Source organism: Candidatus Accumulibacter aalborgensis (assembly GCF_900089955.1).
GTDB classification, from domain to species: Bacteria; Pseudomonadota; Gammaproteobacteria; order Burkholderiales; family Rhodocyclaceae; genus Accumulibacter; species Accumulibacter aalborgensis.
Map to the genome: position 1 here is coordinate 1 of NZ_FLQX01000116.1, position 57,671 is coordinate 57,671.

A 57,671-nucleotide genomic window follows, 5' to 3' on the forward strand; every position below is an offset into this window, starting at 1 on the left:
CGCGGCGCTCACCGCCGTGCACAACTACCACATCCGTCGCGCCGACGGCACGACCGCCGCCCAGCGCTTCTTTGGCCGTGCCCACGAAACGCTGTTCGCGCAGGTGCTCCAGCGCATGCCGCTGCCCCCACGACCGGCGCGCCGACGACCCCGACCGCCCAAGCAGCCCTATCTGATGCCGATGGCGGCCTAGCGCGGGTGGCCGGAACGATGATCAAGGCCCCTTTGGCCTCTTTTCATGGTTAATCCGCAACATGGGCAATCTTGCTGTCGTGATCAAGAAAAGCCGAAATTTATTCCAAAGTCTGTGAAAGTCGCCTTTTGATAGTTCTTAAATAGGGCTGGTCTCGTTAGGCAAGCTTGATATTGGATTTTTGATGGCCTCTAGAAATTACGTGAAATCTGGCTTTATTGAACCACGTTCCGACACGCCCCGGAAAAGTTGACGATAGCGGTCGTCTGCTATTTGCGCTTCCCCAGTCCAGGTAGGCCACCCTGCCATATGCTGACATACGAGTATTTCACGCCCCCAAACATTGAGGAGCCTTTACTCGGGAGGCTGATCCATAACTTTGCGTGTTTGGGTCTGTTTTTTTTCTTCGCGGCCTGTGCTGCTCGCTCAGCCTCCCGCTTCTTTAGCGACTCTTGGGAATGACGGCTATGGTCAAAGGCCCTCTGGGCCTTCTGGCGCTCCTCAGGGGATAGATTCGTTTGCGCGAGGCGATTCAAGAGACGCTGCTCTCTTTTGGTGAGCGGCAACCCCAAGGCTTTGCCGTCTCGCCGCATTCCGGTGGACTGGATCGTGTGCGCTACGTTCACAAACTCTGCCCGGTTGCCGTCTTGATTGTCAGCCCATTGAGAGGGTTGGTGGGTGGGCTTCGGTTTGACCACATTCGTCAGATCGGCCTCCTGGGTAGCCTTTCGCTTGGCGTCGTACTCGACGAGCCTAGCCGAAGCTGTTTCGTATCGGCGCCCCAGTTCAACCGCCCTATCGTGAAACATTTTCTGGGGTTTCAAGAGCCCCTTGGCGATCATTTCTTCCCGCAACGTGAGCATCGTGGCCCTCCCGAATACAATGGTATCAGAGCCAGTTGTTCTCTGAACATTCGCTCTCGTTTGTGCGTGGACTGTAGGAGCGTGCCAACCTATTTCTGGGGCGAACGGCCGGTATCTGATGAGTTAGCTGACGTTCGCGCAGCTCGTTTTCTTGGGGCCGCTACGACCGGTCTTGGCCGAGAACAGCCGTCAAAACTGACAAGAGTGCGCTAAACCGAGCTTGCCTCGACAAACCAGGGTAGTCTGGATGCCTTCACATCGAAAGTCGCCGTCGTAGTGCACCCCATCCTCCGATTCCTGGCGCCGATCAAGCAATCCGAGAAGCCAGCGGAATGGTCTTTCCAGACGAAAATCGCCTGCTCAACGGCAGCCTCATCTTCCAACTCGAAATCCATGGTGTCCAGCAAGCCGGAAACAACCCACTGGATCTGGGGCTTGGAAAAGCCATACCGACTGCGCAACACCCATTCCATTTCCTGGAGAACGAGCTGGCTCACGAAAACGCGGCGGCTCGCCAGCACTTCTCGTTCAACAATCTTGTGCACGATCTCGAACTGCTGGGCGTCGTCTCGAACGAGGAAGCGCACAAGAACGTTGGTGTCGATCCCAAGCATCAGATCGATAACTGCTCGATGGGAACAGCCGCCCGACCTTCCTGGTACAACATCCCCGCCAGGTCGTTAAAGCGCTTGCTCTTCACCCTCATTACCACGGTGCCGTCCGGCATGAGCGTAAAGGTCATGCGATCTCCTGCTTTCATCCGAAGGCTGTCCCGGATCTCCTTGGGAATGGTCGTTTGCCCCTTGCTAGTCAAGGTGGCTTCTGTAGTCATGGCCGGCTCCTCGTTAAATTCCTTACTCTTATAATTATCGTAAGGAATAAACAAAAAAGCAACTTGCCATTCCAGCGAGGTGAAGAGTCAGGGAGCCTGCGCTTCGTCACAACCCGCCCCTCATCGCACCGCCACCCGAAACTGCCGCGCCAGCAATTCCCGGTTCAACTCGACCGTACCCGCGGTCTCGTCGAGCACCAGTATCGCGGCTTGATCAACGTTGAGCACGCGCTTGGCGGCATTGACAAAGCCGCTGATGCGCATTGCGGGCATGCCAAGGCGCTGCGCGAGCGCTGCTTTGGAAAGCTTCCCACCACGAGCCGCCAATGCCTCGAGCAGGGAGCGCACGTCGGCATCGGCCGGTGCCACGCGTGCCGCCAGCGCCTTCTGTGCCGTGTAGGCGGGCGATGCCTGGAGAGCATCGATCCAGTGCACTTCGGGATCGACTGCCGCAACAGGTAGCGCCCCACCGAACAGATCGATCTGCGGTGTGGGTGCAGCCGGAGGTTTCGCTTTCAGCGGCTTCTTGGGGAGTGCCGGCGTTTCAGTACCTCCTGCCGGCAATGGCGCCTCCAGCGGCGCCCACCAGTCCGGCTGTGATGCCGCGGCCACCTGCCAGCCCTTCAACACCATGTTGCGCGGCGTGAATACGCTCAGCGGCACGACCACCTCCTGCGCGGAGACGCCGCCGTGATAGCCGTTCTTCCTGGCGCCGTGGCGCACGCCTTCCGACCAGGTGCACACCACCACGTTACCGGACGCCGTTTTCACACGGCCGCCCTCGAAAACCAGCTCGCTTGCATCCGGCGTACCCGACGGCAGTCGCCAGCGATCGCCCTCGCCCTGGCCGCGCTGCACGGTGCCGTCGTCGATCACATGCCCGTGGTCGGCGGTAACGATCACCACGCGTCGCGCTCTTCTCGCCTCGCTGAGCAAGGGCCCGAGTAGCCGCAGATCGTCGATCGTCCAGCGCACCTGGATCTGGTTCGATCCGCTGAGATGGTCGTCGACCGCGTTGTAGACCACGGCCACCACCTGCTGCTGGGTCGAGGCGATGGCATCGCGAACCGTTGACGACAGGCCTTCGGCGTCAGCGAGATCACCCTTGTGGAATACCACCGGCGCAGTCCCGGCGCGCGACGCGCCGACGAGTGCCGGATGAGCCGCGAACGCTGTCTTCTCCTGCGCCGCCGCGCCGACCACCAGGCGGCCTGACAACAGGCTGGTACGGCTCACTTCGGTGATCGTCGGCAGCGCCGCGATCGCGATCGCGACCGCAAGCGTCGGCGTTGGCCCCACGAGCTGCTCGTCCCAGCCCAGTGCCTCCAGGTCCTGGCAAAGCTCCCGGAAGATGCTGTAACTCAGGCCGTCCGCCACCAGCAATAACACTGGCGCTTGTTGCGCCAACGGGGCGAGCAGGCGCTCGATGATCGCCTCCACCGGTAAGCATGCTGCCTCCGCCCGCGGCTCACGATTCCAGACCTGCAATGCCTTGGCGAAGGTCTGATTGAAGGCCTCGGCTTTCTTGCGCGCCACGTCGCGCAGGGCGACAAAAGCCGAAGAAAGTCCCGGCAACTCGTCGCCACCGATCAACTTGAAGCGTGCCCAATCAACGAAGGCGCCTTCGCGGGCATAGCACTGCGCGAGCTCATGGAACCCTGTTGCCTGACGTCCGTTGCGACCCTTGCTCTCGGGCCGCTCGGCGATCATCCATCGGCACAGGCGAAGCGCCATTTTCACTCGCAGCATGCGCGTGCTTGCCGGGTCGGGATGAGCATGGCACGCCACAGAATCAGCCGCCTGTTCGACGGCCTGCAGTTGTGCCGGGGAGGGCTCGGCGATGAAGGTCTTGAGCGCATCCGCGAGTAGCCCAAGCCTCCGCTCCAGGCCAAGTGGAAGCACATCGCTCAGATGGGCGTAGGCATCAATATGAAGTTCGCGCAGGAGCAACTCGGCGCGTTCGATCACCTCGTGGCGCAAGGCGAGCGTCAAGGCATTCAGACACTTCGCTGCGGCAGCGGCCCAAAGGCGGCCCTCGGCGATAGCGATGCACTGGTCACCCATGAAGCGTTCGAGACGTATCGCTGCGCCGGCAAGTTCGTGCACGCCTTCGCCCTGAGCCGACAGCGCCACGCCGCACACCAGTCCGAGCGGGACGGCCTCCTGCGCGTTGCCAGCCATCACGCAGCGCATGACGAGCGTGCCCACTGCCCCGGCCGAGTCGCCCAGCCAAGCGGCGATCTGCGGTTTTGCTTGATCAGGCAACTCATCGAAATCCCCGGCCGAATCAGTGTCCAGCGACCAGTTCAAGAGCGTCGCCGCGTCCGGCCTCGATGCATCCAGGCCCAGGCAACGGCTGAGGATGCAGCGCCATGCCGTATCCATGTCCAGAAAACCGTTGGGCACGGGCGAATAAGCGCCCATGCTGGCCCGTTCAACAAGCAGTTGTGCCATCCACCGAAATCGGCCGAGTCGCGCATCGATCTCGCGCGCTTTGAACAGCTGCTGCACCATACCCCAGGCGTCGGGCTGAAAGACCTGCGCACGTGCCAGCCGGGCCACCACATCGCCGCCCAGATCGCGTGCGGACAGCGGCGTGAGCAGGATAAGCCCTCGCCCGGACTGGTCGTCAGCCCCCTCTTCCAGCGCGGACAGCGCCTCTCTGGCCATCAAGGGGCTTGCGCACCAGCGCAGCCGGAACTGCCGGCCCGACAGCTTGATAGCGTCCGGCCACGCCGCCTGAGTCCTGGTCTGGATAGCGATCACCTTTGCGTCGCTCGCACGCTCCAGCACCGCGAGCGCCTGTGCCTCGATCTGCGGCAAAGACAATGGCCCGGCTGCACCGTTCACTTGCTGCTCCCCGGTTTTTCGAGCCGCCACGAGATCGACAGCCGCAGGTCCGTGTCGCTATCCAGCCTGGCGTGCAGATCGTCAAGCAGCGCCAGTGCTTGCGTGCTTTCAAGGTCAGCCGCGGCAGATTCCTGAACGATCACCGGTGGCCTGGGTGCCGGCCGGCCGGGTGGCACCGGCGTCGGAATTGTCGGCAGTAGCGGTGGTGACGGCGGGCCGGGAGGCGTCGGTGACGGCGCCGCGGTCAGCAAGCGCACGGCCTTGATGCGCTGTTCATCGAGCGCCGCCTTCAGCCCGATCGCATGCTCGTCGGCGGTAAGTGTCTCGCACACCTTGGCGACAATCACCTGCGCGGCGGTTTGCCGCTCGTCGGTCAGCGCCTTCATCGCCGCGAAGATATCCCAGGCGCCGGTGCGCACCGCCTCGTCGAGTTCGCGCGCCTTGGCCAGGGTCTGGCGCATGGCGACCTCGGAGGTCTCGATCGGCGCGCCGGCCAGGGTCGTGACCACGGCCGCAGTTTCGGCACTCAACAGCCCGGCAAGCAAGGCCTGCGCGGAACGCGCCGTCTGCTGGCGATGGTTGTTGCCAGCGGCCGGGAACAAGGCGGACTTCTCGTTCAGCGTCTTGACCAGGCTGCTGATCGCCTCCCGAGCCTCGCGCGCCCTGGCCTGCACTTCTTCAACCAGCCTGGCGACGTTGCCCGCGTTGCGCGAGGTCGGAATGGTCAGCCCGAACAACGCAGCGGCACGCTTGCAGGCGGCCTCCCAGTCGCCCGCTTCGGGCAGCATCTGCTCGCGCAGCTCCAGGTCGTCCGGCATCTGGTCGATGGTCGGCATGTAGGCGACGTTGCCGCGCACGAAGCTGCGATTGGTCTGCCCGGCGAAGGCGAGGATGATCAGGTTCTGCACCTCGGCCGGCAGCCCCATCGCCAGCGGTTGGTCGATCCACTTGCGCAGCTTGGCGACGGTGATCGCGGCGCCCGTTTTGGCCTGCTCGCGGAGGAAGTGCGAGCGCCAATGGTCAAGCAGCACAAAATGGCTCTCGCCGGTCTTGCCCAACTGCACCGGGTCGGCGATCGAGCGGACCAGTTGCCGCAGCACGCGATCGCCGACCGGCGCACGTTCGTCGGCGCTGCCGATGGCGCGCTCCAGTTCCGGCCACACCTTTTTCACCACCGCAGGCCTCACCTCGGCATCGAAGACCGGGTGTGCCGGGTATTGGTGCCTGAAGAGCTGGTCGAGCAGTGCCTCGAACGCTGATTTCAGGTTCGCCCCGACGGGCGGTAGCGGAGTCAGCGTCTGGTCCAGCGAGCGGAACTGGTCTTCGGGCGCCATCGGGTTCACCACGGCGTCGCGCGAGTCGCCGGCGATGCCGTAGGCCACCTCCAGGTACTGGCGAACCCGCTGCTGCAACTGATCACGCTGGTTGCGCAGCAGCGCCTGCGCCGGCCCGCGGTCGACCAGCGCCAGGTGGGCGGCGAGCTCGTTGAAGCGCTCGCCGGTCAGAATGTAGTCCAGCACCACCAGGCGGCCCAGGTCATGCTGCGCCTTGGCGCTGAAGAACGACGGCATCCACACCAGCGTCCGCGTGTCGTCGCCGCGATAGCCCGCCAGTCGGGCAAGATCGTCGGCAGGGGAGAAGCGAGGGTCGTCGAACGGAAAGTCGATGACCACCGTCCAGGTGCCCGGGCGCCCGCGCAGTTTCTCGTCCGACAGCTCGCGGACGTTCTCGAAGAGCACCTCGACCTCGCGCTTGGTGCCGCGCCACAGCACCGAGTAGGTGGCGAACAGGTCGTTGCTGTCGGTGACGCCGAGCTGCTCGAAGAGCATCTCGCGCACGCGGCGGCGGCGGTTGCCGGGATTGTCGCTGGAGGCTGCCGGTCCGCGCACGATGGGCTCGATGTCGACGCCGGTGACCTGGATCGAGATCAGTGAGTTGGTGTCGTCGGTTACCTTGATTTCGCCGATGTCGGCCGCCCACTCCTTGCACTTGCGCAGCACGTCCTGGGTTTCCCGGCCGGGGATCGGTGAGCGGATCGTTCCGTGGTTCAGCGCGGCCAGGCGTTGCGCGGTCAGGGCCTTGAGCGAATCGACTTCGGGCACCAGGGCGCTCAGCAGCAGCGTCTTGATCAGCCGCGCATCGTTCCTCAGCGCTCTGGCCCTGGCCGGGTCGGCGTCGCCGATACGGATATTTTCCCAGGTCACGCCATGCTGGCGCTCCAGATGCGGCAGCAGCTTCTGCCTGTAGAGTCGCTTGGCGTTGTCGAAGTGAATGCGCATCGCTTCCGAGAACGGCTCGTCGCCATCGGCGATCACGTCGAACAGGTCGCCGACCGGAATGATCTGGCCCAGTTCGAGGTCATCACGCCGATCGACCAGCAGTTGCAGCATCAGCTTCAAGGCCGTGCGTTCGCGCTGCAAGGCCGCCGAGACGGCAATCAGCGTCTGCACCAGCGCCGGGCTGAACGGATAGACCTTGCGGAACATCTCCTTGTCCGCGGTCTCGGTCAGCAGCGTATTCCAGACCTCGGGCCTTACCTTCTGGAATTCATCGAAGGCGTTGCCCAGCGTCTGCCGGGCCGCTTCGGACAACGGCCGGAGCACCCGTTTCTCGGCAATCGCCGGCAGGTTGCGGTCTTCGAGCGTGATGCGATGGAAGCGCGCCTCCCAGTGGCGCAACACGTCGCTGAACTGCAATTGCAGCGAGCCGGCGAGGTTCTCGCCGACCAGTTCGCGCAGATCGCGTTGCCGCGCGACGAAGCTGACCAGCGGAATCGGCCGATCGGCGTTGCCGGCTTCGACGAGCTTGACGAGCTTGGTGCCCTCGCTACTCACGAAGCTGACATCGGCTGCCCGGCTGGCCAACCACAAGATCAGTTCGTCGAGGAAGAGGATCACCGCGTCGTAGCCGAGCGCGTGAGCGTGGCGGCTCATGATGCTGAGGCCATCGTCGAGCGGCACGAAGGCCTCGCCGCGACTCTCGGCGACGTCGGCGATGGCCGTGAAGTAGCGGCTGATCAGGTCGCCGACCAGGCGGACGCGGTCGTCGCCGCTTGGCGGCTCGAGCATCGCGGCCTCGAAGCTCGCGGCATCCCAGCCGCCGCTCAGCTCGCCCCAGCCGCTATCACCGCTGTCGTAAGCATCGGACCCTGCGTTCAGATCACGGAAGAAGGCCTCGCCGCCGAGGCGATCGCGCATGCGTACCGCGTCTTCGAACAGACGTTCCGACAGATAGAAACCTGGGATCGGCGCCTCCGGATACCGCTTGCGCACGAACTCGGCGTAGCCGCCGAGGATCGCCGACTCCATGCTGCGTGCGCCGATCATGTGATACGGAACGAGCAGGAACTTGCGGTCCTGCGTCCAACTGTTGTGCTGGGCGACGACGTCGGCCAGCTCGGGCATCGAGCGAGCCAACACGTTGTTGTCGAGCAGCAGGTTGAGCACGGCCATGAAGTGGCTCTTGCCGGAGCCGAAGCTGCCATGCAGATACGCAGCCTTGCTGGTGCCGCCCTGGACCGACTGCTTGATGAAGTTCAGCGCATCGTTGAAGCAGGCGTTGAGCTGCGGCGTCACGACGTAGTCGCGCAGCGTCGCTTCGGCATGCGCCACGCCGTCGGCCAGCTTGAGGACGAAGTCGCCCTGGTGCACCTGCTCCGGGATCGCGATCAGTTCTCTGATCAGTGTCATTTTTATTTCCCTGTCAAACCATACTCATCGCAACGGCTTGACCCCGCCACGCCGGCCGAGACCAAATGCAATGCGGTACACGTCGGGCATCTGGATGCGGCCGTCAGACAGCCGTTGGATCAGTCCAAGCTCGGCCAGATCGAGCAACACGCCGTCAAGACCATCGACAAGGTGTTGGGGCGGCAGCTTGACGGACTTGCCAAGGTCGTTTAGCTCGTCTCCCAGCTTTTCCAGAACGCCATGCCGTTTCCATATCGCGCTGATGTCCGCCGGAAAGCATGGCACCGTCAGTTCGCCTCGCAGCGGCGACATGACGTTCTCCACCCAGGGATAGTCTTCGAGCACCAGTTCATCAACGCGCACTTGCGAAGCGGTTTGAACGCCTGCCTGAATCGACTTGAAGTGCAGCGGCAACTCGTGGTCCTCGAAGTCGCTCAGGCTCAACTCCGCAGCTTTGCGCAGGGCCTCGCAAAAGCTCCTCGGGCTGACTTGGTCGCGGCCGTCCTGCAAGTGGTTAACGGCCCATTTATACGGCTTGCCGCGCTTGAGCCCGGTGGGTGAAGACGACATCGCCTTACCAGCCAAGGACTCGAAGAGCTTCTCCTGCAAGTCCTCGTTGCCGCAAAGCTCCTTCGGAATGAGCCACAGGCTGTCCGCCTTCTGCCATTCCAGCGACAAGGTTGTGGCGGTCAGGTCACGAAACAACGCCCCTCCTTGCGTTGCGTTGCCGACACACTGATAGAACAGGGCGTAGAGGTCCACCTTGCGCCAATTGAGATTGGCTCGGCGGGCGAGCAGCTTCGACGCATCGGGGAAACCGACGATAGCTCGATCCTCCAGCATGTCCGGCCGGACAAAGACCTTCAGGCGCACCGCGCGCGTGGAGCGCATGTCCTGAGCCACCTGCAGCAGTCCACGTGCCAGGGGGCGGATATCGGCCCAGGTCTCGGCGAGCCGATCCAGCGCATCGAAAAGGACGAGTGAGGTCTTGCCGTCGCGATGCAGTGCGTTGTCGGCACCCAGCAGCATGCTGTCAAACGACTCCGGGCTGTCATGGACCCAGGCGGTGCGTGCAGCCCAGACGTTCACGCCGTCCGGTGCCGTTTGGGGAAATGGTGGGGGAAATTGAAGCTGGTGAGCGATCACCGCGCGCCAGATCGTCCGCGCGTTCTTGATCTGCGGGAACAAGCTGGCGAGCACGTCCTTGCTGGGTGCGTCTAGCGAGCCGGCCGCATCACCAAAACCCTGTCGGATAATCGTGCTTGGGGCGATGTGGGCATCCGGGAACGCACTCACCACGAACTTGCGGTGCTCGGTTGACGACAGTGCCGCCCACCAGAAACTCTTGCCGGCACCTCGTATTCCTTCGACCACCGAGTTCTCGGGGTCGAGTGCCTTGGCATGACTGGGTGGCACATACGTCAGCGCCGGGGGTTGTTGGGTAATTGCCCCCGCATGGGCAACCTGAGGCAAGCCCTCAGCGATGGCTTGCCTCAGGCTTTTCTTGTCTTGCGGTGTCATGCTCACGCTCAGTCCCCGAAAAGGATCGAAGAGACACGTTTGGCAAACGGACCAAACGCAAGGTCAATATCCGCATCACCCACTCCGCCGCGAGCGTCGGACGCCATGGGGTCGAACTCCATAAACCTCGCGCTCCATCGCACAATCAATGGGAAGTGCGGCGCGCCTTCACTGTCCAAAGCGTATGCAAAGGCATTCTCGGGTTCGGCCTGAGCCGGGTCGATTTCGTCGTACAGATTCTCACTGAATAAATCGTAGGACCGTTCCAGAAAGGAGTCGAAGTGCTCTTTCTGATCGGTCTCGGGAAACATTGCTCGTACCATCCACAGCCGTTCGCGCACCCCCCGCAGCACTGCTGGTCGCTGTTGCCAGTGGGCGAAAAGTTGCCGGTAACCCTGCCAATTCTGTTCATTGTTGGTGGCGAAAAGCAGTGCCAGGTCGGCCAGGGTCGCGATCGAAATGGCCGCCAAATCGTGCAGCCCGGCGCGGCTGTCAATCAACACGATGTCTGGCCTCTCCCGCGCTTCCAATGCTTGCACCAGCCGCTGCATACGCTGCGCAAAGCGCTCGGGCCCCGTCGGCGTGGGAAGATCCGCATAAACGCGCGCCAGTTTCGCCAGGTAAGCCAACTCACCTTGTCCCATGGCCGCAGCTACGCGGATACGTCCAGTCGTGTTTTCGGCCAGCGGACTATCTGCCACCAAATCGTCCAGCACCGAGTCACCGTGCTGAACACCGTCCTCGATGAACCAGTCCACCAAGCCAAACCCGGCGACGCGGTCGACCGGCAGCAATAGCCCGGACAAACCGGGCGATTCAAGGTCGAAATCCAGCAGCAGCACCTTCTTGCCCGCGCGCGCAAAGCTATAAGACAACATGGCCAGCGCGGTGGAACGACCGACACCGCCTTTCAGTCCGTAGAACACAACCCGTGGCGGCGCACTTGGCGCGCGCTCATGCGTGGTATGCAACCAATCCTGGCCAATAATTTGCCGATCCAGCAGGCGAACCGTCAATTCAGGGCGGATGTTGCCGTCTGGATCTTCGCAGGCTGGCACCAGCGTATCGTGCCAATCCGGGTTCTGAAACAGTGTTGCCGGATTGAAGAAATTGTCCCTGAACAGCACCTCATCGGCCGTGGCGTAGTGCTGCAGTTGTGCCGTCGCCTCCTTCAGCAGCACATAGGCTTCCAACGGATACACCTCGTCAGCAGGTGGTGCAGCTTCCGCACGTTCTTCCTCGTCATCCGGCGTGTGGGGCCGGTAGGCATCAACCGCGAAGCGAAGACGACCGTACACGTCGCGCACTAGCAGCACCGGCCAACGTGTGGGCAAGCGCGCATCCTGACTCGCTTCGGCCGCCTGCCGCAGCGCCTGGTTGAATCTGAGTGTATGCATCAGAGCGATCCTTGTTTGACGACGTCGAGGTGGTTCACCATTTCCTGCGCTGCCGCTGCCCAATTGGGCAGCGATTGACGTGGCAAGGCAGCTACCTTCCAGTACCGATGCTCAGTTTTCCAATCATGCATTTTGCCCAAATGAGGTACCGCGGCAAGCAAGGCGGAGGCTGAACGTCCGTCTGGCAAGGTGGTCATGGCAGCAATCATCTGGGTAAGCCGGGGCAGGTGCTCCTTAAACTCTCCCGCGATGCCGCCTTCCGCATCCGCAGGCGTACCCGATTGAATCAGCAGCGCCTTCAGTCCACACTCGACGCTGAAACCATAAAGCTGCCCCGCATTCGCGTGGCCACCTGATTGATGCAGTTTGCCCGCGTCCTTGAAATGCCGCCGGGCACAGCCCGCATAGTCGACCCGCTTGGTGACGCTCATGTTTTTGCCTTTCTGCCACGTTTGATCGCCGGCGCTGCCGGCTTCCACGCGCGAAGATCATCAAGCGTGAATTGCAGTGCTCGCGCCTCGTCGGTGACGAAGCTCTCGTAGTAGTCGCCCATGCGCGCGCCGAAATCGGGGTTCATGTCGTTGTGCCATTGCTTGAGCCAGGGCACCAGTTCGAGCAAGCCGGCGAGCAGGGGTTGTAGCCGCTCGCGACTCCATCCTTCGCGTTCCTTCATGTCGATGAAGTACGTCGCCAGGGCAGTGGCCTGCTGCAGGTGATCCCAGCCGGCCCAGGCGATGACCAGGCTGCCGTCGACGCCGCGCTCGCAGCCGGGGTAGCTGATCCAGCGCTCCTTGGGAACGTCCAGACCGCCGCGCAGGCGCCAGAAGTCAGCCTTCAGGAAGTCCTTGCTTTGGTACTTGGGCGGCACCGGGATCTTGCCGACGCTGATGGTCAAATCCTCACCTGCGTCTTGGCGCCGCTGCAGAGCCCAGGTTTCTTCCCACTGGGCGCGCTTGCGCAGGCCGGTGTCGGTGTAGCGCAACACCGGCAGGAAGGGCACGGACTCGGCGGCGATGAGGTTGGCAACGAGCGGGTTCAGATCGAAGTCGGCACGGCCGGCATATAGCGCGGCAATCTGCATGAACTCGGCGTCGCGCTGCAGCGCGTCGGCCAGGCGGCTGGTGCTGGTCATCTGCGGCGGCTGGTCGGCGCTGGTGGGCCAGTAGCGCGGCGATTCCAGCCGCGCCAGCAGCCAGTCGCGCAGCGCGGCCTGTTCCAGAGACTCCCACGACGGCGAGTTCCAGCGACGCTTGTACTCGGGGCGCTCGATCAGGCCGATGTTGCGGTCGCTCTCGATCAGCTCGATGCGCCGCTGCACGACGCGGCGATAGTCCTCCGGCCAGCGCGCAGGAATCTCGGTGATCGGTGTCGAAGCGTGACGCTCGAACCAGGTCGTCGATTCCTGGCCCGCCGCTACGCGGCGGGCCAGGACGATTTCAAAAGCGCGCTCGCCGAGCGCCACTTCGGGCGGGGCAGCGTGCTCAAAAAGCGATTCCCCGCTGTCGGCGGGCAGCAGACCGTAGAGGCGATAGCAGCGCCAGTCGAGTTCTTCCTGTGCGGCGATCATCTGGCGACGCAGGTGGGAAGCGTGGGAGCAGGCGGCGTCGAGGCTTTGGCGGGTGGGGAGCGTCATGGGGCAATCACGTTCAGAGAGTCGACGCTGAGGCCGGGAACGAAGAGCTTGCCGGTAGCGCGTAGGTTGGGGTGAGGCACGAACCCCAACATTCAAGGATAGCCTGTTGCCGAGCGGGGACTTGCGTTGGGGTTCCTTCGTCACCCCAAGCTACGCGCTGTGGAAAAATTGCCGCCCCGCCCCAAGCTGTCATTCCCGCGCATGCGGGAATCCAGCACGTACCACTTGTTCCTTTCCAAGCACACCGATAGATCGACTGGATTCCCGCATGCGCGGGAATGACGAGACAGGAAGCGGGATCGGGTGATTGATTCACCGGATCTCAGTCCTCACGCCCCGGCTGCGCCCGGTCGACGCGCAACTCGCGCTGCCAGGCCGACGCGTCATCGATGGAGGCGAAAGTTCCCGCTTGCGTGACGGCGGCCAGCGCCTGACGCATTACCGCCCGACGGTCGATTTCAGTGGCGATGTCTTCGTCAATTATCGTCTCAGCCTGCGGCAGCGCCTGCACCGCTTGCATCAAGCGCGCCCATTCCTGCTCGCGCTCGGCAGCACTGCGTTCGCTGCCCACGACCAGCACTTCGACCAAGGTCCCCGGCGCAAAAGGCAGGTGTGTGATGGTGAGTTCGCCAGTGGCTTGAATGCGGGCAGTGGTTTTATGGACTGGCATCGTGGTCTCCTTCGGGTACGCGGGATGTATCGAGCAAGGCCGCCGGGCTGATGGCGGCGAGTTCCTGGGCGAGTCGGTCGAGGGTTTCGGCCAGATCGACCGGGCGGTTGTCGATCAGTGGGAACTCGGCCACGATCCCTGAGCCCAGTTCGTAGAAGTCCTCAAAGGGAGCCGTGCGTTGGCGAGCCCCCTTCTGGTCAACAGTGCTGCCGCGGTTTTGGCTTACTTGCTTTAGCCAGAAGCACGCTACGGAGGAATTCAGTAGCCCAAGCAGCCCGAGGTGTTCGTTCAGATCTGCCAGTTTCGGCAAGCGGATTACGGGTGCCGTCCGGTTGAATGCCTTACCGCCACGGTCGAGCAAGAAATGGTTGTGAGTAGAGACGAAGGAGAAGGGAATTAGATATGGGGCCAGCGTGCGCTCAGAAGAAACGAAGCTAAGTTCCCACCACGCCTTACCCGCCATCTCGGGGGTCTTCCCAAACATGAGACGGTTACGCAGCTTAGTCCGCATCTTCCAAAAGTGGTTTTCAAGTTTCGAGCATGCGGGAGATGCGGTCGCCGAATGCATGCCGTCCCTTTCTATGTACGGAAAGATAGCTACATCCGAAGGTGTGTGGGTCCAATCCCTTACCTCATCACCCACGCCGAACTCTTTTGTCGGCGCCTCGATCTTGGCGGCGACGTGTGGCGGCATTACATATACGTCGTCTTCGCCTGTAATGACCGCAAAGCCGATCGAAATCGACCACGTCTTCAGCACCTCGCGGCCACCTTCAATCCTTTGTTTTACCCCGAGTACGCCGCCACCCCCGATGCTCCACGGATGCCTGGCAAACGTCGCCCTGGGCGTGTCGGCGACGCTGACGAACTCGCTCTCCGACCCCGCGCGGTCGATCTGCCCGACGATCGCCGACCACACCAGCCCCTGCGCCGGATCGTCCGGCGTACTCGGCTCGCCCTTGATCCCCATCACCGTGCGCACCGCATCACTGACCGGCGCGCGATGCCGGCCGAACAGGATCACCGTCGGGGTGCCGTGGCCGGGGATGTAGGCGCCCGAGGTATCGACCACATGCGTGAGGTCCAGCCGTGGCAGGACCTGCTCGATCAGCTTGGCTCCAAACTCGCGTTTCATGAACGAGTTGGCAGTGATCAACCCGACGTAGCCGGCCGGCTGGGCATCACGTCCGGTAACTGCCAGTTCGAAGAAGCGGTCGGTGAAAGGCGCGCCGAGCGAATACTTCATGTGGCAACTGGCGTACTGCCTGCGATAGGCCGCGTTCAGCGCCGCGTCGCGGACGACGATGTACGGCGGGTTGCCGACCACGGCGTGGTACTGACGGCCCAGGATTTCCTGGACTTCAGCCAGGTCTTCGCTGGCGTACGCATGCGCCAAACCGGTATCGGCAAAATGTTCGGATCCCTGGAACATGTCCTCGGTGGCGCTCAGCCCGAAGCGCCGGCCGTGCAGCAGGCTGTCGCCAATGGCAACATGAATCTTGAAGTCGAGCGCCTCGGCCATTCGATGCACATCGCTGGCCTTCAACGCAGCCAACAACAGGCGGAAGCGCGCGATGGCCACCGCGAACGGATTCAGGTCAACGCCAGCGACCGCGTTCAGCGCCTTCTGCGCGATGTCGCGACGGTTGCGTCCCGGCTCGTTGCTCGACCACTCTTCAACCAGGCGATGGAAGCCACCGAGGAGGAAGTGCCCCGACCCGCAGGTCGGATCGATCATCCGCACTTCGCGATAGCCGAACTCGTTGATCGCCGGGGTCAGCGTCCGGTCGAGGATGAACTCCTCGACGAACTCGGGCGTTTGCAGCAACGCATAGCGCTTGCGCGTCGCTTCGCTGAGGTCCTGATAAAGGTCACCGAGGAATCGTGTGTTCCAGCTCGGATCGGTGAAGTCGCGGATTAGCGCCCCGGAATCGGCGGCAACCTCCTGCCAGAACTGCATCACCGCCATCGCCGCATCACCGCTTATCCCTAAGCGAAAAACCGGGTTGTGGGCGCCGTCGAAGAAAGTGTGCAGGCCCGGCAGCGCTCCCGCCTCACGGAAACAGGCAAGCAGATAGTCGCGATCGTTCTGATGCGGATGTTCGCGGAAGTAGGCGTCATGCCGGTCGCGCGCCAGGGCCAGTCGGCCTGATTGCGGTGTGCCGCTGATCCACGGCCGGTCCACTAACTCGTTGTCCTCGATGAAGCGAAGAAACACGCAGCTCAACAGCCAGTGCACGCCGGCCTGAGTGATGGCCTGTTCTCCCCAGGATTCGAAGGCCTCCGCCGTGCGCCCGGCATCGCGCGCCGCCTGCCACTCGGCCTGCAGTTGGGTGCGCAGTTCCGGCACCTCGCTCGCTGAACTGAGGGCGCGTTCGCGCAGGTCGTCTTCGAGCCGCTTGAGCAGGCGGGTCAGGTCAGCGAGCAGGATTTGGGCATTGATCATCGGTGGGCTTCGGGGACAGGTCGCGACAGCGACGTTTGCGATTGTACGGGCTGGGGTTACAAGGCACGGCAGTGATCCGTCGGTTTTCCCCCATCCCCCTCCCAGCCTCCCCCTTGAAGGGGGAGGAGTTCCATGGGCGATAGGGAGTGAATGAAAGTGCGGGGGTCACGAGCCTCGCCGGTGTGGCTACTCCCTCCCCTTCAAGGGGAGGGCCGGGGTGGGGATGGGGTCATCAGCGAGGCATCCTCCCCGGATTCTTCTTGCAACGCCGTCCAGATCGCTTCTACCACAGCATCCGTTTCCTGTAACACCTGGTTGTTCCAAAATCGCATGATGAAAAAACCCGCCTCCTGCAATCGCCGATCCCGCGCCCGATCTGCCTCACAGTCCTGATGCTGGCCTCCATCGACCTCCACGATCAGCCGCCTTTCCAGGCACACAAAGTCGAGCACATAATCCAGGAACGGATGCTGACGGCGGAATTTGAAACCGGCATTCTGCCGAGCGCGCAGACGTTGCCATAATCGAGTTTCGGCATCGGTCATGTGGGTGCGCAGCTTTTTCTGAAGCGCAGGGGTGAGGATCGAACGGTTTGTCTGCCCTTTCATGCTCCTGTTTCCTTGTCCATTCAGGCCGCGGCGGCGCGGTGCAGGTTTCTGGCCCAGGCGACGGGAACGTTCGCCCACTGGGTTGAGGTGATCACCGGTACGGGGACGTCGTCGACGGTAGGCAGACCGGTGGCCGCCATCGGCAGCAGCATCCACAGGCTGGCCAGTTTGCCCGGGCGGCCGACCTCGTCACGCAGCTCGTCGATCAGTGGCATCAGGCCATAGCGGGCAATCAGGCCCAAATTGACCAGCAGGACAGGATCTGTGGCATCGAGCAGCGCCTGCTTCACCTGCGGCAGCGCCTTGTGTACCAGGCGCATCAGGCGACTCCAATCGGTGCTGGTGGGGGCTGCGCCGTCGGCGGTGAGCACAAGATTCCAGTTGACCTTCAGCGTTTCGGCCTGTTGGCGCAGGGCCTTGAGCATGAGCGTGTCGAAGCTCAGCCGCTGGCGGCCGAAGCGGCGCAGCAACTCGGCTTCGACATGGTGCGCAAGCCGCGGCTCGACGGTCAGCACGAGAAAACCGCCAGCCTTGTGGGCATAAGCGAGCCGATCTTCCAGCTTCTGCGCCTCGATCGCCGGGGCGGATGCCTCGTTGGTGCCCGCATCCGATGCCGGCAAGCCGCGCTCCATGGTCGTGGTGACGCGCGAGTATTGCGTGGTGGTGCCCGCCGACGGGCCGAGCGCTTGCGTCGACGGCACGTAGCCCGAGCCAGCCGGGGTGTCGTCGCTCCAGACGAGCAGCGCGCCAACGTCGGCCAGAAGCGTGTCGAGGAGTGGGCGCTGCGGCAGCGGCTGTGCTTCGGGGTAGCGTCCGGCTACCCGGTCCTGCACGTCCTTGAGCTTGAGGAAACGCACCCCCATCAGCGCGCCTAGCGACTGGCGCAAGGCCAGCGCAGCGGCCATGCCGCGCGGATAGATTTCCTGGCGGCTGGACAGCGCCGCGTGCTGCGCTGCGGCGGTCGCCAGGCGTAACAGGCGCTGTGCCGAAAGCGCCGGACTGACCTCGGGTGCGGGCACCGACGCCAATGTTTCGAGGGCTCTCTGCGGCGTCAGCAAGGGTTCGGCCTGCGCGCAGGCGTCTGCCGACGAACCGAGCCGACGGGCGTATTCGGCCAGCTCGACAGAAAAGGCGATCAGCGGCCAGGGGCGGTGCTCGAATTCCTGAAAACGCAGACGCTCCAGGTGGGCTTCGGCTTCGCAGCATGCGCGGACGACGGCGGTCGCCAGGCGCAGGCGCTCGGGCTCGTCCTGCGACGCACAGCCGCGCATGGCGAGCAGCGCCAACGCCAGCTCGGGCACGGTCATCACCCCGCCCTGGGTGGAGAGCAGGCTTTCGAAGTGATTACGCAGTTCGGTGAGCTGCGGCGTTTTCAGCCAGCGCTCACGAGCTTTCAGCAAGGCGGCGGAAAGGTCATTGCGGTCGATCGCAAGTGCGCTGGCGGCAACGCCCAGCGGTGTCCATAGGCTCGAGCCTTCGGCCTCTTCCAGGCCAAGGTAGATGGCCAGTGCGGTTTCTTCGACACGGTCGTCGCCGGCCGGCCGGCGCGGCAGGAGCTGCGCCGCCAACTCATTGACGCTGATCGCGCCGGCGGCTGCCGAATCGTCATCGACCTCGTGCAGCGTCGGACGGCCTTGAACGAGGTCCGGCCGGATGGCAGCCAGGGCTTTGGCCTTGAGGCGGATTTCCTTGCGGATGCGATCGCCGACGCCGCGCAGATAGCGGAAGCGCACGCGATCGACCGCCAACAGCTCGCGCGCGTTGTGGATGGCCATCGCTTCGAGCACGTTCTGTGCTTCGACGCTGTAGCCCAATTCGGCCATGTTGGTGCTGGCGGTGGCCAGGCGGGCGACGGCTTCGAACGGGTCGGCCGACTGCTGGCTCGCCGTCGCGCCGGCCTCGAAGATCCGGCGCCAGTCGCGCAGCATCTCTTCGGCATTGTCGAAGCGCTTGAGCGGGTTGCGGTTCAGCGCTCTGGCGAAGAATGCGGTGAAATCGTCGCGCAGCAAGGGGTCGAAGCGCTCGCTGGCGAGCGTGGCTTCGCAATCGAGCATCGACGCTTGTGTCTTGCCATCGCCCCAGCGCGGCGCTACGCCGGTGACCATTTCGTGCAGGGTGACGGCGAGCGCAAAGCGCTCGGCCTGGAGATCCCAGCGCGCCGGTTTGCGCAGTGAGAGGAAAGGGTCGAGATAGGGATGCGTGCCGGCGGAGATGTTCTCGGCCGAGGTACGGGTCAGCGAGAAATCAAACAGGACCAGTTGCAGCTTGCCGCGGGTACCGGCCTGCGACATGCCGATGTTGTCGGGCTTGATGTCGCGGTGGGCGACGCCTTGCTGATCGAGATAATCGACCGCCTGGATCAGCTCTTCGCCGAAGCGTTGCAGGAGGTCGAGCGACAGGCGAGCCTCTTCGCGGATGCGGTCGGCCAGGGTCTTTTCGCCAGCTTTGCGCATGAGCAGCGCCGTCCGGCCATTGACGCTGAGCGTGCGCTGCCACTCGACGATGTTCGGATGACGAAGTTTCGCAAGCGCTTCACCCTCGGCGGTGAGACGGTCATTGAAGCTCGCGTCGAGGGCGACCTTGAGGATCATCTCTTCGCTTTTGCCATCCTCGCGGACCAGCAGCACGTCGGCCGACGAGCCTCGGCCCATCTTGCGAATCACCGTGAAGCCGCCTTCGATGCGCTCGTCGCGATTGGCCGCGGCCGGATCGACGGTGGCCTCGGGTTCCGGGGTAGTCAGTTCATCGACGACCTTGTCAAGGTCTCGCAGGAACTCGTCGATGGTGCCGTAGCGGCCCATGACGTCGGGACAGGTGCTGTACTGGATGAGGTCCTGAAGCTGCTTGCCGCAGCCGTCGAGCACGTCCGACAGCCGCAGGCCTTGCCCAATGCGCAGCTTTTCGGCGAGATCGAGAACCGAGCTTGCCGGTGGCTGGCCGGAGAAGACGTGATAGGTGATCGCACCCAGGCTGAAGACATCCAGGCTGGGGCCTTGCTGCGCCTCTGACTGCGAAGTTTCCGGAGCCAGATAGACCAGGCCGGGGTCCTCGACATACTCCTCGACGTGCATGGTGCCGCCGACGGTGCGGCGCGCTGGATCGATGGTGTCGCTGCTCTGCGTTCCCTCTCGTGTACCCGTCTGCCAGTTCATGATGCGCGGCCGTGGCGTTGCGCCGGCAACGTCCTGAACCAGGACGCTTTGCGGACACAAGGCGCGGTGGTAGAGGCGCTTCTGGTGGGCGTGTTTGAGGGTCTCGGCCAAATCACGGACGATCTGCAGGCGCTGGTCTACGCTGAGCGGTTGGCCTCGCTGTTGACCCCGCTGTTGACCCATCTCGCGCAGCAGGAAGTCGAGCCGGATGGCCTTGGGGTCGTGATCGAAGATGAGCGCCGGGCCGAGTTCGCTGTCCTGGTAGTCCTTGACCTTGACGATGCCCGGGTGGTCAATGCCTTCGAGGATCTGGAACTCTCGCTGCGCCTGGCGAACCAGCGACTTGCGCGCATCGGGCGTGGTGGCAGCGGCGACCGTGTAGATGCGAACGCGCCGGCGTACGGCCGCCATCGCGGTGTGCGTGCCCTCCCAGTCCTGGTAGGAGCCGCCTTCCGACAACAGCGCGCCGAGCTGGTAGTCGCCAATCTTGCGATGCTTGTTCGAGGGCCTTATGCCGGCCTCTGCCATGGCCCGGGCAAGCACCCGGGCGTGCTGATGGTCGATGTGGCTGGGCTGGATCGCGCGGGCACCACCGCTGCCGTTTTGCAATGCGTCGATGATGCCGGTATCGGACTCGCTGTTCGGCTGACCGCGCAGGTAGGTGCCGGAGCGGGCCGGGCCACTGAGTTTGCAGGCAAGGCTGGTGGCCGACAGGAAAATCAGCGGCTCGACGAAGGGCAAGCGCACCTTGGCCTTGAATACCGACGACTGCCGCCGCAACAGGCTGGCCAGTCGCTTCGACTTGCGGTTGGCGAGGATCAGCGGGTTGTCGCAGGCCCGTTCACGACCGTCGGTGACCCACAGCCAGGTATGCGCATCGCCGGTGACGTCGCCAGGCCGGCTCTTGATCTCGATGAGGAAAAGACCCGCTGGCGTCAGGATCAGCGCGTCAACCTCGTTGACCTTGCCCTCCTCGTCGATGAATTCGAAGTTGGTCCAGGCGTGCCAGGGCTCGCGATCGGGAAGGTGCTTGCGCAGCCAGTCCAGGGCCTCGCGCTCCCAGGCGAACTGCGACTGTGAGACGGCCTGCCAGCGGCTGAGGCTCATGGGCATTCAGGTCGCTCGCGCAGTCGGCGGGTTGTCGTTTTGCCGAGGCTCGTCCGGGACGATTTCCAGCAGATCACCGAGCCCGCAGCCGAGGACCGTGCAGATTCGCTCGAGCGCAGAGAGATCGACCCGGGTCGCCCGATCGCGCGTCAATGCGGCCACCGTGCTGCGATTGACGTTCGCCAGCCGCGCCAACTCGGTCGCTTTCAGATAATGGCGGCGCATGAGTTCGACGAGGTGAGAACGGACCATGAAATCTCGATTTATGGCGGGGTGTTGCGCAGGATAGCACCATTCCCTGGTTGAGCATGTTTGTCTGCGCATGCGCCGCCAGTGTCGCCTGCGCCAGTCGTTAAATCCGCCGGGGCGCTTGTCGGCACGCTGTTTGGTGCTTGCGCCGTGCATTCAACTGGCCCGTTGGCAGCAGGCTGGGCTAAACTTCGCACTTTTCTTTCCCCAGGAGCGACCATGCCCATTGTCACCACCCCCAGCGGTCTCCAGATCGAAGAGATCATCACCGGCAGCGGTCCCACCGCCATCGCTGGCCAGCATGTCATCGTGCACTACACCGGCTGGCTGGCCGATGGCAAGAAGTTCGATTCGAGCAAGGATCGCAACGAGCCCTTCCGCTTTGCGCTTGACGGACGGCACGTGATTGCCGGCTGGGAAGAAGGCGTTCCCGGCATGAGCGTCGGTGGCATTCGCAAGCTGACCATTCCCGCCGAGCTGGCTTACGGTGCGCGCGGGGCCGGCAAGTTGATCCCGCCGCACGCCAAGCTGGTATTCGAGATCGAGTTGCTCGATATTGCCTGATCGATGGCCGACCGGCCACGCAAGACGCTGACGCCCAGCGCAGCAGCGAGTGGAGTGCCGGTCGGCGCCGGCCCTCCGCCGGTGCGCGGCCGGATGACCAGGCAGCGGCCGGCGGCGGCAGTTGACGCCGCTGCGCTGCCGGTCGGTGCGCCGGCGGCTCTGTCGCCGAGGTCACCGACGGCGGCCAGCCCGCCGCCCGACGGCGTGCGGATTTCCAAGCTGATGGCCGCGCGAGGACTCTGTTCGCGCCGTGACGCCGATGAGTACATCACGCGCGGCTGGGTCTTCGTCGATGGGCGGCGAGTCAGCGAGCTCGGCACCCGCGCCGGGCCAAAAGCCGTGATTACCCTGGACCGGCGGGCGCAGGCGCAGCAGCACAGCCAGATGACCATCCTGCTGCACAAACCGATGGGTTATGTCTCGGGGCAGCCGGAACCTGGCTGTACGCCAGCGGTGACCTTGATCCAGCCGGAGAGACAATGCCGAACGCCGGATACGCCGGCCTTTCATCCTTCCTGTCTCAAGGGGCTGGCACCGGCTGGCCGCCTGGACATCGATTCAACGGGCCTGCTGGTGCTGACCCAGGATGGCCGGGTGGCCCGCAGGTTGATCGGTGAAGACTCGACGATCGACAAGGAATACCTGGTGCGTGTCGAAGGCCACCTGGACGCCCGCGGCCTGGCGCTGCTCAATCACGGGCTCAGCCTCGACGAACGGACCTTGAAGCCGGCCAAGGTGGAATGGCTCAACGACGATCAGCTTCGCTTCGTGCTGCGCGAGGGCAGAAAGCGACAGATCCGCCGGATGTGCGAGCTGGTCGGGCTGCGCGTGACCGGCCTCAAGCGCGTGCGCATCGGGGCGGTCAGACTCGCCGACCTGCCGCTCGGTCAATGGCGTTTCCTGCGCCCCGACGAAGCCTTCTGAGTGCGTTGCCGGTGACGGCCGAGTTCAGAGGAAAACCGGCTCGGGAGTCAGTTCAACGCCAAAGCGCTCGCCGACAGATGCCTGCACGGCGCGCGCCAGCGCTACGACCTCGGTGCCGGTCGCGCCTCCGCGATTGACCAGCACCAGCGCCTGCTTCTCGTACATTCCTGCCCGGCCAAGGTCGCGACCTTTCCAGCCGCTCTGTTCGATCAACCAGCCGGCAGCGAGCTTGACGCGGCCATCGGCCTGCGGGTAACGCGGCAGGTTCGGATGCGCCGCAGCCAGTCGCTCGCCGACGGCCGCGTCGACCAGCGGATTGTGAAAGAAGCTGCCGGCATTGGGAAGCACGGCCGGATCGGGCAGCTTGCGCCTGCGCACAGCGATGACGGCGTCGGCAATCTGGCGGGCATTCGGGCGGCCGAGCTGCTGCCGATCGAGTTCGGCGGCCAGATCGGCGTAAGCGGTCAGCGGCCGCCAGGCCTTGGCCAGGCGTAATGTCACCCGCGTGATCACCAGGCGCGCGTTCAGGTGCCAGCCCTCGTGCTTGAAGATGCTGTCACGGTAGGCAAAGCGGCAGGCGTCACGATCGAAGCGCAGCGTCTTGCCAGTCCGCAGGTCGAAGGCTTCGAGCGATTGCAGGCGATCCGCCATTTCGAGTCCGTAGGCACCGATGTTCTGGATCGGCGCGGCGCCGACCGTGCCGGGGATCAGCGCCAGGTTCTCTAGTCCCGGCCAGCAGCCCTTGACCAGTGTCCAGTTGACCAGTTGATGCCAGTTCTCGCCGGCACCGGCACGCACATACCAGGCGTCGTCATCCTCGCCGATCAGTTGGCGGCCGCTGATCGCCATGTGCAGGACGATGCCGTCAAAGTCGCCAGTGAGGACCAGGTTGCTGCCGGCACCGAGGACGAAGCGGCGCAGCGCTCTCGTTCCGGCAAGCCGCTCCAGTTGTGCGGTGGACCTGATTTCGGCATAGAAGGCAGCACGGCCGGGCAGCGCCAACGTCGTTCGCGTCGCCAGGTCCACGTCGCGTTCGACGAAGTCGGGAAGCTGCCGGCCAGTCATGGTGCGGCCTGCGCCTAGAGCAGCGGCGCCAGCCAGCGCTGCGCTTCGGCGACACTGAAACCTGCCCGTTGCGCCCAGTCTTCGAGCTGATCACGGGCAATCTTGCTGACCGCGAAATAGCGCGCCTGCGGGTGCGCCAGATAGAAGCCGGAAACCGCCGCGGCGGGTGTCATGGCAAACGATTCGGTCAGTTCCATGCCGGCGTTGCGCGGTGCATCGAGGAGGGTGAACAGCGCAGCCTTGGCCGTGTGATCGGGACACGCCGGATAGCCGGGCGCCGGCCGGATGCCGCGGTAGGCCTCACCGATCAGAGCCTCCCGGTCGAGCAGCTCATCACCGGCGTAGCCCCAGTAATCACGACGTACCTGCGCGTGCAACCACTCGGCGCAGGCCTCGGCCAGGCGGTCGGCGATCGACTTCAACATGATCGCATGGTAATCGTCGTTCGCCGCCGCGAACTCGGCGAGCTTGGCTTCGATGCCGAAGCCGGCGCCGACGGCAAAGGCGCCGATCCAGTCGGACGTTCCCCGGTCGGCGATGAAATCGGTCAGGCAGTAGTGCGGCTTTCCCGCGGGGCGCTCGTGCTGCTGGCGAAGGTTGTGCCAGCGCATCAAGGGCCGGCGGCGCGATTCGTCGGCATAGATTTCAATGTCGTCGCCGACGGCATTGGCCGGGAAGAGCCCGCAGACGGCATGGGCGCTCAACCATTTCTCGGCGATGACTTTTTTGAGCATCGCTTGCGCATCGCTGAACACTGCTCGGGCCGTTGCGCCGACCAGCGCATCGTCGAGAATCTTCGGGTAGCTGCCGGCCAGATCCCAGGTCTGAAAGAAAGGCGCCCAGTCGATGAACTCGGCCAGCGTCGCCAGATCGATCTCGCGCAGCACGTGCAGGCCGGGCTTGTTCGGCGCGGTTGGCCGGTATTCGGCATCGACGTCCCACACGAAGCGGTTGTCGCGCGCAGCCTCGATGGTCACCAGCGGGATGCCCTTCTTCCTGGCGTGCTGCGACCGCAGCTTTTCATAGTCGGCGGCCAGTTCGGCCTTGAAGTCGGCCGCGTGGTCGATAGACAGCAAGCGGGTGACGACGCCGACGGCACGCGAAGCGTCGGGGACATAGACCACCGGACCGGAATAGTTCGGCGCGATCTTGATCGCCGTGTGTGCGCGACTGGTCGTCGCGCCACCGATCAGGAGCGGCACCGGTGGGCTTCCATCGATCCCGGTGGCAAAGCCGAGGCGCTCCATCTCGGCAGCGACATGGCTCATTTCTTCGAGCGACGGGGTAATCAGCCCCGACAGGCCGACGGCCTGCGCAGCGTGCTCGCGCGCAGCGTGCAGAATTCTGTCGCAGGAGACCATGACCCCGAGGTCCACCACTTCGTAGCCGTTGCAGCCCAGCACCACGCCGACGATATTCTTGCCGATGTCGTGCACGTCGCCCTTGACCGTGGCGATGACGATCCTGCCCTTGCTGCTGATGCCGGTGCGCAACTTCTCGGCCTCGATGAAGGGAATCAGGTGCGCTACCGCCTGTTTCATCACCCGCGCCGACTTGACCACCTGCGGCAGGAACATCTTGCCGGCGCCGAAGAGGTCGCCGACGACATTCATGCCGCTCATCAAGGGGCCTTCGATCACCGACAGCGGCGGCTTGCCGGCGGACTCCAGCGCGGCACGACATTCTTCGCAGTCGGCGACGACAAAGTCGTTGATGCCCTTGACCAGCGCGTGCGTCAGGCGCTCGTCGACCGGCAGTTCTCGCCAGGCGAGGTCGAGGCCGCCCATGCCACCCTCCCTGGCCTTGCCCTCCTTGACCGTCTGGGCAAACTCGACGAGCGCTTCGCCGGCGTCTGGGCTGCGGTTGAGGACGACGTCCTCGACCTTGCGGCGCAGCACCGGGTCAAGCTCGTCATAGACGCCGAGCATGCCGGCGTTGACGATACCCATCGACAGTCCGGCCCTGACCGCGTGGTACAGGAAGACGGTGTGGATCGCCTCGCGCACGGCATCGTTGCCGCGAAAGGAGAAGGAGACGTTGGAGACGCCACCGGAGATCTGCGCCCCCGGCAGATGGGAACGAATCCAGACACAGGCCTCGATGAAGTCGACGGCATAGTTGTTGTGCTCTTCGATGCCGGTGGCGATGGCGAAGATGTTCGGGTCGAAGATGATGTCCTCGGGCGGGAAAGCCGCCTGCTCGGTGAGCAGGCGATAGGCGCGGGTGCAGATCTCGGTCTTGCGCGTGTAAGTGTCCGCCTGCCCGGCCTCATCGAAGGCCATGACCACCACGGCGGCCCCGTAACGGCGCGCCAACCCCGCCTGACGAAGGAATTCGGCCTCGCCTTCCTTCATCGAGATCGAGTTCACGATGCCCTTGCCCTGGATGCACTTGAGGCCGGCCTCGATGATCTCCCATTTCGACGAGTCGACCATGATCGGCACGCGCGAGATGTCCGGCTCGCTGGCGATCAGCTTCAGGAAGCGATCCATCGCCGCCTTCGAATCGAGCATCGCCTCGTCCATGTTGATGTCGATCACCTGCGCGCCGTTTTCCACCTGCTGGCGAGCGACGGCCAGGGCATCGTCGAAGCGGCCCTCGAGAATCATCCGGGCAAAGGCCCGTGAACCGGTGACGTTGGTCCGCTCGCCGACGTTGACGAACAAGGAGTCCTTGCCGACATTGAAAGGTTCGAGACCCGCCAGGCGCAGTTTGCGCTCGATGTGCGGGATGACGCGCGGTTTGACGCCGGCAACGCTTCTCGCGATGGCGGCGATATGTTCGGGCGACGTGCCGCAGCAGCCGCCGACGATGTTCACGAAGCCCTTTCTCGCCCAGTCGGCAATTTCCGCAGCCAGTTGCTCCGCTGTTTCGTCGTAGCCGCCGAAAGCGTTCGGCAGACCGGCATTCGGGTGCGCCGAGACAAAGCAATCGCAGATTTGCGACAGTTCGGCGACGTACTGTCGGAGGTCGGCGGCGCCGAGCGCACAGTTGAGGCCGAAGGAGAGTGGGCGGATGTGGTTGAGCGAGTTCCAGAAAGCTTCGGCAGTCTGCCCCGACAGCGTCCGCCCCGAGGCGTCGGTGATGGTGCCCGAGATCATCACCGGCCAGCGGCGACCTGCCTGCTCGAAATACTGTTCGATGGCAAAAAGCGCTGCCTTGGCGTTCAGCGTGTCGAAGACCGTCTCGACCAACAGGATATCGGCGCCACCCACGCACAGCCCACGGATCGCTTCGGCATAGGTGCTGACCAGTTCATCGAAGCTGGTGTTGCGGAAGCCAGGGTCGTTCACGTCCGGCGAAATCGACGCGGTGCGCGACGTCGGGCCGAGCACGCCGGCAACAAAACGCGGCCTGGCCGGGTTGCGGGCGGTGAATTCGTCGCACACGGCCCTCGCCAGTTGCGCTCCAGCGACGTTCAACTCGTAGACGACGGCTTCCAGCCGGTAATCGGCCTGCGAAGCGCTGGTCGAGTTGAAGGTGTTCGTCTCGATGATGTCGGCGCCGGCTGCCAGGTATTCGGAGTGGATGTCACGGATGAGTTCGGGCCGAGTCAGCAGCAACAAGTCGTTGTTGCCCTTCAGATCGTGCGCATGGTCGGCGAAGCGCGTACCGCGGTAGTCCGCCTCCTGCAGCCCGTGGCGCTGGATCATCGTTCCCATCGCGCCGTCGAGAACCAGGATGTCCTGTTCGAGGCGAGTCTTCAGTTCGGCTGTACGGTCAGGCTGCATGTCTATCCCTTTTCTTCGTCGCTGGTCTCGCGCCAGGCGCAAAACAAAAAAACCCGTCGGCGCAAAGCTCGACGGGTCTTGGAATCTTGGAATCCTGCTGGGAGTCCTGCCGGGACTCCTGGTATCGGCCCCGCTTTAGCGGCATTTCTAACGCGCCCGCAATCTGTTGATGTCAAATCGGCGCGAACCCAAGCGCAAGCGTACCATGGCGTCAATCTACCTGTCAGGGAATCGCCTGTCAAGGCAGCATGGCGGGCGCCGCACAGTGAATTTATTCTGACCGACCACAGTCATTCCCGCGCCGGCGGGAATCCAGATTCATCCATTTGTTCAAGATGTTAGAAAGACCGATCTAGAAAAACGAACTGGCTTCCCGCCGACGCGGGAATGACGGTAATTCAAAAAGACTCAGTCCGGGTCACTGCGCGTGTAGGGCTGATGCAGATGCACAACGGCCGACTGCTTTCTGCGCATCCGGATATTGAGCATCTCGACGGTGATCGAGAAGGCCATCGCGAAATAGAGGTAACCCTTCGGCACCTTGTGACCGAAGCCCTCGGCGACCAGCGCCACGCCGACGACCATCAGGAACGACAGGGCGAGCATCTTGATCGTCGGATGCCCGGAAACGAAGCGCCCGATGGCCGCGGCGAAGACCATCATCAGGCCCACAGAAGCGACGACGGCCGCGATCATCACTGCCACTTCGTCGACCATACCGACGGCCGTGATGATCGAATCGAGCGAAAAGACAATGTCGATGATGACGATCTGGAAGATGACCGCCGAGAAGGTTGCTTTGACGGCAGTGGATGCCTCTCCTTCCTCGCCTTCGAGCAACTGATGGACCTCCTGAGTACTCTTCCAGATCAGGAACACGCCGCCGCCGATCAGGATCAGATCGCGCGGCGAGATGGCCTGCCCAAGAATGGCAAACAGCGGCGCTGTGGCACCGACGATCACCGACAGCAGCAGCAGCAGCGCGATGCGCAGGAACATGGCCAGGAACAGGCCCAGCTTGCGGGCTTTCTCCCGTGCCTCCGGCGATAAACGATCGACCAGGATCGAAATGAAAATGATGTTATCAATCCCGAGCACCAACTCGAGGGCAGTGAGCGTTGCAAAGGCCAGCCAGGCCTGCGGGCTGGCGAGGAGAGACATGAAATCCATACGGGTATCCTGAAGGTGGTGGGAGCCGACAAGGCGGCATCGCGCCATTATATTTGGGTGCGGCTCTTTTCGGCCACGCCTTTGAAGCCAAAAAATGGTCAATTTCCGCCTGCTAAGAGCGTCAAAAGCTCGGTTTAGGCCTGAGTAATGCCGGCCCGAAAAGTTACGTGGCGCCTTCGGGGTAATCTGCCAAGCCATTGATCTGCTACATATTGGATTCTTTTTGAGTCCTCCGTGGCCGAAAAGATCCACACCCATTATATTTCGCTGGCCGCAAGCGCGCCGAGCACACGCTGCGTGACTATGAAAGTCGCACCAGCGACTCACAAATCCCCCCTCTCCCGCGCGCGGGAGAGGGGTCGGGGGTGAGGGAAACGGTCATAACCGTTTGGCGAGAGCGGGCCTGAGGACTCTACCCGACGGGCATTTCCGCTGCCCCATCGAGCGGCGCTCCCTAGCCAGGTCTGGCAACGCGAGTTGACGGAATCGAGATTAATCAATAGACTGCGATTCCTCGTTCAGCCACTCAGCCAATTTTGGCTATCCCGCTGCACTCTCGCCGCTCTGCTCACGGGCTTTTCAGACCGCACAGAGTTCCGGCCTCAGGGTAAGTACCTCCCGCGTATTCGAGGCTTTGCACCCGCCTGTTACCGTCCATCGTCGAGCCGTTTGATTGGCGCGATGACCAAAGTGAAGGAGAGAGCATGTCCGCAACTATCTCGCTCAGAAGTACTACGGCGCGCAGTACCGACGCCACTTTGAGTTTTGTTCAACACAGCATGATCATCGTTGGCCTGATGCTCCTCTTGAGCACGCTCAAGCCATTCGTCAGCCCAGGCGCTGACCCGCACCCGGCCGTTCTCGCGGAGTCGACGACGGCGCTCGAAGCCACCCCCACGGAAGCGGTCAAAGCCGTTCCCGAAGTGCTGTCGCCAGGTCTGCAACGCGCTCTGGACTTCGTTTCGCGTCGCTACCGGGTAGCGCCGGAGGCCCTCGTTCCGGTCTTCGAGGCCGCGCAGTCGATTGGCCGCGAGCGCCGTGTCGATCCTCTGCTGATCATCGCCATCATCGGCATCGAGTCGAGGTTCAACCCCTTCGCCGAGAGTCAGGTTGGCGCCAAGGGACTGATGCAGGTGATCCCCGGCTATCACCTGGACAAGGTTCCACAAGGGTCCGGTGACCAGCCCTTCCTGGACCCGGCGACCAACATCCAGGTCGGTGTGCTGGTGCTCGAAGAGGCGATTCGCTGGCGTGGTAGTCTGGTTGCCGGCCTGCAGCACTATGGCGGCGCGCCGGATGACCCTGACAGCGGCTACGCCAACAAGGTCCTGGCCGAGAAGCAGCGTATCGAGCAGGCCGTGCGGCGCGGTCCCGGCGCACACGCCTGAGCAGCGCCAGTCGGGTTAGACGGATCCATCGCTGAATGAAACCGCGAAGGGCAAGCTTAGCTGCGCGGTGCATAGACCAGTTCGGGAACGAGCATCTCCCAGGATTCGCTTTTCGCGTTGATCCGGGACTTGTATTGGTCTGCCACATCCCTGGGCCGGCGCACGTGGATTGCGGCGACGCGGACTTCCATGCAGGCCATGTTGTTTTCCGGTTCGAAGTGTTGCGACAGGGCGCCGATGTCGACCCCTTGCGCATCGCACAATCGCCAGGCCTTGGCGGATTGTTGCCGGAGCTCAATCCGGCTGCCCACCGCCAGAGCGGCAAGTGCCTGGTGAATGGCGTGGCCAGGAGGATATTGAGCGGCAAAGTCAAGGTCGATCTGCCGCCAGCCAAGCCGCCGATAGCGACGAGCGAGTTCGCGCGGCGGTGTGGGTAGCGCGGTGGCGAGGCGACGCAGGATGGCTGGTGATGCGGACGACAAACCCGCTGGCGCATCGAGCCAGGCCTGCCCGCGATCAAGGCGGGCCAGCGCCAGCGTCTTCCGGGCGCGCGTCATGGCCACGTAATACAGACGGCGTGGCGCGTCCGCATCCTCGTTGGCGCCACTGCGCAGCCAGTCGCCATCGAGTACCGCAACGTGGTCGAATTCCAGCCCCTTGGCCTTGTGCGCGGTAAGCAGCAAAAGGCCGGTTTGCCGGCGCCGCGCTTCCCGACCCCATTCGGCCAGCCATTCGAGAAAGTGGTCCAGCGGTAATTCGGCGTCGCCGACATCAAGCGCATATTCCGCGACGGCCTCGCGCAGACAAGCCCACCAACGGGCGCAGGGTTCTCCCTCTGGCCGCATTTCAAGCCATCGGGTGATCATTCCGACGTCGATCAATCCGCTGTTTCTCGCCCGCAGCCAGCCAATCAGTGACTGCGTCTCGCGCAGACTCCAGAAACCGTTGCTGTCTTCATCGGCCTGCTGAACCGGGATCCCCTTGACTTCGCAATAGCTACGCACGGGGTCGAGTGATCGCCAATTGCGGGCGATGACGGCGCAACGCGCCCAGTCCCACTCCGGCGCCAGCAGCGCCATGCGCTCGAATTCACTGATCACCGCAAGCGCCTGGGTCTGATCGTTGTCACCGGCCGGCAGTATCTGCACGCGTCCCTGGCCGACCGGGTCGATGCTCGCCCATTCGCCGCCGGCGGCCTGCCCCTTGCGCGCCGCATTTATGTGGATCGGATGCGCCTGCTTCATGCGCTTCGCAGCCGGTTCGATCATCCGGTTGGCGGCGGCAATGATGTGCGCTGTGGAGCGATAATTGTCCGTCAGGAAGGTCGGCCTGGCGGCATAGTCGGCCTCGAAGTGACGGATGAATTCGACCGAGGCGCCGTTAAAAGCGTAAATGTTCTGGTCGTCGTCGCCGACGGCGAAGAGGTTGATACGGCCATCTTCATCGCTGCGCGTGCGACCAGCAAGTGCCGAAATCAGCGCGTATTGTTCAGGCGCGATATCCTGATACTCATCAACCAGAATCCAGCGGAAGCCGGCCAGCAGGCGCTCGCGCTGCTCGTCGGCGTCTTGCGGCGGCAGGCCGCAGCCCTTGAGCAGGCTGACCGCCTGCTCGATGATCTCCTTGAACAGGTCGCTGCCCGCACCCATGTTCTGCGCTGTCAGACTGGCGCCGACCAGCCGCATGGCCAGCGCGTGCAGGGTGAGCACCGCAACACCGCGCGCGTCGTTGCCGATCAGTTCGCCCAGGCGCTGGCGAATCTGCACGGCGGCGTGGCGGTTGTAGGCCAGGGCCAGAATGGCGTGCGGGTTCTCGCGGCGGGCACGAATCAGGTAGGCGATGCGATGCACCAGTACTCGCGTCTTGCCGGAGCCGGGACCGGCCAGAACGATCACGTTGGTGCTTTCCCGCTCGTCGGCAACGATCTCGCGCTGTTGCCTGTTATTGAGTACCTCGACAATGTCGTGCCACGATTGAGGCGTCGTCTGGCGCGCCAGTTCCTTGTCGCGATCGGGCAGCCAGCGGCGCATGAATTCGTCGCGTGGCAGGCTGAAGTAATCCATCGTCAGGTGCAACGCTTCGGCCATGGCCTTGAGCCCGCGCTGCACGTACTCGGCCATGACGTGAATCTGTACCACCTGCTCGTCATAGTGCAGCTTGAGCGGCGCGAAATCTGCTGGCATGAATTTATTCTTCCAGTCGGGTTCCAGACGAATCGTCATCGCCGGCCGAAAGACGGCAAGCCCCTTGTTCAGCCGGATGATCTCCTGCTCGTGCAGCCACAGCAGCGCGCGATCGAGCAGCCTGGGCGTGATCGTCTTCTCGGCCTTGAGCAGCAGATCGGATTCCAGCGCCGCCAGCAGTTTGCCGAGCGTCGTTTCGGCCAGTTGATCGTTGCCACGTGCGCCGGAAGGCAAAAAGGCATGCAGGTGGTCGAGCAGGCACGCGGCTGCGTTTCGACGGCGCCGGGCGGTGGTTTCCAGGACCGACCATTCACGTTGCAGTTCGATAGACACCGATTCGGCATCGACACGGCGCAGCTTCAGGCTGCCCAGGCCGCCCTCGTCATCGCGGCCGTCGGCGGCGAGGCTGCTCAGCAACTGGCGCAGGCGCTCCGGCAGGGCGTCGGCGTGACCAGAGTCCTTGAGATGCTGGTTGGCCCGGCGCAGGTGCAGGACTGACGATTCGCCCCGGCCCAAGTCCGGGTGCTGCTCGCGCAACAGGCCGATCAGTGCCGATTCAAGCGCAGCCGCCTGTTCGAAGCGTATCCTCGACGAGCGTTCGACGGCAATATGGACGTAGGCGGTGAGGGCCGTATCGTTGCTGGCCAGCCCCAGCGACTCCAGGTCGTAGAACGCGGCACGGAGTTTTTCCGACGAAAGCCCGGAAACGAGCATCAGCTCGTCAGTCGACATGCCTTCATCGACCGGCGCGCCGATCAGCGCACCGACAATGGCCAGCAGGCTTTGCAGATACTCCGGCGCGATGACCTTCTGCGCAAGTTTTTTCCGTGCTTCGTCGAGCGAGGCGACGCGCAGCGAGGAGGGAAAAATCTGCACCCGGTTTTCTTCGCGCGTGAGCAGAGAAGCTTCTTCCAGCCACGATACGGCGGTGCGCACGCGGGTGTCATCGGTGGCCGAATCGCGCTCGAAAGCGCCGTCTTCGTCCTCGGCGAGGATCTCGCCGGAGGTGGCGATCAGGTCACCGTCCCTGCCGCCGCCCTTGCGTCTTTTCCGGTCGAGATTGCGCAGCGAATGCAGGATGCTCTGGATTTCCTTGCGCGAGAGTCGCGAGCGGGCCGACATGCCGAACTGGCGTTCGACATCCTCGATGGTGTACAGCAGGACGCAGCGTGCCGACTGACTATCGCGCCCGGCGCGCCCGGCTTCCTGCAGGTAGTTTTCCAGCGAACCGGGAATATCGGCGTGGATGACCAAGCGCACGTCCGGCTTGTCGATGCCCATGCCGAACGCATTGGTTGCGACGATGACGCGCAAACCGCCTTCGATGAAAGTCTTCTGTGTGCTCTTTTTGGTTTCGGGCGGCAGTCTGGCGTGATAGTGGCCGACTGCCCAGCCTTTTTGCTGCAGAAAGCCTGAAACTTCCTCGGTCTGCCTGCGCGTCGCGCAATAGACGATGGCCCCGCCGGGCAGGTCTGGTGGCAGATCGGCCTCCAGAATCTGATGGATGTGCGAGAATTTCTCGGCCGGGCTGGTCGGAACGACACAGAAATCAAGATTGGTGCGACTGGCGCCGCCGTTGAAGCAGCGCAGCTCGATGCCGACCTTTTCCCTGAAATGGGTCAGGATGTCGGCCACCACATCGGGCTTGGCGGTCGCCGTCAGGCAGAGAACGGGCGGAATGGTTTTGTCGGGTTGATCGCCGGCCTTCTCGCGAATAAACCGGCTGACATAGCGATAATCCGGGCGGAAATCCTGCCCCCATTTGGAAAGGCAGTGCGCTTCGTCGAGCACCCAGGCGCCTATTTCGCGCTGCGCCAGCACCTTGCGCAGCGTTCGGTTGCGCAGTTGCTCGGGCGAAACGATGAGAATGCCGATGTCGCCGAGGCGCACCCGGTCGAGCACGTCGGCGCGCTCGGGCATTGAGAGCAGCCCGTTGAGCGCCGCACAGCTTTTGATGTTCCTGGCTTCCAGCCCGGCCACCTGATCGGCCATCAGGGCCACCAGCGGCGAGATGACGACAGTCAGCGCACCGGTCTTGTCGAACCGCGAGAGGGCGGGGATCTGATAGCACAGCGATTTGCCGGTTCCCGTCGGCAGAATACCCAGCAGGTGTTCGCCGCGCATTGCTGCTTCGACAATCGCTTGCTGCAAGGGACGGCCCTCTTCATCGGCCGGCTTGGGACGAAATTCGGCGAAGCCAAACCAGTGCGTGAGTTCTTTCCGGGCATCGTGCCGTTCCCGGCACCACTGGCAAGCCGGGTCGGCGCAAGCTGTGCCGCGCAGGCGTTTGATCAGCACGCCGGCCTGCGGAAATTGATGGCGCACCCACGGTGGCATCACCGAATTTCCGCCGGCCACCGACAGCCAGGCCAGGGCGTACGCCAAGGCCCAGCCCTGGCGAGCGGCGTCAGCCAGAATATCGCTGGCGTGCGTCTGGCAGGTTTGCCCGGCGAGTTGCCGGCAAATGGCGGCGAGTGCCTCGTCGTCGCTCGGGCGTGCCTTGTGGCGCAAGGACATGAAGAAGCGATCAAGCCCCGACACCGTGCTGTTGACTGTGGTCAGCCAGTGCCAGGCAAGAACCAGGTTCGGCGGGGTTTCCGCCAGCGCCGCGTGCTGGTTGCGAAAGACTTCAAGCGTCAGTTGCGCGTCGAGCAGCGGGTCGTTCAAGCGCCCTCGCTTCAATTGTCCGTCCTGATAATGCTTGACCAGATGGTGATCAGACAACCTGATCTCACGGATTTTGCGAAGTACCGAGTTGGAGGATCAAGCGGAGGTTGGAGCGTGGGAAGAGAGTGTCGGTAGAGTTCAACTCGTCACAGAGTTTGCGGACGGCGCGGTCCGACACGCCATTGGCCATGTGGTGGAGGCGTACGGTCAAGGTGCCGGCCTGGGGGTCGGGCAGCAAGTCAGCTTCGGTCGTGTAGATCGCGCGTAGCAAGCTACGAGCCTCGTCCGGGCGCGCGAGAAGCGGTGCCAGGACGTTGGCCATGGCCGTTTCCGCGCGATAGGCAATCATCTTGAGCGTGTCGAGCAATTGCTTGCTGTGGGTGCTCAGCCGGCGAAATCGGCTTTCTTCCGGCAAGTCCTTGATGTCGAGATGTGAGGGTGTCTCTTTGCGTTGTTCCTTCAGGGTCTTGAGTTCGTCCTGTAGCTGTTCGATCTCGTCGTGGGCAGCGGCTTTTTTCGCGACAAAGGCCTCGACTTTCGCCGGGTCAATCGTTTCGTTGAGGTTGAGCGTGCCGAATTGCGCGAGCCGTCGGCTGAGCTTGCTGGTCAGCGAGCGAACCTGCCCGTCGAGGGTTCTGCGAGCCGGGTTAACGACCCGTGCGGTATCAGGAATTTCTTCCGTCTGATAGTCCGCCAGGCGGTCCAGGGCAAAGTGTTCACGGGCGTATTTGAAGAAATTTTCCTGAGACCACCGGGCGAACAGAGTGGCCGCCAAGAGCCACATGCCGGACTGATAATCCGTGCTGATCAGGGAGACTTGGCGACCGGTGTCACAGAGCTTGCGTACCTCGCGTACCCACACTACGCCGCCGAGCAGCGTTCCCCGTTCAGCGAGTCGCATACGTACCCGCTCACCGCTGCGCAGCTCAATGGTTCCTTCGACGAATTCCTCAGGTGACCAATCGTCGCCGGGGTACTTGCGATAGGAGAGACAGGCCACGCGACGTGCTTTCAGGCGTTTGAACAACTCCGGGCTATAGCCTTCGCGATCGAAAACCAGGGTGAAACGATGGCGTAGCGGTTCGGCCGCGAGCACTTCGGCGCTCGGCTGGCTCGGGATGTCCCGTTCCAGGCGGGGCAGGATCTCGCCTTCAAGCACCTTGATCAGACCCGGATCGACGGCTTGCGTGACCCGAAAGAAGGGCTGCCCATCGATCGCGTTGACCCAGTAATCAGCGGTCGCACGCTGGCACAGCCGCTGCCGCGCGATGTAGTGGCGCGGCAGTTGGGTCTGCTCGCCGTAATACACCCGCACATGCGCGTCGACGTAGAGGATGCCCGCTTGTTCCGGTGCCGCCGCCATCCAGCGCCGACACAGGTCGGCACTCCATTTTTCGGCATGATCGCCCTGGCTCAGGAGCCCAATCTTCTCGCGCAGAGTGCGCACTTCGGGAATCCGATCGAGACCCAGTAGCTTGCCCCACTCGCCAGGCGCACACGAGCGCAGGGACTCGACCGATTCCAGTCGCGCCAGGGCCATGAAGGCGATCAACATCAACAGACTGTCGATCCCGTAGTAACCCGGTGGCAGCGTCAGCTCCTCACCTCCTTCGAGCAGCCCCACTGCCAACAAGGCGGGTAGCGCAAACAGCACCCCTCCCCGCGGCACGTCGACGGCCGCCTGGAACTGGGGAGCGACCGCATTCAGCCCGCCCACGCTGGCCGCCACCCGGGCTTCCACATGGCTTGCCCCAACGCCCATCGGAGCTTTGCTGTCGAGCGCGCTCCGCTCGCTCTTGGTGCTCGATACGACCGCGCATGGCCCTTTCGCCGCCGGAACATGCAGCCGCCCAGCGCGCACCGCTTTCGACAGGGTGTCGCTCTTGATCCCCAGCTCTGTCGCGACACTCGGTACTGTCTGTCTGTCGTCCAACAGGACCTGCGCCTGCTTCAACACCTCTGCCGTCAGCACCGCCGGACCACGGCGTCGCGGCGGAACATAGAACCCTTTCGGCCCCTCTTGCCGATAGCGCTTCAACGCACGCTTGACACTCAACGCGGGCACCCCGAAGGCGCTAGCCACGTCCACCACCCGCAGATGACCCTGCGCGATAAACTGCGCCGTAATCATCCGGAACGTCGCCAAATCCTCTTCCGCATGACTGAACACCGGCAGGACACCGTGGAAATACACGACTTGCCCGTCCTGCTTCCCGACAGACAGCAAGTCCTTGATCGGCGTCACGGCATCAGGAAAGATCGGCAACAGCAGTTGGGGCATCGGATTCTCCCGCGAGATCGGCGTGGCGCCGGCCAAAAAAACCCTACTATCCGTCTCTATCGGTATCTTCGCAATATCCGACACGCCCCTCGTCACAAACCCGCGCCAGTGCTTTATCAGCGCGCTAACCTTATGAACTACTGCCGATTCGTGATGCCACCCGCGCAAACGTCATGGCGCCGAGATCAGGTTGTCTGGTGATAGGGATTGCGCGGAAAGGCCAGCGGGTTGAGCCACAGCGTGTCCACAGCCGGCAGTTGCAGCAGCCGCAGATCGGGTTTGGCGGCGGCCAGATGCGGCAGGTCGAAAGCGATCAGGTTATGGCCGAGCAGGAAGCTGGCGCCTTCGGCGAGCGCGTCGAGTCGTTCCAGCGCGGCAAAGAGATCGCCTTGCCTGAAATGCAGCGAGGCTCCGGGCAAGTCGCCGCGAAGAGCAGCAAGACTGTGAATCCGCGTATCGCGCAACCCGACCTCGAGGTCAATGGACAGGCAGCGGGGAGCGAAACTACACATCGGCGACGCGAGTGGGAAGTTGCTGCTGGCGGTCACGATGACGGCACGGCGATTCGTGGGCGGCGGCCTGGCTAGGGCGCCACTCCGGCTCGCGCCATGCGCCGGATCGCCTGCCTGGCCTCGACCGAGAGAACCAGTTCGGAATGCGCCAACGGCGTCAGCAGGCGTTCGTCGAAGTGCAGCAGGCCGCTTTCGTCCTCGCGCAGAAATTCCCCTTCGATGAGATTGCCGATGAACGCCGAGAAAGTCGCCTTCTCGGGGAACTCGGGCGTATTGAACTCGTAAAGCAGCGAGAGGCGCTGGGCCAGCAAGTGGCAACTGTCTTCGAGTGCCTGACGCGTCAGGCGGCCGCTCCCTTGTCGCTCGAGCAGTGCCAGGGTGAGAAAATGCCGCTCGAGCAGCGGCCGAATGGTTTCACCGAGCAGGCGGAGTTCGGCAAACTCCTGACTGATCGGCTCCGCAGCGGTGAGCCGGCCATCGGCTTCCACGCGACGCAGCAGAGCGCGGGCCACGAGCACCTCAATGACCGCTGCCGTGGCCGTCGGCAGTTCCTCGACCGGCCAGCGCAGGAAGAGCTCAGCGCGCATCAGCGTGCAGATTCCCGCCACGGCCTGGGCCACGCGCTGGGCATCGAGGTCGCGATTCTGGCTCAACAGGCAGGCAAGCACGGCCGGCAGGGCAAAGAGGTGCAGGGCGTTGTTGCGGAAGTAGGCAAGCAGCGGCGCCTGCTCCTTGGGCACGCGTATCAGATCACCCAGTGGATCAGCGAAGCGTTCGACGACGGTCAGCCGTTCGGCATAAGCGACGATCTGTGGCGCATCGAGCGGGCAGGCGATGGTCGTCGCCGCATACGGCGCCTGCGTGCTCAGCGCCTGGTAGTGCTCGATCATCCGCTGCAGGGCATGCTCGTCGGCGGTATGTTTGGGAGTGGCCAGCAGCGCGAGAGCAATCATGTTAACCGGGTTGAGCACCGCCGCTTCGTTGATCCGCGTGGCCAGTTCGGCTGCCGCGTGGCGAGTGGCGCTGCGCGACCAGAGCGACTGACTCTCGGCGGCTTCCCCGCGCCAGCCTGGATGTTGCCCATCGAGAAGGCCGGCCAGGGCCAGCGGTTCGCCAAAATTGACATGGACCTTGCCAAACACCCGCTTGATGCTGCGCACACTGCGCACGAGGCCGAGCAGCGATTCACGCTGCTTGGCCTGGCCGGCCAGTTCATCGAGATAGGTGCGCCCCTCGATGATCTTCTCGTAACCGATATAAACCGGGACGAAGACCAGGGGCCGGGCGTGCTCGCGGATGAAACTGTGCACCGTCATGCCGAGGATGCCGGCCTTCGGCGTCAGCATCCGGCCGCTACGGCTGCGCCCGCCTTCAATGAAGTATTCAAGCGGGAAGCCACGCGCCAGCATCAGGTGCAGGTATTCATGGAAAACGGCTGCATACAGCGCCTCACCCTTGAGGCTGCGGCGAAGGAAGAAGGCGCCGCCGCGGCGGAGGAGCGGTCCGACCAGCGGCAGGTTGAGATTGGCTCCCGCAGCGATGTGCGGCGGTGTCACCCCCTGGCGATGAATGATGTAGGAGAGCAGCAGGTAGTCAATGTGGCTGCGGTGGCAAGGAACGTACACAATCTCCTGCCCCGGGGCGATGCGCGTCACGACGTCAAAGTGGTGCAACTCGATGCCGTCGTAGAGGCGCGTCCATAGCCAGTCGAGGAACAACTCGAGCGCGCGCACGACACCGTAGGAATAGTCGGAAGAGATCTCGAGCGCAAAATTGCCTGCCCTCGCTGTGGCTTCGGCCAGCGAAATGCCACGTGTCGCCGCCTCGCTGGCGATGGCCAGGCGCACCCGCTCGCCGGCCAGCACGGCGTTGACCTGCGTGTTGCGGTGTGAGAGATCAGGCCCGATGGCCATCTGCCGCTGACGGCGAAAATGGACGCGCAAAACGCGCGACAGCTTGCGTAGCGCCTGCTCCTCGCCGAGCCCCCCGTGCAGCAGATCGCGGAGCAAAATCGGTGTGTTATAGCGCACCAGAACGTTGCGCCCATGCAGCACGATGGCCAGTAACTGACGCCAGGCGCCCGGTGAGCGCCAGGTCTCCGAGAACAGGGCTTTGAGAATCGAATCCTGTTGGTCCGGACTGCGGCCCCAGAGGATGACGACGGGGACCAATTGGACATCGACCTCGGGGTCGGCGACCGCCTGCCGGATCAGACTGGCCAGTAGAGGTGAATGAACACTGCCGTCACGCGCCCGACCGGCCAGGCTGCGGTCACGATTGAGAAAGAAGAACGAGCAGGGCAGTCGCTGCCCGCTGATGGTCAGCGGTGCCTCGGCGCGCGGCAAGCCCGCTTGCCGCGACTCGGCGAAAAGAACCAGCAGGTTCGACAGGTGCCTGTCCTGCAAAACGTAACAGACAGGTTTCGCTGGGTCGAGGCCGAGCTCCTGACTGTTCTGCGGGAAAACCGCTGTCCGGACCCAGAGATACAGCAGCCGGCGGGCCAGCGGGATGAACCAGTCGGAGACCTTGAGGACCTCGAACACTTTGCTCACCGCTGCGCTGCGCCGCCTGCCTACGTGTCTCTGTCGGCCCTATTCCTCGTCGACGACCTTGTGCTGCGACGCCAGGAGCTGCTGGGTGGCCGGGGGCACCTGCGCGTAGTGCGAAAACGCAAAACTATAGGACCCCTGCCCACCGGTCAGCGACTTGAGGCGCGACTGGTAGCCATCGAGTTCGGCCAGCGGCACCTCGCCGGTGATCGCCATCAGGCCCTGGCCACGCGGTTGGGTGCCGGTCAGGTGGCCGCGCTTGCTCGACAGATCGCCCGTCAGGTCGCCGGTCATCGCGTCCGGCGCCAGTATTTCGATGTCCACGACGGGTTCCAGGATGATCGGTTTGGCGGCCCGAATTGCTTCGGCCGTGGCTTTGCGAGCGGCGGTGAAGAAAGCAATGTCCTTGCCGTCAACCGGATGCGACTTGCCGTCGTGCACGGTAACGCGCAGGTCCTCCACCGGGAAGCCGGCAACGACGCCGTCGGCAAGCGCCTGGCGAACGCCTTTTTCGACCGCCGCCATGAAGACTCCCGGGATCACGCCACCCTTGACCATATCGACGAACTCGAAGCCGGTGCCGCGTTCAAGAGCCTCGACGCGCAGCGCGACTTCGCCGAACTGGCCGGCACCGCCACTCTGCTTCTTGTGCCGGCAGTGGCCTTCGGCTGAACCGGTGATCGCTTCACGATAGGCAATCTGCGGTGGCCTGGTGTCCAGTTCCAGTTTGTACTGCTGCGACAGCCGGGTCAGCTTGGCGCGCACATGCATCTCGCCCAGCCCGAGAATCACCGTCTCGTTGGTCGTCGGATGACGTTCGAGCCGGAAGCACGGATCTTCGACCTCGAGCTTGCGCAGGATCTCGAACAGGCGCTGCTCGTCGGCCTTGCGCCGGGCCTGCACCGCGAGGCCGTGCATCGGCTGCGGGAATTCGAGCGGCTTCAGGTGAATATGATCGTCCTCGTGCGAATCGTGCAGGACGCAGTCGAACTCGATTTCATCGACCTTGGCAATCGCCCCCAGGTCACCGGGCACCAGCGTGTCGACCTCGACATACTCCTTGCCCTGCAAGCGGTAGATGTGGCCGACCTTGAACGAACGCTTGCCATCCCCGACGAAGAGCTGCGAATCCTTTCTTATCGTTCCCTGATGTACGCGGAACACACCGACCTTGCCAATGAAGGGATCGCTGACGACCTTGAAGACATGCGCCAGGACATGCTTTTGCGGGTCTGGTTCGGCGTCGAAGGCGAGCACCGGGCCGCCGGGCTCGCCGCGATAGAACGGCGGCGGATTCCCTTCTGCCGGATTGGGCGCCAATCGGGCGAGAACATCGAGCAATTGCGGGATACCGGCGCCGGTCTTGGCCGAAACGAAGAGAATCGGAATCAGGTGGCCAGCGCGCAGCGCCTTCTCGAAGGGCAGGTGCAGCTCGTCCGGGCTCGGATCGACGCCCTCCTCCAGGTAGCGCGCCAGCAGATCCTCATCTTCCTCGACGATCTGGTCGATCAGCGCACGGTGCGCCGCAGCCACCGATTCGAAATCGCTGTCACCGCTGTCATGGCCCAGCAACTCGACGACCTCGCTGCCATGCTGCGTCGGCAGGTCGAGCAACATGCACTGACGACCGAAACGTTCGCGGACTTCGCCCACCAGCGCCGGCAGATCGACGTTGTCGGCGTCGATCTTGTTGATCACCACCATCCTGCAGACGCCGCGCGCCTCGGCCAAGCGCATCATCCGTTCACTCGACAGCTCGATGCCGTTCTGTGCATTGATCACCACCAGGGCCGTTTCGACGGCGGCCAGAGCACCGTAGGCCTGGCCGGCGAAATCGGGAAAGCCCGGCGTATCGATCAGTTGAACCAGCACACCTTGCCATGAAAAACTCGCCAGCGCTGAACTCAGCGAGTGACCGAACTCTTTTTCCTGCGGGTCAAAGTCGCAAACGGTATTGCCCTTCTCGACGGTGCCTCGGCTACTGATGGCGCCGGCGGCAGCGAGCAGGCTCTCGGCAAGCGTCGTCTTGCCTGCCGCACCGTGGCCGACAAGAGCGACGGTGCGAAGGTTACTGGTGGCGGTCTGGCCCATTCATCATCTCCCATTCAAGTCGAAGGCACGCCGCAGCGGCAAGGTTAGCCACATGGCATGGCGGCTGCGCGTGCGTGCGACATTTTACTCCGGCCACGGTCGAATCCGCTCGTTCGTCACATTCTTGCCTCGCCGCGCGGTCCGAAGACGCATTGCGCGGCATCCAGAACACATTCATTTTGTGTAAACCACGCGACTCGGCTAGAGTTGCGCGTTTTTACGTCGATGAATACCCCGTCAGGAGGCACCATGGAAAACGATCAGCGTCAGACAGACCTGCGCGAGGCAGCGCTTGAGTATCACCGCTACCCGACTCCGGGCAAGATAGCGGTCCAGCCCACCAAGGGCCTGAGCAACCAGATCGACCTGGCGCTCGCTTATTCGCCAGGCGTGGCCTACGCCTGCCATGCGATCGTCGACGAACCCGGCGCGGTCAGCCTCTACACCTCACGCGCCAACCTGGTTGGCGTCATCACCAACGGCACCGCCGTGCTCGGGTTGGGCAATATCGGCCCGCTGGCCGCGAAACCGGTGATGGAAGGCAAGGGCTGTCTGTTCAAGAAATTCGCCGGCATCGACGTTTTTGACATTGAACTGGCGGAAAGCGACCCCGACCGCCTGATCGACATGATCGCCGCGATGGAGCCAACCCTGGGCGGGATCAATCTGGAAGACATCAAGGCCCCGGAGTGCTTCTACATCGAGGCCAAACTCAAGGAGCGGATGTCGATTCCGGTCTTTCACGATGACCAACACGGCACGGCGATCATTTCAGCGGCCGCCATCCTGAATGCCCTCCAGGTCACCGGCAGGAATATCGCCGAGGTGACGGTGGTCTGCTCGGGAGCCGGAGCGGCGGCCATTTCCTGCCTCAACCTGTGGTGCGATCTGGGCGTCAGGCGCGAGAACATCATCGTCTGCGACTCGAAAGGAGTGATCTACGCCGGCCGTGATGCCGACATGGAGCCGACCAAAGCGCGTTATGCGCGCGAAACGGAAATCCGAACGCTGGCCGATGCGCTCAAAGGTGCCGACGTTTTCCTCGGCCTGTCGGCGGCCGGCATCCTCAAGCCGGAGATGCTCGTCAGCATGGCCGCCCAGCCGATTGTCTTCGCACTCGCCAATCCGACGCCGGAAATCATGCCCGAACTGGCCCGCGAGGTGCGCCCTGACGTGATCATGGCGACCGGCCGTTCGGACTATCCGAACCAGGTCAACAACGTGCTGTGTTTCCCGTTCATTTTCCGCGGCGCACTCGATGTCGGTGCGACGGGAATCAACGAGCAGATGAAGATGGCCTGCGTCAAGGCCCTGGCGGCGATGGCACAGGAGGAGGTGAGTGCCGAGGTCGCCATGGCCTACCCGGGTGAAGAACTGGCGTTCGGCCCGGAGTACCTGATCCCCAAGCCGTTCGACCCGCGCTTGATCACCACCATCGCGCCGGCCGTGGCCCAGGCGGCGATGAGTTCGGGCATCGCGACCCGGCCGCTGACCGACCTGGCGGCCTACCGGGAAAAGCTCAGGGATTTCGTCTATCGGACCGGCGTCGGCATGCGCGCTGTTTTCTCGGCTGCCAAACGCGGGCCCAAGACGCGCATCGTCTATCCCGACGGCGAGGAGGAGCGGCTCTTGCGCGCCGTGCCGACCATTCTGGATGAGGGCCTGACACGGCCGATCCTGATTGGCCGCCCCGACGTGATTCTGGCGCGACTTGAGCGGATTGGTTCGAAGCTGAGTATGGGCACCCATTTCGACGTCGTCGACCCCAATAGCGACAGTCGCTACAAGGAATGCTGGACCGCTTATCACCAGTTGCGCAGGCGCCAGGGGGTGACCATCGACATCGCCAAGACGCGCTTGCGCAACAACAACACGATCATCGGCGCCATGCTGCTTCGCCTCGGTTACGCCGACGGAATGATCTGCGGCCTTTCCGGCCGTTTCGGGCATCACCTGCGACAGGTGGACGAGATCATCGGCAAGGCACCAGGGTGTACGACCATGGCCACGATGACCCACCTGCAGCTTCCCGGTCGGGCCATCTTTCTTTGCGACACGCACGTCAATGAAGATCCGAATGCCGAGCAACTGGCTGAAATCACGCTGATGGCAGCAGACGCCGTTCGTCGCTTCAAGATCAGGCCGAAAGTGGCACTGCTTTCACATTCCAACTTTGGCTCGTCGCAGACCGCTTCGGCCCGAAAAATGGCCGCCGCCGTGGCGATTGTTCGGGGCAAGGCGCCCGATCTGGAAATCGACGGGGAAATGCACGGCGACAGTGCGCTCTCCGAAGCAATACGCCAGAAGGCGGACCCGGAATCGCCGCTGGCCGGTGAAGCCAATGTGCTGGTGATGCCCAATCTCGACGCAGCCAACATCTCGCACCACCTGCTCAAGATGACCGGCGGCGACGGCATGGCAGTCGGCCCGATCCTGCTCGGGGCAGCGCGCCCGGTGCATGTCCTCTCACCGACGTCAACGGTTCGCCGAGTCGTGGACATGACGGCACTGGTGGTGGTGGACGCCGCGACCCGGTAGCGGCCACAACACTGCTGGACAAGCGGCCTCCCTTCTTTACAAAAACGCTCAGTCAATGCATGATCAGGGAGGCCGACTCGGAGACGGCCTGGACCTGACGGTTCACAACGCGTTGCAGGGCCCTATTGCAAACAGATGGCAGCCAACCCGCAACAATCGCCGCTCAGCGGCCTCGCCCGTGCGCTTGTACAAGCTGGCCGACTCAGTGAAACCGAGGCGGAGGTTTTGCTTGCCCAGGCGGTAGCCAGCAAGACTTCGCTGATCGAGCAACTGGTCACCGCCCAGAAATCGACCTTCCTGGACATGGCGCGTTTTGCCGCGGACAAGTTCGGTTATCCGTTGCTGGATCTGGCCGCCTTCGACGAGGCGAATATCCAGAAAAACGCGGTTGACCGGAAACTGATCGCGGCACACCGCGTCGTTCCGCTGCACAAGCGCGGCAACCGACTGGCTATCGCCATCGCCGACCCGACCAACTTGCGCGCGCTCGACGAAATCCGCTTTCAGACGGGCCTGGCGGTAGACCCGGTCATCGTTGAGGAAAACAAACTCGTTCCGCTGGTAATCAAGCTGACCGAGTCGGCTGACGAGACGATGAAAAGTCTCTCCAACGAGGACATCAACCTCGAGTTCACCGATGATCAGCCTCAGGAGAAGGCCGACGAGGCGGCAAACCTTGAGGTCGATGATGCACCGGTCGTCAGATTCATTCAAAAGATGATGCTCGACGCGATCAACGACGGGGCCTCGGACATCCATTTCGAGCCCTACGAGAAAAACTATCGCATCCGCTTTCGAACCGACGGCGTCTTGCGCGAAGTTGCCGCGCCGCCCCTGGTGATCAAGGAAAAGATCGCCTCGCGGATCAAGGTGATTTCGCGCCTGAACATCGCCGAGAGGCGTGTCCCGCAGGATGGCCGCATGCGCCTGGTGCTGTCGAAGAGCCGCTCGATCGACTTCCGCGTCAGTACCTTGCCGACGATGTACGGCGAAAAAATCGTCTTGCGGATTCTCGACCCGACGAGCGCCCACATGGGCATCGAAGCGCTAGGGTATGAACCCGAGCAGAAGACGGTGTTGATGGACGCCATTCACCGGCCCTACGGAATGATCCTGGTCACCGGGCCGACTGGCTCGGGAAAGACCGTTTCGCTCTATACCTGCCTCAACATTCTCAACAGTCCCGGGGTCAACATCGCGACCGCGGAAGACCCTGCCGAAATATCTTTGCCAGGCATCAATCAGGTCAACGTCGACGACAAGGCCGGACTCACCTTCCCCGTAGCGCTCAAGGCTTTTCTCCGGCAGGACCCTGATATCATCATGGTCGGCGAGATTCGTGACCTTGAAACAGCAGAGATTGCGATCAAGGCAGCGCAAACCGGCCATATGGTTCTGTCGACCGTGCACACCAACGACGCACCGGCCACCCTGACTCGCCTGATGAACATGGGGGTGCCGACTTTCAATCTGGCCTCGAGCATCCTGCTGATTACGGCACAACGCCTTGTCCGTCGGCTGTGCACGTGCAGGAGACCGTTGGAGACGCCGATCGAGACCCTGCTCAATGCCGGATTCACGGAAAGTGACATCGATGGTACCTGGACTCTCTATGGTCCTGGACAATGCGAGCGCTGCAAGGGAAGCGGCTACAAGGGCCGCGTCGGTCTGTACGAGGTGATGCCGGTGACGGAAGCCATTCAACGGATCATCATGGCCAACGGAACGGAACTCGATATCGCGATCCAGGCCAGAAGCGAGGGCGTCAATGACCTGCGTCGTTCCGGCCTGCTGAAGGTCATGCAGGGACTCACCTCTCTCGATGAAGTACTCGCCTGCACCAACGCTTGAAGAAGAGGAAACCATGGCCAGCGCAGCGAAACCCGTCAAGAAAGCGGCACCGGAAGTCAAGGAACACGTTTTTCTCTGGGAGGGGAAAAACAAGGCCGGCAAGGTCATCCGCGGCGAGCAGCGCGCGCACAGCGTCACCGTGGTGCAGGCCACTCTCCGACGGCAGGGGATTGTGGTCAGCAAGATATCCAAACAGCACTTCCGGGGTGGGCGGAAGATCAGCGAGAAGGACATCACGCTGTTTACGCGGCAATTGGCGACGATGATGAAGGCCGGCGTACCGCTGCTGCAGACCTTCGAGATCGTCGGTCGCGGGCACGATAACCCCGCAGTCGGCAAGCTGTTGCTGGATATCAAGTCTGACGTCGAAACAGGCAGTTCGCTGTCGCAGGCTTTCCGGAAATACCCGCTGCACTTTGACCTCTTGTACTGCAACCTGGTCGCCGCCGGCGAACAGGCGGGAATTCTCGAAACGCTCCTCGACCGTCTGGCGAACTACAAGGAAAAGATGATCGCCATCAAGTCCAAGATCAAGGCGGCGCTATTCTATCCGGTGGCGATCATCATCGTCGCCTTCATCATTACCGCGGTGATCATGATCTTCGTGATTCCGGCCTTCAAGGAAGTCTTCAAGAGTTTCGGTGCCGACCTGCCGGCGCCGACGCTGATTGTCATCGGTATGTCCGACTTTGTCGTCGCGTATTGGTGGGCTCTCTTCGGAGGCATCGGCGGCTCGGTCTACGCCTTCTTTTATTCCTGGAAGCGGTCGCAGACCATGCAGATCGCCTTCGACCGCATGGTCCTCCGCATGCCGGTTTTTGGCGACATCATTCGCAAATCGGTGATCGCCCGCTGGACGCGCACGCTGGCCACCATGTTCGCCGCCGGCGTGCCGCTGGTCGAATCGCTCGAATCCGTCGGGGGGGCTGCCGGCAATTATGTGTACAAGGTGGCGACCCGGCAGATCCAGAGCGAGGTCAGCACGGGCACCAGCCTTACCTCAGCGATGCAGACGTCCGAGCTGTTCCCGAACATGGTCACTCAGATGGTGGCCATCGGCGAGGAATCCGGCGCCCTCGATTCCATGCTCGGCAAGGTAGCCGATTTCTTCGAGGCAGAGGTGGACGATGCGGTGGAAGCACTCTCCAGCCTGATGGAACCGATGATCATGGTCGTCCTCGGCGTGCTCATCGGCGGCATGGTCATCGCCATGTATCTGCCGATCTTCAAACTGGGCGCTGTCGTCGGATAATGCCGGCTGCGCTGACCGTTACCCAGGACCCGACGCTGTTCGCCGTGACCTGTGGTCTGCTCGGGCTGTTGGTCGGCAGCTTCCTCAATGTCGTCATCCATCGTTTACCGAAGATGATGGATCGCGACTGGCGCCTCCATTGCGCCGAACTTCGCGGTGAGGAGGCGGCCGAGCACGAGCACCTGTCGCTGGCCACGCCGCGATCGCGGTGCCCCGCGTGTGGTCACGGCATCACGGCGATGGAGAATATTCCCCTGCTGAGCTGGCTCTTTCTGCATGGTCGCTGCTCGGCGTGCCAACAGCCAATCTCGCCGCGCTATCCGCTCGTCGAAGCGATCAGCGGCCTGCTTTCCGCTTTCACCGCTTTTCATTTCGGCTTTGGCTGGCCTGCGGCCGGCGCCATGCTGCTCGTCTGGTGCCTCATCGCCTTGACGTTCATCGACTTCGACACCCTGTTGCTGCCCGACGCGATCACCTTGCCGCTGCTCTGGGCCGGTCTGCTGTTCAATTTGTTGGGCACCTTCGCCGACCTGCAGTCGGCCGTCATCGGCGCCGCCAGCGGCTATCTCTCGCTGTGGTCGGTTTACTGGGCGTTCAAGTTGACCACTGGCAAGGAAGGCATGGGCTATGGTGACTTCAAGCTGCTCGCTGCGCTCGGTGCCTGGCTCGGCTGGCAGATGCTGCCGCTGACCATCCTGCTCTCGTCCTTGCTCGGCGCAGTCGTCGGCCTGACACTGATCGTGGTCGCCAAACGGGGCCGCAGCGTGCCGATTCCCTTCGGCCCTTACCTGGCGGCGGCGGGCATGCTGGCGCTGTTCTGGGGCAAGCCGCTGACGCGCGCCTACATCGGCCTGCTCTAGTCGCCAGAAAAACCGGCCTGGATTCCCGCCCGCCCTCGGCAGGCCGGTTACCACCGCCGGGTTCGCGTATAATTCGTCTTTTGCCAGTGCTTTCTGAGGGTTAGTCATGCCGATTTACGCCTATCGCTGCGCTTCCTGCGGTTTCGAGAACGATCACTTGCAAAAGCTCAGCGACGCCGCGTTGAGCGTCTGTCCGCAGTGTGCTCAGGCCACCTATCGCAAGCAGGTGACGGCAGCGGGCTTCCAGTTGAAAGGCAATGGCTGGTACGCAACCGACTTCAAGCATGGGCACAGTAAAGCGCCGGTGAGCAAGGAGCCGGATGGCAAGGAAGCAGCGGACCAAGCGCCGGCCAGCCAGGCACCTGCCGCGGTGGAAAAACCGGCCAGCAGCGAAAGTGCGCCAGCCACTGCCGGAGCTGGCGCGTGCGCGGACCACTGATCAAGCGCTACTTCCTGACCGGGCTGCTGATCTGGGTCCCTCTGGCGATCACCGCCTGGGTTCTGGCGCTCATCGTTGGCACCATGGACCAGTCGCTGGTCCTGCTGCCGGCGGCGATTCACCCGCGCAATGTGGTCGGCTTCGACCTGCCTGGCGTCGGAGCGATCCTGACGCTGCTGATCATCCTCGTCACTGGCGCTCTGGCCGCCAACTTCATTGGCCAGCGGCTGGTGCTCTGGTGGGAACGGCTGCTGGCCCGAATTCCGGTCGTCAATTCAATCTACCACAGTGTCAAGCAGGTTTCCGACACACTGTTCTCATCGTCGGGCAACGCTTTTCGCAAGGCGCTGCTGATCGAGTACCCACGTCGGGGCACGTGGACGATCGCTTTCCTGACCGGAACGCCGGGCGGTGAGGTAGTTCGGCACCTCGACGGCGACCATGTCAGCGTCTACGTGCCGACGACGCCGAATCCGACCTCAGGTTTCTTCCTGATGTTGCCGAAAACGGAGGTCATTGAACTGGAAATGAGCGTCGATACGGCGCTGAAGTACGTGATCTCGATGGGCGTCGTCGCGCCCCCGTTGAGGCCGCGGACCGCCAATGCCACCACGAATGCCACGATAACCTGACACAAGTAACCCTGGAAAACAGCATGCGCACTCACTATTGCGGACAAGTCAGCTCACCGATCATCGGCCAGGAGGTCACCCTCTGTGGCTGGGCGCATCGTCGCCGCGACCACGGCGGGGTGATCTTCGTCGATCTTCGCGACCGCGAGGGACTGGCGCAGGTCGTCTGTGATCCGGACCGACCGCTGATGTTCAAGACCGCCGAGTCCGTCCGCAGCGAGTTCTGCCTGCGCATCAGCGGCAAGGTCCGCGCCCGTCCGGAAGGCACGGTCAACGCCCACATCGCCAGCGGCGAGGTCGAGATCCTGTGCCACGAGATGGAAATTCTGAACCCCTCGGTGACGCCGCCGTTCCAGATCGACGAAGAGAACCTGTCGGAGAACATCCGCCTGTTGCACCGGGTGCTTGACCTGCGTCGTCCGCAGATGCAGCAGAACATGCAACTCAGATACCGGACGGCGCGCGCCTTTCGCCGCTTCCTGGATGACGCAGGATTCATCGACATCGAAACGCCGATGCTCACCAAGAGCACCCCCGAGGGGGCCCGTGACTACCTCGTTCCGTCGCGGGTTCATCCGGGCCAGTTCTTCGCCCTCCCCCAGTCGCCACAACTGTTCAAGCAACTTTTGATGATTGCCGGCTTTGACCGCTACTATCAGATCACCAAGTGCTTCCGCGACGAGGACCTGCGCGCCGACCGGCAGCCGGAATTTACTCAGGTGGACATCGAGACCTCGTTCATGAACGAGGGCGAGATCATCGCTCTGATGGAAGAACTGATCCGGGTGGTGTTCAGGGAGGCGATCGGCGCCGACCTGCCGAACCCCTTCCCGCGCCTGCCCTACGGCGAGGCGATGGACCGCTACGGATCAGACAAACCCGATCTGCGCGTGACTCTCGAACTCGCTGACCTGACCGATGCGCTGAAAGATGTTTCCTTCAAGGTCTTTGCCAGTGTCGCCAACAGCGACGGTGGCCGGATTGCGGCCCTGCGCATTCCCGGCGGCGCCAGCCTGACGCGCGGCGAGATCGACGCCTATACCCAGTTTGTCGGCATTTATGGTGCCAAAGGCCTGGCCTACATCAAGGTCAACGACGCAACGCAACTCAATGAAAGTGGCCTGCAATCGCCGATCGTCAAGAACCTGCACGCGCTGGCACTGCAGACGGTGGTCGAACGAACCGGCGCGCAGTCAGGCGACCTGATCTTTTTCGGTGCCGACAAGCGCAAGGTCGTCAATGACGCACTGGGCGCCCTGCGGGTCAAGATCGGCCACGAAAAAGGCTTCCTCAATGGTCATTCCTGGGAACCGGTGTGGGTGGTTGACTTCCCGATGTTCGACTACGACGAAGAAGAGAAGCGCTGGACGGCCTGCCACCACCCGTTCACCAGTCCGAAAGACGAGCACTTGCCGCTCCTGGAAACCGACCCGGGGAGTTGCCTGGCCAAGGCCTACGACCTGGCGCTGAACGGATCTGAACTGGGCGGTGGTTCGGTGCGGATTCACAGCGCCGCCGTACAGGAACAGGTTTTCAAGGCGCTCGGCATCGGCGATGAAGAGGCCGCGCTCAAGTTTGGCTTCCTGCTCGACGCGCTCAGGTACGGCGCGCCGCCGCACGGTGGCCTGGCCTTTGGCCTCGATCGAATCGTCACCCTGTTGGCCGGCGCCGATTCGATCCGCGACGTGATCGCTTTCCCGAAGACGCAGCGTGCCCAGTGCCTGCTCACCGACGCGCCCAGCAGCGTGGACGAAAAACAGCTTCGGGAACTGCACATCCGCCTGCGTCAAAAGGTAGACACGCAGGTCGAGGTGGGTAAAGGCTGACTACTACAGCGACGACCACTAGCGCAGCTTCCTCCGGATACACGAATAGAATAGTCATGAGCCAGAAACGTCTGCAGACCGTGCTTGAGAATGCATGCCAGACCGGCGTCTACCATTTGCCGGAGAGCGGCCTGGCGGCCGTCAGAGAGGCCGCCGACGCGCTCGGCCTGGCCTGTTTCGAGGTCAGCCTCGCCGACGTCGTCCGGATCGACGCGGTTCTTGCCGCGCTCGGGCGAGGCCTCGACTTTCCCGAGTGGTATGGCCACAACTTCGATGCCCTGAAGGATTGCCTGACCGATTTCTCATGGCAACCAGCGGCTGGCTGCGTGATCATCGTCTCGCACGCAGAGACCTTGCAGGCCACCCACCCGGCCACGTTCCAGACGCTCAACGAAGTGTTTACCGCGGCGATTGCGGAATGGCGGTCGCAGGGCCTGCCGCTGTGGGTATTTTACGATCTGCGTAGCGATGGACTGGCCACGCTGCCGACCGTGGCATGACCGACTTCAAGCGGCCGGTGTCGGTGCTGGTCGTCATCCACACGCCGGACCTGCAGGTGCTGCTGCTCGAGCGCGCCGCGCATGCCGGCTACTGGCAGTCGGTCACCGGCAGTCAGGAAGCCGGCGAAACCTTGCCGGCCACAGCCGCCCGTGAAGTGGCCGAGGAAACCGGCATTACAGCCGTCGCCGGTGACCTGCAGGACTGGCAGGTCACCCACAGCTACGAGATCTTCGCCGAGTGGCGCCACCGCTACGCGCCGGGAGTACGGGTCAACACCGAGCACGTCTTCTCGCTGCAAGTGCCAACCGCCCAGCCGGTGACCATCGCTTGCGGCGAGCATCTGAACTCCTGCTGGCTCCCCTGGCGCGAAGCGGCGGCAAAGTGTTTCTCGTGGAGCAACCGCGACGCAATACTCATGTTGCCGGAGCGCATCGGCGCCCGGCGTCGGTAAGCCGCTTCTCCAGCTTCTCCAGGCACGCGGGACAGTAGCAGTTCCCCTCAGCCGCGTCTGGCGCGAGGGTCAGACGCGGTTTGTCCATGCACCAGCAGGACGATAACCCGGCGACTGCACCGCAAACAAAACGCACGCCACAAGCGCAGCAGGCGGTCTCGCCGACCGGCGAGCGCCGTTCGGTCATGCCGGCGTCTCCGCCTTGGCCAGCAGACCTTCATCGAGCCAGCGCCGGAGAAGCGTGGCCGCGGTCATCGCCGGTTGGGGATCGCCCGCGGCGGCGATGACCGTACACCAGTCGGCAAAGCTGGCACCTCGGCTCAAGGCCCGCAGGGCGGCCGCTTCGCCGGCCTCCGCCGAACGCCAGCAACAGTCCAGTGCCGGCCGCCAGATGAGCAGGGCATGCGGCAGTGCTTGCGGCTCGTCGGTTGCCGCGTCGGCCGCATCGTTGAGCGCTTTCCAGATCGGCTCGATGGACCACGAAAGATCGAGTACCTGCAGCGAGCGCACCGGAACGAAATGTTGCCCCGGCCAATCGTCCGGCTGCAGCGAGGCGAGATCGCCGAAGCTGAGCGGTATCGCGTCGGCAGCATCGAAGGCCGCCCGCATGGCCCAGTCCATCCGCGCCAGGTCGACCAGTGCCGGATGCGGCACGCGCTCCGGCGCGTCGGCGAGAAACCCCGGCAGGGCATCGCCGAACCAGCGAATCGAACGAAAATGCGAAGGATGGAGATCGATGTAGGAGCGCGCCAGCGTCGCGAAGGCATCGTCACCGAGTGCCCGGTGCAGAACCGGAAAGTTGTCGCGCAGCGCTGCCGCCAGACGGGCACGGTAAGCCTGCAGGTAGAGGTCGAAACCTCCCACCGGCTGCGTCCCCTCGGCGACGAACAAGCCGGGAGCAGGATTCTCGCTCAGAACGGCGCGCTGAAAACGCTGCTGCAGTTCGCCCAGGGCACTCACGCGGCATGCCTCGTGTCGTCCAGCGCGCGCCGCGCCAGCGAACGCGCGACGTCCAGTTCGCTGATCAACTCAGGCAAGGGCGGGATGTGGTCATCACGCTCGATCATCGTCGGAACGTGACCAAGGCGTCGGACGGTATCGACGTAGAGCTTCCAGACGGCTTCGCAAACCGGCTGATCATGCGTATCGACGAGGTAACGGCCATGGTCCTCGTGGCCCGCGAGATGGATCTGGCGGACGGCCGCGGGCGGCAGTGCGTCGATGAAATGCTGCGCATCGAAACCGTGGTTGACGCTGCTGACATAGACGTTATTCACATCGAGCAACAGCTCACAAGCTGTGCGGGTGACCAGTTCGCGGATGAACTCCCACTCGCTCATCTCGTCGGCGCGGAAAGCGACGTAGCTGGAAACGTTCTCCAGCACCAGCGGACGGCCGAGGATGTCCTGCACCTGGGCCACGCGCGGTACCAGGTGACGCAGCGTCGCCTCGGTGTAAGGCAGTGGCAGCAGGTCGTGCAGGTTCAGCGAACCGGCCCCCGTCCAGCACAGATGATCGGACACCCAGGCTGGCTCGATTCTGTCGGCCAGCGCCTTGATCTGGCGCAGATAGCCCGCGTCAAGGGCATCGACACTGCCGATCGACAGTGAGACACCATGCATGACCATCGGATAATCGCGGCGGATGCGATCGAGAAAGTGGAGGGGCTTGCCGCCCTCGACGAGGTAGTTCTCGGAGATCACCTCAAGCCAGTCGACCGCTTGCGGTGCGGCGACAAAATCGCGATAGTGCTCAGTGCGCAAACCCAGGCCGAAGCCTTCGATCGTCCCACTCACCGCTTCTCTCCCCTTTCCTGACCATGAAGTCGCGCGAGCGACTCGCGCATCTCGCCTCTCTCCTCTCCCGCATGCGCGGGAGAGGAATCGGGGGTGAGGGCTTACTTGACGACCTTGCCACCCGCATCGGTACATTCCTTGGCGCTGGCCTTGACCAGCCAGCCCTGGCCCTTGCAGGCATTCATCCCCTTGCATTCGCTCTTGGCCGTCTTGCAATCGGAACTGCCCTTGCAGGAATTGACACCGGCGCAATGAACCTGGGCGCCTTCAGCGGCGCTGACCGTCGGCGCGACGAGGGTTCCCGCAGCGAAGAGGGCTGCCGCAGCGGCAGCAAGAGCGACTCCAGACAATTGATGTGACATCTCGTATCTCCTTCAGTGTGGGGTAGGTAAGGTCAAAGCTGACGGACTGCAACCGCTTCTCTGACACAGCTTAGACGCATCAAAGCCGAAATTACTTACAGCGAAACGCAGAAATCCGCATTGGCGGGCAAAATTTTCTTCCTGCCCGGGGAAATCAGACAGCCGAATCCTCGACGGGGAGCAGAGTCGCCATGACCGGCACGAGGGAAGGACAAACGATATAATCCGCGCCATGGCAGTGCACCCCTTGCTCTTGCAGCAGTTCCCGCTCCTGAAATCGCTTCCTGCGGATGTCCTGGAGCGACTCGCCGGCCAGGCCAGCAGCCAGAGCTTCGCCAAACGAGAGGTCGTGCTGCCGAAATCCACTGCCCCCCGTCACCTCTGCCTGCTGGTCAATGGGCGCCTGCAAGCGATCGATTTCACCCTGGACGGGAGGGAGGTCGGCCTTTATTTCATCGATCCAGGCGACTACTTTGCCGAGTTGGCTCTTATCGACGGCCAGCCGCAGCCGGAACTGGTGATCTCCAACAGCGTCTCGCAAGTGGTGTTCGTACCCGCCGCCGAGGTCCGGCCCCTGCTCTTCTCGACGCCAGCGATGGCCGAGGCGCTGTGCCGCCGGCTGGCGCAAAGGGTTCGCGTCCAGGTCACCCATCGCCAGATTCTCGGCTTGACCAATCCCCTGCAGCGCATTTGCGCGCATCTCGAACTCCTGACTTTGGGCGGCGATGGTCAGCGACGTATCGTCAAGGCACCGACGCACCAGGAAATCGCCATCATGGTCAGTCTGACTCGTGAAACGGTCACGCGCACGTTTCAGGTGCTGCAAACCAGGGGGGTGCTAACTCGCGACGGTGAGGACTTGGTGGTGGATTCCGCCCGTATGTCTGACCTGGCCAGCGGAGGCACCAGCGACTGACGCCCAGGCAAATTCCACTCAGTTATAGAAATATCCGCCATCGCTTATTTGCGGCGATGACCAGAGGTGAACTGAGGAGCGACAGTACCACGGCTGCCAGCGTGAGCGGGGTTGCCGCCTGCAGGCCAAGGCCCGGAAGCAGCAACAGGAACAGCGGGTGGATGAAGTAGATGACCGTGGAAATTTCGCCCAGCGTCGCACTTTGGCTGATAGTCCTGCCGCTCGCTGCAAGGACGAATATCGCCAGGCAGACCACCGGAAGGGAGACAAGCAGATCAAAGCCTTCTCCAATCGGCAAGCCCAGCGCCACATTCATTGAATATTCAGCCGCCAAAAGAAGTCCGCCCAGCGAAAGAAGGCAGAGCTTCCAATAGAGTGACATTTCGCTCGGAAGCCTTTTCTTTGCCGCCAGATAACCCATGCCGAACATCGGGAATCCGAAAAAGGCAAAGTTCCGGTAGGTCGGAATTTCATTTGCCACGACGTCAAGGCGAGTGTCCGGGAACCAATGATAGTTTCCCGAGTACTGCAACAGCAAGCCAAACGCATATGCCGTGGCCAGCAGCGCCGCCAGCACTACGGTTTTGGCATTTTTCAGGGGGAGAATGCAAAGCGCCGCAAGAAACGTTGCTGGCAGATACCAGAGATGGGCGTAACCAATGAGCAGGGTGAACGCCAAGGATCTGGCGGCGGGTAGCAGGCCGGGCTCTGTTGGCCAGAAAAAGCCAGAGTAAACGAGCGACCAGGTGAGATAAAAGACCGATACCTTGCCCAGCCAGGTGATCACCGCAGACCTGCGATCAACGATGCTCGCGAAATAATACCCGTTAATCATGAAGAAGATCGGCACCGCCATCCTGAACAAGTAGTTCTCAAGAAAATACCCGACATGGACATCAATATCGCTCAGAAACCGGCCATGCAAGCCAACGACCATCAAGGCCAGAAGTATCTTCAGCGAATCGAGGATGGCATTGCGTTGCATCCGGAGAAGCGGCCTCCCGCGTTCAACGTCCCCCCGACCAGCAAGCTCGGACGGCCCAGCGCAGACCATCCCGGGCGCGCAATAGTGGATGGCTGGCAAGTTCGATACATTCCCGCAGCAGAAATACGATGCGGGCGTCAGCACGGGAATGGTCGGGAACGGGCAGTAGATCGGGATACCAGGACCAGCCCTGCCAAGCCCATGGCGCTACAGCCAACTGCCGTTCCAGGAAATGAAAATAGGCACGGGCAGTGCATTCCAGGTCCTCGATAGGCCCAGCGTCCTCCAGGATGAGCCGGTAGCCACCGACGAGGTCCGGATAGAACAGCACGAAGTAGGCTGGAACCTCCGCCTGCTGGGCCAGCTTCATGACTCCGGTGCCGATGCCGATCTGGCGGCCCATGATCGCCACCGGGGGGATGGCGCTGTCCGGCACGGGATTGTCGCATAGCGCCAACACGGTCTGCCCGGCAGCAAATGCGGCGCGAACGCCGGCGACGAGACTGCGCATTTCATCGGTGAACAGGTAACGTCCACCAGAGAACTTCGCCTCGCTATCGCCATTGATGATGCGCATGTAAGGTCCGGTGTAGGGAGCAAAAGGAGAGTTTTTCTCGGTGGCGGCGACCGGAAACAGAGGTATTCCGCATTGCCCGAGGGTCAAAGCCAAGGTGTTCTGGTGAAAGGTGTGGAAAGTGAGCACCAAGCCTCCTTCCCGCTGCATCCGGGCCAGAACGTCCGGCTGGTCAACTGCCACTCGCCGCCTGACCCACTCCGGGCTCATGCTCTTGTAGGCAAAAATGTCCGTCGCGAAAAGCCCGTCGCTCGCCTTCCACAGCCCGAACAGGCGCTGGGCTTCCGCCAGGTTCAGGCCGAGCCCGAGACGAAAAGCCACCAGCAGCTTCGTCCGTTCCCGCCGCTGAGGGC

General features: G+C 63.0%; 42 protein-coding genes (1 of these 42 running past the window's edge). 14 read left to right on the forward strand and 28 right to left on the reverse strand.

What is annotated here, in order from left to right:
• Positions 1–193, forward strand: a 193-nt coding sequence (locus tag ACCAA_RS11940; RefSeq protein WP_222104810.1) for a DUF6399 domain-containing protein, incomplete at its 5' end; no start/stop codon positions are given.
• Positions 194–462: 269 nt separating this feature from the next.
• On the opposite strand, the gene ACCAA_RS11945 is transcribed toward ACCAA_RS11940, so the two are convergent.
• The 14 genes from ACCAA_RS11945 to ACCAA_RS12010 all read right to left on the reverse strand — a co-directional run bounded on the left by ACCAA_RS11945 (position 463) and on the right by ACCAA_RS12010 (position 21,213).
• Positions 463–1,056: a hypothetical protein gene (locus tag ACCAA_RS11945; RefSeq protein ID WP_186407480.1), complete on the reverse strand. Its 594-nt coding sequence runs from the start codon at positions 1,054–1,056 to the stop codon at positions 463–465.
• Between the two features lie 209 nt (positions 1,057–1,265).
• On the reverse strand, positions 1,266–1,670 hold the full coding sequence (locus ACCAA_RS11950) for a type II toxin-antitoxin system VapC family toxin (protein WP_186407481.1): 405 nt from the start codon (positions 1,668–1,670) through the stop codon (positions 1,266–1,268).
• Complete coding sequence (locus ACCAA_RS11955; protein WP_042331910.1) at positions 1,670–1,888, reverse strand: AbrB/MazE/SpoVT family DNA-binding domain-containing protein; 219 nt, start codon at positions 1,886–1,888, stop codon at positions 1,670–1,672. The genes ACCAA_RS11950 and ACCAA_RS11955 overlap by 1 nt, the downstream gene beginning before the upstream one ends.
• Before the next feature lie 120 nt (positions 1,889–2,008).
• Positions 2,009–4,738, reverse strand: coding sequence for a BREX-2 system phosphatase PglZ (pglZ, locus tag ACCAA_RS11960; protein ID WP_245754552.1), 2,730 nt, complete (start codon positions 4,736–4,738; stop codon positions 2,009–2,011).
• Positions 4,735–8,427: a BREX-2 system ATPase PglY family protein gene (locus tag ACCAA_RS11965; protein WP_186407482.1), complete on the reverse strand. Its 3,693-nt coding sequence runs from the start codon at positions 8,425–8,427 to the stop codon at positions 4,735–4,737. Before ACCAA_RS11965 ends, pglZ begins: the two co-directional genes overlap by 4 nt.
• A 24-nt stretch (positions 8,428–8,451) precedes the next feature.
• A complete protein-coding gene (locus ACCAA_RS11970; RefSeq protein ID WP_186407483.1) occupies positions 8,452–9,948 on the reverse strand; it encodes a hypothetical protein in 1,497 nt (498 codons plus the stop codon).
• A gap of 8 nt (positions 9,949–9,956) precedes the next feature.
• Complete coding sequence (locus ACCAA_RS11975) at positions 9,957–11,345, reverse strand: tyrosine-protein kinase family protein (RefSeq protein ID WP_186407484.1); 1,389 nt, start codon at positions 11,343–11,345, stop codon at positions 9,957–9,959.
• Positions 11,345–11,776, reverse strand: a complete 432-nt coding sequence (locus ACCAA_RS11980) for a hypothetical protein (RefSeq protein ID WP_186407485.1) — start codon at positions 11,774–11,776, stop codon at positions 11,345–11,347. Before ACCAA_RS11980 ends, ACCAA_RS11975 begins: the two co-directional genes overlap by 1 nt.
• On the reverse strand, positions 11,773–12,978 hold the full coding sequence (pglX, locus tag ACCAA_RS11985; protein ID WP_186407486.1) for a BREX-2 system adenine-specific DNA-methyltransferase PglX: 1,206 nt from the start codon (positions 12,976–12,978) through the stop codon (positions 11,773–11,775). Before pglX (ACCAA_RS11985) ends, ACCAA_RS11980 begins: the two co-directional genes overlap by 4 nt.
• Positions 12,979–13,300: 322 nt before the next feature.
• Positions 13,301–13,648, reverse strand: a complete 348-nt coding sequence (locus ACCAA_RS11990; protein WP_186407487.1) for a hypothetical protein — start codon at positions 13,646–13,648, stop codon at positions 13,301–13,303.
• The gene (pglX, locus tag ACCAA_RS11995) at positions 13,635–16,094 is read right to left on the reverse strand and encodes a BREX-2 system adenine-specific DNA-methyltransferase PglX (RefSeq protein WP_186407488.1); all 2,460 of its coding nucleotides are present in this window, start codon (positions 16,092–16,094) and stop codon (positions 13,635–13,637) included. The genes ACCAA_RS11990 and pglX (ACCAA_RS11995) overlap by 14 nt, the downstream gene beginning before the upstream one ends.
• A 200-nt stretch (positions 16,095–16,294) precedes the next feature.
• Entirely contained in the window at positions 16,295–16,702 is a 408-nt protein-coding gene (locus tag ACCAA_RS12000) for an endonuclease domain-containing protein (protein ID WP_186407489.1), read from the reverse strand.
• A gap of 20 nt (positions 16,703–16,722) precedes the next feature.
• On the reverse strand, positions 16,723–20,961 hold the full coding sequence (gene pglW, locus ACCAA_RS12005) for a BREX system serine/threonine kinase PglW (RefSeq protein WP_245754553.1): 4,239 nt from the start codon (positions 20,959–20,961) through the stop codon (positions 16,723–16,725).
• A 6-nt stretch (positions 20,962–20,967) separates the two neighbouring features.
• Positions 20,968–21,213, reverse strand: coding sequence for a helix-turn-helix domain-containing protein (locus ACCAA_RS12010; protein WP_245754554.1), 246 nt, complete (start codon positions 21,211–21,213; stop codon positions 20,968–20,970).
• Positions 21,214–21,429: 216 nt separating this feature from the next.
• Here ACCAA_RS12010 and ACCAA_RS12015 point away from each other — a divergent pair, with 216 nt between their 5' ends.
• Positions 21,430–21,774 (forward strand): FKBP-type peptidyl-prolyl cis-trans isomerase, encoded by a 345-nt coding sequence (locus ACCAA_RS12015; protein ID WP_186407491.1) that lies wholly within the window; start codon positions 21,430–21,432, stop codon positions 21,772–21,774.
• Positions 21,775–21,777: 3 nt separating this feature from the next.
• Complete coding sequence (locus tag ACCAA_RS12020; RefSeq protein ID WP_245754555.1) at positions 21,778–22,698, forward strand: pseudouridine synthase; 921 nt, start codon at positions 21,778–21,780, stop codon at positions 22,696–22,698.
• 24 nt (positions 22,699–22,722) lie between these two features.
• Here ACCAA_RS12020 and murB read toward each other — a convergent pair whose 3' ends face one another.
• The 3 genes from murB to ACCAA_RS12035 all read right to left on the reverse strand — a co-directional run bounded on the left by murB (position 22,723) and on the right by ACCAA_RS12035 (position 28,664).
• The gene (murB, locus tag ACCAA_RS12025) at positions 22,723–23,763 is read right to left on the reverse strand and encodes a UDP-N-acetylmuramate dehydrogenase (protein WP_186407492.1); all 1,041 of its coding nucleotides are present in this window, start codon (positions 23,761–23,763) and stop codon (positions 22,723–22,725) included.
• Positions 23,764–23,777: 14 nt separating this feature from the next.
• On the reverse strand, positions 23,778–27,494 hold the full coding sequence (gene metH / locus ACCAA_RS12030; RefSeq protein ID WP_186407493.1) for a methionine synthase: 3,717 nt from the start codon (positions 27,492–27,494) through the stop codon (positions 23,778–23,780).
• A 408-nt stretch (positions 27,495–27,902) separates the two neighbouring features.
• Positions 27,903–28,664, reverse strand: coding sequence for a TerC family protein (locus ACCAA_RS12035; RefSeq protein WP_186407494.1), 762 nt, complete (start codon positions 28,662–28,664; stop codon positions 27,903–27,905).
• A gap of 704 nt (positions 28,665–29,368) precedes the next feature.
• Here ACCAA_RS12035 and ACCAA_RS12040 point away from each other — a divergent pair.
• Entirely contained in the window at positions 29,369–30,052 is a 684-nt protein-coding gene (locus ACCAA_RS12040) for a transglycosylase SLT domain-containing protein (protein WP_186407495.1), read from the forward strand.
• Positions 30,053–30,108: 56 nt separating this feature from the next.
• Here ACCAA_RS12040 and ACCAA_RS12045 read toward each other — a convergent pair whose 3' ends face one another.
• From ACCAA_RS12045 to fusA, 5 genes are all read right to left on the reverse strand, one after another.
• Positions 30,109–34,572, reverse strand: coding sequence for a RecQ family ATP-dependent DNA helicase (locus ACCAA_RS12045; protein ID WP_186407523.1), 4,464 nt, complete (start codon positions 34,570–34,572; stop codon positions 30,109–30,111).
• 394 nt (positions 34,573–34,966) lie between these two features.
• A complete protein-coding gene (locus ACCAA_RS12050; protein WP_186407496.1) occupies positions 34,967–37,183 on the reverse strand; it encodes a helix-turn-helix domain-containing protein in 2,217 nt (738 codons plus the stop codon).
• A 185-nt stretch (positions 37,184–37,368) separates the two neighbouring features.
• Complete coding sequence (locus tag ACCAA_RS12055; protein WP_186407497.1) at positions 37,369–37,695, reverse strand: hypothetical protein; 327 nt, start codon at positions 37,693–37,695, stop codon at positions 37,369–37,371.
• 71 nt (positions 37,696–37,766) lie between these two features.
• Positions 37,767–40,247 carry a glycerol-3-phosphate 1-O-acyltransferase PlsB gene (gene plsB, locus ACCAA_RS12060; protein WP_186407498.1) on the reverse strand — a complete coding sequence of 827 codons (2,481 nt, stop codon included), beginning with the start codon at positions 40,245–40,247 and terminating at the stop codon, positions 37,767–37,769.
• A 39-nt stretch (positions 40,248–40,286) separates the two neighbouring features.
• Positions 40,287–42,335 carry an elongation factor G gene (gene fusA / locus ACCAA_RS12065; protein WP_186407499.1) on the reverse strand — a complete coding sequence of 683 codons (2,049 nt, stop codon included), beginning with the start codon at positions 42,333–42,335 and terminating at the stop codon, positions 40,287–40,289.
• 249 nt (positions 42,336–42,584) lie between these two features.
• Here fusA and ACCAA_RS12070 point away from each other — a divergent pair, with 249 nt between their 5' ends.
• The 9 genes from ACCAA_RS12070 (at position 42,585) to nudB (ending at position 52,685) form a co-directional block, all read left to right on the forward strand.
• Positions 42,585–44,873 (forward strand): NADP-dependent malic enzyme, encoded by a 2,289-nt coding sequence (locus ACCAA_RS12070; protein ID WP_186407500.1) that lies wholly within the window; start codon positions 42,585–42,587, stop codon positions 44,871–44,873.
• Positions 44,874–45,008: 135 nt separating this feature from the next.
• Positions 45,009–46,724: a type IV-A pilus assembly ATPase PilB gene (gene pilB / locus ACCAA_RS12075; protein WP_186407501.1), complete on the forward strand. Its 1,716-nt coding sequence runs from the start codon at positions 45,009–45,011 to the stop codon at positions 46,722–46,724.
• A 13-nt stretch (positions 46,725–46,737) separates the two neighbouring features.
• The gene (locus ACCAA_RS12080; protein ID WP_186407524.1) at positions 46,738–47,976 is read left to right on the forward strand and encodes a type II secretion system F family protein; all 1,239 of its coding nucleotides are present in this window, start codon (positions 46,738–46,740) and stop codon (positions 47,974–47,976) included.
• Complete coding sequence (locus tag ACCAA_RS12085) at positions 47,976–48,836, forward strand: prepilin peptidase (protein WP_186407502.1); 861 nt, start codon at positions 47,976–47,978, stop codon at positions 48,834–48,836. The genes ACCAA_RS12080 and ACCAA_RS12085 overlap by 1 nt, the downstream gene beginning before the upstream one ends.
• 106 nt (positions 48,837–48,942) lie before the next feature.
• A complete protein-coding gene (locus tag ACCAA_RS12090) occupies positions 48,943–49,275 on the forward strand; it encodes an FmdB family zinc ribbon protein (RefSeq protein WP_186407503.1) in 333 nt (110 codons plus the stop codon).
• Positions 49,260–49,907 (forward strand): DUF502 domain-containing protein, encoded by a 648-nt coding sequence (locus ACCAA_RS12095; RefSeq protein WP_186407504.1) that lies wholly within the window; start codon positions 49,260–49,262, stop codon positions 49,905–49,907. The genes ACCAA_RS12090 and ACCAA_RS12095 overlap by 16 nt, the downstream gene beginning before the upstream one ends.
• A gap of 23 nt (positions 49,908–49,930) precedes the next feature.
• Positions 49,931–51,733: an aspartate--tRNA ligase gene (gene aspS, locus ACCAA_RS12100; RefSeq protein ID WP_186407505.1), complete on the forward strand. Its 1,803-nt coding sequence runs from the start codon at positions 49,931–49,933 to the stop codon at positions 51,731–51,733.
• 56 nt (positions 51,734–51,789) lie between these two features.
• Positions 51,790–52,233 carry a barstar family protein gene (locus ACCAA_RS12105; protein WP_186407506.1) on the forward strand — a complete coding sequence of 148 codons (444 nt, stop codon included), beginning with the start codon at positions 51,790–51,792 and terminating at the stop codon, positions 52,231–52,233.
• Positions 52,230–52,685 carry a dihydroneopterin triphosphate diphosphatase gene (gene nudB / locus ACCAA_RS12110; RefSeq protein WP_186407507.1) on the forward strand — a complete coding sequence of 152 codons (456 nt, stop codon included), beginning with the start codon at positions 52,230–52,232 and terminating at the stop codon, positions 52,683–52,685. The genes ACCAA_RS12105 and nudB overlap by 4 nt, the downstream gene beginning before the upstream one ends.
• Here the strand turns inward: nudB and ACCAA_RS22620 are convergent.
• From ACCAA_RS22620 to bufA2, 4 genes are all read right to left on the reverse strand, one after another.
• A complete protein-coding gene (locus tag ACCAA_RS22620; RefSeq protein WP_342674055.1) occupies positions 52,648–52,872 on the reverse strand; it encodes a cysteine-rich CWC family protein in 225 nt (74 codons plus the stop codon). The genes nudB and ACCAA_RS22620 overlap by 38 nt on opposite strands.
• Positions 52,869–53,645: an HvfC/BufC N-terminal domain-containing protein gene (locus ACCAA_RS12115; protein WP_186407508.1), complete on the reverse strand. Its 777-nt coding sequence runs from the start codon at positions 53,643–53,645 to the stop codon at positions 52,869–52,871. Before ACCAA_RS12115 ends, ACCAA_RS22620 begins: the two co-directional genes overlap by 4 nt.
• Positions 53,642–54,481, reverse strand: a complete 840-nt coding sequence (bufB, locus tag ACCAA_RS12120; protein WP_186407509.1) for an MNIO family bufferin maturase — start codon at positions 54,479–54,481, stop codon at positions 53,642–53,644. Before bufB ends, ACCAA_RS12115 begins: the two co-directional genes overlap by 4 nt.
• Before the next feature lie 101 nt (positions 54,482–54,582).
• Positions 54,583–54,843, reverse strand: a complete 261-nt coding sequence (gene bufA2, locus ACCAA_RS12125; RefSeq protein WP_186407510.1) for a BufA2 family periplasmic bufferin-type metallophore — start codon at positions 54,841–54,843, stop codon at positions 54,583–54,585.
• A 232-nt stretch (positions 54,844–55,075) separates the two neighbouring features.
• Between bufA2 and ACCAA_RS12130 the strand changes: the two genes are divergently transcribed.
• Entirely contained in the window at positions 55,076–55,759 is a 684-nt protein-coding gene (locus ACCAA_RS12130; protein ID WP_186407511.1) for a Crp/Fnr family transcriptional regulator, read from the forward strand.
• A gap of 22 nt (positions 55,760–55,781) precedes the next feature.
• Here ACCAA_RS12130 and ACCAA_RS12135 read toward each other — a convergent pair whose 3' ends face one another.
• Together ACCAA_RS12135 and ACCAA_RS12140 are read right to left on the reverse strand one after the other, a co-directional pair.
• Positions 55,782–56,744 (reverse strand): acyltransferase family protein, encoded by a 963-nt coding sequence (locus ACCAA_RS12135; protein WP_186407512.1) that lies wholly within the window; start codon positions 56,742–56,744, stop codon positions 55,782–55,784.
• Positions 56,745–56,766: 22 nt separating this feature from the next.
• Positions 56,767–57,671: the 3' portion of a hypothetical protein gene (locus tag ACCAA_RS12140; protein ID WP_186407513.1), read on the reverse strand. The gene runs 130 nt beyond the window's last position; the window shows 905 of its 1,035 coding nt (coding positions 131–1,035); its start codon lies off the right edge, out of view; the stop codon is at positions 56,767–56,769.

Coding starts and splice junctions, on each gene's coding strand:
- ACCAA_RS11990 (WP_186407487.1), bottom strand. CDS start 13,648: ATGCCAGTCCATAAAACCACTGCCCGCATTCAAGCCACTGGCGAACTC.
- ACCAA_RS12045 (WP_186407523.1), bottom strand. CDS start 34,572: ATGCCACCGTGGGTGCGCCATCAATTTCCGCAGGCCGGCGTGCTGATC.
- ACCAA_RS12070 (WP_186407500.1), top strand. CDS start 42,585: ATGGAAAACGATCAGCGTCAGACAGACCTGCGCGAGGCAGCGCTTGAG.
- ACCAA_RS11975 (WP_186407484.1), bottom strand. CDS start 11,345: ATGCATACACTCAGATTCAACCAGGCGCTGCGGCAGGCGGCCGAAGCG.
- bufA2 (WP_186407510.1), bottom strand. CDS start 54,843: ATGTCACATCAATTGTCTGGAGTCGCTCTTGCTGCCGCTGCGGCAGCC.
- pilB (WP_186407501.1), top strand. CDS start 45,009: ATGGCAGCCAACCCGCAACAATCGCCGCTCAGCGGCCTCGCCCGTGCG.
- ACCAA_RS12130 (WP_186407511.1), top strand. CDS start 55,076: ATGGCAGTGCACCCCTTGCTCTTGCAGCAGTTCCCGCTCCTGAAATCG.
- pglX (WP_186407486.1), bottom strand. CDS start 12,978: ATGACGCTCCCCACCCGCCAAAGCCTCGACGCCGCCTGCTCCCACGCT.
- ACCAA_RS12020 (WP_245754555.1), top strand. CDS start 21,778: ATGGCCGACCGGCCACGCAAGACGCTGACGCCCAGCGCAGCAGCGAGT.
- murB (WP_186407492.1), bottom strand. CDS start 23,763: ATGACTGGCCGGCAGCTTCCCGACTTCGTCGAACGCGACGTGGACCTG.
- ACCAA_RS12010 (WP_245754554.1), bottom strand. CDS start 21,213: ATGGTCCGTTCTCACCTCGTCGAACTCATGCGCCGCCATTATCTGAAA.
- ACCAA_RS12080 (WP_186407524.1), top strand. CDS start 46,738: ATGGCCAGCGCAGCGAAACCCGTCAAGAAAGCGGCACCGGAAGTCAAG.
- ACCAA_RS12015 (WP_186407491.1), top strand. CDS start 21,430: ATGCCCATTGTCACCACCCCCAGCGGTCTCCAGATCGAAGAGATCATC.
- ACCAA_RS11970 (WP_186407483.1), bottom strand. CDS start 9,948: ATGACACCGCAAGACAAGAAAAGCCTGAGGCAAGCCATCGCTGAGGGC.
- ACCAA_RS12035 (WP_186407494.1), bottom strand. CDS start 28,664: ATGGATTTCATGTCTCTCCTCGCCAGCCCGCAGGCCTGGCTGGCCTTT.
- ACCAA_RS11950 (WP_186407481.1), bottom strand. CDS start 1,670: ATGCTTGGGATCGACACCAACGTTCTTGTGCGCTTCCTCGTTCGAGAC.
- nudB (WP_186407507.1), top strand. CDS start 52,230: ATGACCGACTTCAAGCGGCCGGTGTCGGTGCTGGTCGTCATCCACACG.
- ACCAA_RS11965 (WP_186407482.1), bottom strand. CDS start 8,427: ATGACACTGATCAGAGAACTGATCGCGATCCCGGAGCAGGTGCACCAG.
- ACCAA_RS12105 (WP_186407506.1), top strand. CDS start 51,790: ATGAGCCAGAAACGTCTGCAGACCGTGCTTGAGAATGCATGCCAGACC.
- ACCAA_RS12135 (WP_186407512.1), bottom strand. CDS start 56,744: ATGCAACGCAATGCCATCCTCGATTCGCTGAAGATACTTCTGGCCTTG.
- aspS (WP_186407505.1), top strand. CDS start 49,931: ATGCGCACTCACTATTGCGGACAAGTCAGCTCACCGATCATCGGCCAG.
- metH (WP_186407493.1), bottom strand. CDS start 27,494: ATGCAGCCTGACCGTACAGCCGAACTGAAGACTCGCCTCGAACAGGAC.
- ACCAA_RS11980 (WP_186407485.1), bottom strand. CDS start 11,776: ATGAGCGTCACCAAGCGGGTCGACTATGCGGGCTGTGCCCGGCGGCAT.
- fusA (WP_186407499.1), bottom strand. CDS start 42,335: ATGGGCCAGACCGCCACCAGTAACCTTCGCACCGTCGCTCTTGTCGGC.
- ACCAA_RS12050 (WP_186407496.1), bottom strand. CDS start 37,183: ATGCCCCAACTGCTGTTGCCGATCTTTCCTGATGCCGTGACGCCGATC.
- ACCAA_RS12055 (WP_186407497.1), bottom strand. CDS start 37,695: ATGTGTAGTTTCGCTCCCCGCTGCCTGTCCATTGACCTCGAGGTCGGG.
- ACCAA_RS12040 (WP_186407495.1), top strand. CDS start 29,369: ATGTCCGCAACTATCTCGCTCAGAAGTACTACGGCGCGCAGTACCGAC.
- ACCAA_RS12085 (WP_186407502.1), top strand. CDS start 47,976: ATGCCGGCTGCGCTGACCGTTACCCAGGACCCGACGCTGTTCGCCGTG.
- ACCAA_RS12000 (WP_186407489.1), bottom strand. CDS start 16,702: ATGAAAGGGCAGACAAACCGTTCGATCCTCACCCCTGCGCTTCAGAAA.
- pglW (WP_245754553.1), bottom strand. CDS start 20,961: ATGAGCCTCAGCCGCTGGCAGGCCGTCTCACAGTCGCAGTTCGCCTGG.
- ACCAA_RS11955 (WP_042331910.1), bottom strand. CDS start 1,888: ATGACTACAGAAGCCACCTTGACTAGCAAGGGGCAAACGACCATTCCC.
- ACCAA_RS12090 (WP_186407503.1), top strand. CDS start 48,943: ATGCCGATTTACGCCTATCGCTGCGCTTCCTGCGGTTTCGAGAACGAT.
- ACCAA_RS22620 (WP_342674055.1), bottom strand. CDS start 52,872: ATGACCGAACGGCGCTCGCCGGTCGGCGAGACCGCCTGCTGCGCTTGT.
- pglX (WP_186407488.1), bottom strand. CDS start 16,094: ATGATCAATGCCCAAATCCTGCTCGCTGACCTGACCCGCCTGCTCAAG.
- ACCAA_RS11945 (WP_186407480.1), bottom strand. CDS start 1,056: ATGCTCACGTTGCGGGAAGAAATGATCGCCAAGGGGCTCTTGAAACCC.